Genomic DNA, 57671 nt, shown 5'->3' with positions numbered 1-57671 from the left:
GGGCGGTTGGAGCATCGGCTGGCGCTGGCATCCGACTCAGACTTTCGATGTGGCGCGCGTTGGCCAGTGGCTTGAAAGCATTGTCTGGCGGCGGGCGAAGCTGGTTATCCACAGCCTCGATGGCTGGGTTTCGGTGAATGCGCTGGATAACTCGCCATTGGAATGGCAGCCCAGTGAATGGCGCCAGGATTCGCGGATCGAACTGATTTTCGGTGAGCCACAGGATGTGGATTCACTGCAAAAAGCGTTGGCCGACTGTCGGACGGGTTAAGGACGCCACTTGGTGTGTTCTTGCCGCCATTGGCTCAGCTCGATCACTTCTGCGCGAGGTTTCACCACGTCGACCACCGCAGGCGTGTCGTCAAACGGCATCGGATAGGGCGCCAGTTCGATCTGCGCGCTGTGGGCGCCGAACTGGGTGATGGTGCCGTTGTGACGGGTTTCGCCGGTCACGGTGAACTCGAAGTTATACACACGGGCCAGGCGCCGCCGGTCGTTGGCGTCTTTGATAAACGCGATCTTTTTTAACGCCACGTTGCCGTCCAGCAGCTCGATCCCGAGCTTGGTGCAATGCAGTTTGACCCGTTCCAGCGCGCGCTCGCGCAGCCCGTGGTTGTGCCACAGCCAAGCGCCGCCGGTGGCGAGCAGCATCAACACGAAGATATTTCCGAGGGTCAGCATCAACAAGTTGCTCCAACAAGATAGTGCCAGCTTAACTGCGTCGCCGGTCTGTCGTACAGGCCGTGTTTCGTCGCATACTGCGCGGCTCGAATTTCAATCGTTTGACGGAAAACACACCGCATGAAACGCACGCCCCATCTGCTCGCCATCCAGTCCCATGTGGTGTTCGGTCACGCTGGCAACAGCGCCGCGGTTTTCCCGATGCAGCGGGTCGGGGTGAACGTCTGGCCGCTCAACACCGTGCAGTTCTCCAACCACACGCAATACGGCCAGTGGGCCGGTGAAGTGCTGGCTCCGCACCAGATCCCCGATCTGGTTGAAGGGATCGCGGCGATTGGCGAGCTGGGCAATTGCGATGCGGTGCTGTCCGGTTACCTCGGCAGTGCGGCGCAGGGCCGGGCGATCCTGACGGGCGTGGCGCGGATCAAGTCGATGAACCCCAAGGCGCTGTATTTGTGCGACCCGGTGATGGGGCATCCGGAGAAGGGCTGCAGTGTGCCGGCGGAAGTTAGCGATTTCCTGCTGGAGGAGGCAGCTGCCGTGGCGGACTTCATGTGCCCGAACCAGCTGGAGCTGGACAGCTTTTCGGGGCGCAAGCCGCAATCGTTGTTCGATTGCCTGGCCATGGCGCGAGCGCTGCTGGCGCGTGGTCCGAAGGCTGTGCTGGTCAAGCATCTGGACTATCCCGGTAAACCGGCGGATGTTTTCGAGATGTTGCTGGTGACAGCCGAAGGCAGCTGGCATTTGCGCCGTCCGCTGCTGGCGTTCCCGCGTCAACCGGTGGGCGTCGGCGACCTGACCTCCGGACTGTTTCTGGCTCGCGTACTGTTGGGCGATAGCCTGGTGGCGGCTTTCGAATTCGCCGCGTCGGCGGTGCATGAAGTGCTGCTGGAAACCCAGGCTTGCTCCAGCTATGAGCTGGAACTGGTGCGGGCTCAGGACCGGATAGCCCATCCACGGGTGCGGTTCGAGGCGACGGCGATCAGCCTTTAAAAGCTTCGCGGGCAAGCCTCGCTCCTACAGGCCCGAGTTGTTCACATAATGTGTGATCAAACCCAACCTGTAGGAGCGAGGCTTGCCCGCGAAAGCAATCTAAAGCACGAACACGTCAGGCATCGCCCTTGATTTCCTGATAGCGCTTTTCCAGTTCTTGACGAATCTGCCGACGTTGCTGGGCCTGGATGAAGCGGCGCTTGTCTTCGCTGTTCTGCGGTTGCAGCGGCGGGACGGCAGCCGGTTTGCGGTCATCATCCACCGCGACCATGGTGAAAAAGCAGCTGTTGGTATGGCGCACCGAGCGCTCGCGGATGTTTTCGGTCACCACCTTGATGCCCACCTCCATGGAGGTGTTGCCGGTGTAGTTGACCGAGGCCAGGAAGGTCACCAGTTCGCCGACATGAATCGGCTCGCGGAAAATCACCTGGTCCACCGACAGGGTCACCACGTAGCGGCCGGCGTAACGGCTGGCGCAGGCGTAGGCCACTTCGTCGAGGTATTTGAGCAGGGTACCGCCGTGAACATTGCCAGAGAAGTTGGCCATGTCGGGGGTCATTAATACCGTCATCGACAGCTGGGCGTTTCCGGGTTCCATAGCGTTCTCACGGGTCAAGGCAGAATGTCGGAGGGGCGGCACCTCTGCGGGCGCCTGGTCGGTTTTTTCCAAACCACAGTTATCGGGACGCCGGGCGGGTGGTCGCCGTCACGCCGGATCGATCTGTTTCCATATATTGCACTGCCTTTCTGGCGGAAGTCGCGGTGTTAACCTCCGAAAGTCCACCCTAAGGAGCCCCACACCATGCATGCCATCAGTTTTATTCAGGACCTGGCAGTGATCATGTTGGTCGCAGGTGTGGTGACCGTGCTTTTTCACCGCTTCAAACAGCCGGTGGTGCTGGGTTATATCGTCGCCGGCTTCATCATCGGCCCGCACACACCGCCATTCGCCCTGATTCACGACGAAGAAGCCATCAAGACGCTCGCTGAGCTCGGGGTGATTTTCCTGATGTTCTGCCTGGGGCTGGAGTTCAGCCTGCGCAAGCTGTTCAAGGTCGGTGCCACGGCATTCATCGCGGCGTTCCTGGAAATCGTGCTGATGATCTGGATCGGCTACGAAATCGGCCAATGGTTCGACTGGAACACCATGGATTCGTTGTTCCTCGGCGCGATCCTGGCGATTTCCTCGACCACCATCATCGTCAAGGCGCTCAACGACCTGAAGATGAAGAACGAGCGCTTTGCCCAACTGATCTTCGGTGTGCTGATCGTCGAGGACATCCTCGGCATCGGCATCATTGCCTTGCTGTCGAGCATCGCGGTCAGTGGCACGGTCAGTTCCGGCGAAGTGTTTTCCACGGTGGGCAAGCTCTCGCTGTTCATGATCGTGGCACTGGTCATTGGCATCTTGCTGGTGCCGCGATTACTGGCCTACGTGGCGAAGTTCGAAAGCAACGAAATGCTGCTGATCACCGTGCTGGGCCTGTGTTTCGGCTTTTGCCTGCTGGTGGTCAAGCTCGAATACAGCATGGTCCTGGGTGCGTTCCTGATTGGGGCGATCATGGCCGAGTCGCGGCAGCTGCTGAAGATCGAGCGCTTGATCGAGCCAGTTCGCGACCTGTTCAGTGCAATCTTCTTCGTGGCCATCGGGCTGATGCTCGATCCGATGATCCTGTTGCAATACGCCTGGCCGATCGCGGTGATCACCGTGGCCGTGGTGCTCGGCAAAATGCTTTCCTGCGGTCTCGGGGCTTTTATTGCCGGCAATGACGGACGTACCTCACTGCGCGTGGGGATGGGACTTTCGCAGATCGGCGAATTTTCCTTCATCATCGCAGCGCTGGGTATGACGCTGCAGGTCACCAGCAACTTCCTCTACCCGGTCGCCGTGGCAGTCTCGGTGATTACCACTTTGCTGACACCCTATCTGATCCGCGCGGCTGATCCGTTGTCGATCAAGCTTGCCGCAGTGATGCCGCAGCGAATGGGACGAGTGTTGGGGATGTACGGCGAGTGGCTGCGCAGCATCCAGCCTCAGGGTGAGGGCGCGTTGCTGGCGTCTATGATCCGGCGGATTTTGTTGCAGGTCGGGGTCAATCTGGCGCTGGTGATTGCGATCTTTTTTTCCGGTGCGTATTTCGCCGAACGCATGTCCGTTTACCTGCAAGACTGGATCAGCGTTCCGAGCTGGCAGAAAGCGTTGATCTGGGGTGGGGCGTTGCTGTTGTCGCTGCCGTTCCTGATCGCCGCCTATCGCAAGCTCAAGGCGCTGTCGATGCTGTTGGCGGAGATGGGTGTGAAGCCGGAGATGGCGGGGCGCCACACGCAGCGAGTGCGCCGGGTGATCGCCGAAGTGATCCCGATCCTCTCGCTGCTGGTGATCTTCCTGCTGCTGGCAGCCTTGTCGGCCAGTATTTTGCCGACCAACAAGTTGCTGGTACTGATCGTCGTGGTCGCCGCCACGGTGGCGGCGCTGCTCTGGCGCTGGTTTATCCGCGTGCACACGCGGATGCAGGTGGCCTTGCTCGAAACGCTGGACAACCACAAGGAATCGTCCGGGCATTGACCACACGGCGGGTCAGACGGCTCAGCTTTCCAGCCAGACGTCCCGCGCCCAGTGCCACACCGATTCCCAGGTTTCTTCGGCAATCAGTTCTTCTTCGGCCAACCACAGCACCACGGTGCCGTCTTCTTCGACCAAGTAGTAGTTGTCGCCGTCCTGGCAGATCGGGATCATGCTGCGGTCGACGCCAGCGTCCCAGGCGTTGGCCGCTACGTCCGGCAGGTAGGTGTGGGATTGCGGGTCGGTGACGGTCACCGGCTCCAGGCTGCCGTAGACGACGTCGCTGACGGTCAGCAAAAACTCTCTGAAGACAAAGGGAATGTCGATGAACAGTTGTTCCTCGATTTCCACCAGTTGGTCTTCGTCAGGCAACTCCAAGGGGACCGGTACCGGTTCGTTGGCTTCACGCAGTTGTTCGATGATTTCTTCCACGTCCGGGATCCTCTTGCTTGATGGCGCGGTTTAGTTGGGGCGGTTTATACAGTAGCTCGCTATAGATGCAACTGCGAAATAGAAAACCCCGGCCGAGGCCGGGGTTTTCATTACAGCATGCGTAACGCAGAGGGGATCAGCCGTTCTGGCGGATACCGGCCACCAGCCAAGGCTGGTTTTCGCCCTGCGGACGTTCCATGTTCCAGCTTTCGCTGAACACTTCGCCCTGGTCGAAACGCGAAGTCTTCGACACGCCGGTGAAGGTCAGGGTGGCGATGGTCTTGTCCGCACGATCATCCACGCCGTCCAGTTGAACATTGAGGTTATCAATGTAGGTCGACTGGAAACCTTCGCCCAGATCGGCACGTTCGCGCTTGAGGAACTCCAGCAATTGCGGGGTCACGAACTCGGCGATCTTGTCCATTTCGTTGGCGTCCCAGTGTTGCTGCAGGGACTGGAAGTGGTTACGGGCCGCTTCAATGAAGTTTTGTTCATTGAACCAGGCTGGCGCGTTGATTACCGGACGAGCGGCAACAGGTGCCGCCGAGCCGCCGAAGATCGAACCCATGCCGGCTGGCTTCTGTTCGAACACTTCACGCTGCATCGGCGCGCCCGCTGGAGCCAGGTGCTCCTGCTGCTTGCGGCGACGAGCGGCGATGAAGCGGAAGACCAGGAACGCGATGACCGCCATGATCAGGATGTCGAAGATCTGCATGCCCTGGAAGCCGTCGCCCATGAACATGGAGGCCAACAGGCCACCGGCCGCGATGCCGGCCAGAGGGCCGAGCCAGCGCGAAGCACCGCCGGCCTTGGCAGCAGCGCCCGCGGCACCGGCCGCACCCGCAGTGGCGGCAGCACCGCCCGCAGCAGAAGAAGGAGCCATTTGGCTGGTTTGGTGAGTCGGCGCAGCGCCGGAGCTCTTGCCACCACCAAAGCGCTTGGCGGCATTGGCGTCGAGGCTCATCGTCAGGCCGATGCACAACGCCATGGCGATGCTAAGAAAACGTTTCATAAAGGGAATTCCCATTTGTGGATGGCACTCGCGCCATGTTGCACAGCTGAAGTGTTACTGGCTAGCGGCAGAGTGTTTCGGGCTTTTGCTTGACAGGTTGCGTTCAGCTTCAGTCAGCGCAATAAGGCCTGTTAACTTTGGTCTGTAGGACGAGTAGATAAGTTCTGTAGGAATGCCCGCAGCGGGCGCAGCGCAGATAGATCGTTCCCACGCTCTGCGTGGTAACGCCGCCTTGGACGCTCTGCGTCCACTGTGACGCGGAGTGTCACGGGATGCATTCCCACGCAGAGCGTGGGAATGATCAGGCCGTACTAAATCGCTTCCAGCTTTGCGTAACCCAACATCAGCCACTTACTGCCTTCACTGAAGTTCACCTGCACCCGAGCCTGAGCCCCGGCACCTTCGAAGTTCAGGATCACACCGTCGCCAAACACCGAATGCCGTACGGCCTGGCCGAGGCTGAACCCGGTATCCGGGATCTCGCTACCGCCAAACAGGCTGCTGGAGCTCTGCTGCTGGCCACCGCCGAACGGACGGCTGACGCTGTTGGACAGCCGCACTTCCTGAATCAGACCCTTCGGCACTTCACGTACGAAACGCGACACCTTGTTGTAAGTCTCGCTGCCGTACAGGCGTCGGGTTTCAGCATAGGTCATCACCAGGTTCTGCATGGCCCGGGTGATACCGACGTAGGCCAAGCGGCGCTCCTCTTCAAGACGCCCCGGCTCTTCCAGGCTCATCTTGTGCGGGAACAGGCCTTCTTCCATGCCCACGAGGAACACGTAAGGGAATTCCAGGCCCTTGGCACTGTGCAAGGTCATCAACTGAATGCTGTCTTCGTGCTCGTCGGCCTGAGTATCTCCGGCCTCCAGTGACGCATGGCCGAGGAACGCCGCCAATGGCGTCAGGTCTTCGTCTTCTTCCGCGTTTTCGAAGTTGCGCGCGGCGCTGACCAGTTCCTCAAGGTTTTCTACCCGGGCCTGGCCTTTCTCGCCTTTTTCCGCTTCGTGGTAGGCAATCAGCCCCGACTGTTCGATAACCGTCTGCGTCATCAGGTGCAGCGGCATTTCCATGCACTTGGCGGCTAGGTTCTCGATCAGCTCGATAAACGCACCAAGTGCGCCAGCTGCGCGACCGGTCAAGCCTTTATTGGCGACCAGCAAGCGCATGGCTTCCCACATCGACACATCACTGTGGCGCGCATGGTCGCGAATCGCTTCAACGGTTTTCTCGCCGATGCCGCGGGCCGGAACGTTGATCACCCGCTCCAGCGCCGCATCGTTGCCACGACCTTCCAGTAAACGCAGGTACGCCATGGCGTTCTTGATTTCTGCCCGTTCGAAGAAACGCTGACCGCCGTAGATGCGGTACGGAATGCGCTCGCGCAGTAACGCTTCTTCCAAAACGCGCGATTGGGCGTTGGAGCGGTACAAAATCGCGATATCACTACGGGCCAAGCCGGTTTTCAGCGCACTTTCGATGGTTTCCACGACGTAACGCGCTTCGTCGTGCTCGTTGAACGCGGCGTACAGGTTGATCGCTTCGCCTTCACCGCCATCGGTCCACAGTTCTTTGCCCATGCGCCCGGTATTGTTGGCGATCAGGGCGTTTGCCGCCTTGAGAATCCCGGCGGTGGAGCGGTAGTTCTGCTCCAGACGAATGGTCTCGGCATCCGGGAAATCGTCGGAGTACTGATAAATGTTTTCGATTTTCGCGCCACGCCAGCCGTAGATCGACTGATCGTCGTCGCCGACCACCATCAGGCTGTCGCCGCCCTTGGCCAGCAGACGCAACCAGGCGTACTGCACGGCGTTGGTGTCTTGGAACTCGTCCACCAGAATGTGGCGGAAGCGCTTTTGGTAATGGGCCAACAGACCCGGGTGATCGCGCCACAGGTCCAGGGCGCGCAGCAGCAACTCGGAGAAATCGATAACGCCGGCGCGCAAGCAAGCGGCCTCGTAGGCCTCATAAATGCTGCGCATGGTCGCCAGGAACAGGTCGCCGCTGGCTTGAATGTGCTGTGGACGCAGACCTTCGTCTTTCTGCCCATTGATAAACCACTGGGCCTGACGGGCCGGCCAGCGTTGTTCATCCAGTCCCAGCTCGCGGATCACCCGCTTGACCAGCCGCTGCTGGTCGTCGCTGTCGAGTATCTGGAAAGTCTGGCTCAGGCCGGCTTCCTGCCAGTGCGCCCGCAGCAAGCGGTGCGCCAGGCCGTGGAAGGTGCCGACCCACATGCCGGCCGGGTTGATGCCCATCAGCTGCTCGATGCGATGACGCATCTCGGCAGCGGCCTTATTGGTGAAGGTCACCGACAGGATCGAGTGGGGCGAGGCGTTCTCGACCTGGATCAACCAGGCGATACGGTGCACCAGCACTCGGGTTTTACCGGAACCAGCACCGGCCAGGACCAACTGACGACCCACGCGGGCAGCTACGGCCTGGCGTTGGGCATCGTTGAGGGAGTTCAGCAGAAGGGAGAGATCATCGCGCATCGGGGCATTCTAGGGTGCGCCGTCACACCGGGCAAACCGAGCTTTGCATTAGCCGATGAAAGAAGCACGGATGACGACCGGTCAGTCACTGGCTGCAAGCGTTGACGGGGCTCGCTCCAAGGGTTTTCAGGGGGCGGCGGGGGGCTGAAATTTTGTCGATTTTATGATCCGGGGCAGTTTGGTAAGGGCATTGGCTTGTGTATGCTCCGTCCACGTTTCGGGCTCATGCTCATCATTATAAGAACAAGAACATTGCCTATGACCCTCAGCTCTGACCTGTCGGGCCCTTCTGTGGAGCCCCGGGTTATCCGCAAACAGTACGCCATGGAAATGGCGGTCGAACGTACGCGCCTGCTCTACCAGGGTTCGCTGCTGCCTACGCTGTTCATGCTGATCAACGGTCTGGTCTGTGCCGGATTGCTCTGGAGTCCGCAGCGCTACTTTCTCGTCAGTGTCTGGCTGATCTGGCTTTTATCGCTGGTGGCCTTGCGGGTGATTCAAGTCGCGGCGTTCGATTCGGCCATTCCCAATCGCCAGGCCCATCCGGTCTGGCGTCGCATGTTCCTGCTGGGCTCTGCCATGACAGGCCTGACCCTGGCCGGTGCCGGCATCGCCCTGGTCCCCGCTGACAATTTCATGCAACAAGCCTGGGTGTTCGGCCTGATCGGCGCCGCCGCCCTGTCGGCCAGCGTCGCCTACGCGGTCAGCCTTCCGGCGTTCCTGTCCTTTACCTTGCCCTGCCTGTTGCCGGCCATCGCCTATCTATTCTGGGGTGGAGATGAACAAGGCCAGGGTTGGGGCTGGTTCGGGCTGATTTTATTGGGCGCGTTGAGCGTGGTGGCCTGGCAGGTCAATCGGTTGATCGACAGCGGCTTGCTGCGGCGCTTTCAGAATCAGGCCCTGATCGAACACTTGCAGCAGGCGCAGAGCTGCGGCGACCAGCTCAATCACGAATTGGCCAAAGAGATTGATCATCGCCGGTGCGCCGAAGACAAATTGCGTGAAGCCCAGGTCGAGCTGGAAAACCGTGTCGCCCAGCGCAGCCTTGAACTGGATGCGGCCAACCAGGCCCTGAGCAAGAGCGAAGCGCGGCTGGCGCTGGCGTTGAAGGCCAGTGAACTCGGGTTGTGGGACTGGAACCTGCAAACCGACGAGGTCCATCACACCCAGCTTCAAGAGTTATTCGGCCTGGAGCCGGAATTCGTCACCGCGATGCTCAGCCACCTCAAGCCGCGCCTGCACCCCGAAGACTTGCCGTCGCTGCGCCGTGCCCTGGTCGAGCATTTGAAAGGCCGCAGCGAGGATTACCAGATCGAATACCGCGTGCGGCATGGCGACGGCCACTGGGTCTGGATCGAGGACCGTGGACGAGCGGTCGAGCGCAGCGAAAATGGTCGGGTGATCCGCATGGTCGGCACCCGCCGCGACATCAGCGCGAACAAGGGGCAGGAAGAACAGCGCCAACTGGCGGCGACGGTGTTCGAGGCGGCCAGCGAAGGCATCGTGATTTTCGACCCCAATTACGCGCTGATCGCGGTCAATCAGGCTTTCAGCCGGGTTACCGGCTACGACATCGAAGACATGCTCGGGCGCAACGTCGTCGAGTTGCCGTGCAGCCGCGATGCGCGCAGGCACTACGGCGCGATTCATCAAGCGCTGGAACAGCACGGCACTTGGCAGGGCGAGCTGGTGGAAACCCGCAAGAACGGCGAGCTCTATCCACAGTGGCTGCAACTGAACGCTGTTCGGGATGCTCGGGGAAAGGTGAGCCATATTGTCGGCTTCTTCGCTGATCTGTCCGCTCGACGGGAATCTGAAGAGCGCATGCGCTATCTGACCCATTACGATGAACTCACTGGACTGGCCAACCGCTCGCTGTTCCGCGAACGGCTGCGCGAGGCTCATCAGCGGGTGCGTCAGGGCGGGCGTCGCAGCCTGGCACTGCTGCATATCAACCTGGATCGTTTCAAGCTGCTCAATGACAGCCTTGGCCATGAAGTCGCCGACCAGTTGCTGCAGAAAATGGCCCGGCGGCTGGTCAACGCATTGCCCGAGGCGGACACCATCGCGCGACTGTCCGGTGACGAATTTGCGGTGATCTTCGATGCCTACGGCAACCTGTCGAGCCTGGCGCGCGTGGCGACCCGATTGTCGACCAAACTGCGTTTGCCGATCACCGTCGATGGTCATGAACTGGTGGTCAGCGCCTCCATGGGCATCAGCATGCTGCCGGACACCGCCCGGGAAATTTCCGCGCTGGTCAGCCAGTCGAACATTGCCATGCAGCACGCCAAACACTTGGGCGGCAACAACTTCCAGTTCTACACCGAGAGCTTGCAGGCCAGCACCCTTGAGCGATTGCAGCTTGAGAATCAGCTGCGCAAAGCCGTCGAAGAAAAGCAGCTGCAAGTCTATTACCAACCCAAACTCTGCCTCGCCACCGGACGCCTGAACGCTGCCGAAGCCCTGGTGCGGTGGGATCATCCGACCATGGGGAGCGTACCGCCGGGGAGCTTTATCGGTCTGGCCGAGGAAACCGGGTTGATCAGTCCTATCGGCGAGTTCGTGTTGCGCCAAGCCTGTTGGCAAGCCTGCGAATGGCAACGGCAGGGGCTTGAGCCGATTCGCGTGTCGGTCAATTTGTCGGTGCATCAATTGCGCCAGGGCAAGTTGGTCAGCCTGGTGCGTCAGGTGCTGGAAGAAACCGGCCTGGCGCCGCACTACCTGGAACTCGAACTCACCGAAAGCCAGTTGCTGGACAGCGTCGAGCACATCATCGCGACGTTCCAGCAGCTGCGGGATTTGGGCGTGAAACTGGCAATTGACGACTTCGGCACGGGTTATTCCTCCCTGAGCTATCTCAAGCGCATTCCTGTGGATTACGTGAAGATCGATCAGGCGTTTATCCGCGGCCTGGGGCAGGGCAGCGAGGACGCGGCAATCACCCGGGCGATCATCGCCATGGCGCACGGCTTGTCGCTAAAAGTGGTGGCTGAAGGTGTGGAGCGCGCAGAGCAGCTGGAATTCTTGAAAGCCGAGCGCTGCGATGAAGTGCAGGGTTATCTGATCAGCCGGCCGGTCGAGGCCGATGACTTGGCTGCGCTTTTACAACGCGACACGAAACCCTTGTAGCATCTGCCGAGCAACGCGAGGCTGCGTTCGGCTGCGAAGCAGTCGTGAATGGGCGTTACGCGGTTCAACAGGAAAAATACGGTACTCCGGTTTACGACGGCTTAGCAGCCGAACGCAGCCTTCGCCAGCGGCTACAAGGGCCGCAGTGCTACATGGAGCGCATGTGGCGTGGAATGGGGACATCGAGTTACGCATTGAGCAGGCAAAAAGCCAATTCATGTAGTATAACTACAAGCTTGCTACATCCCCGGCACCTGCCAATAACAAAGAGTCCAGCCCTTTGAATCTGCTGCAACACATCGCCCAGTCACGCCACCTCTTACGCAAGTCGGAGCTCAAGGTCGCCGACCACGTGCTGCTTGATCCGGCGGCGGTGATGCACAGCTCCATGGCCGATTTGGCCCATAGCGTGGGCATCAGTGAGCCGACCATCGTGCGCTTCTGCCGCGCCATCGGTTGTTCCGGTTTCCAGGACCTGAAACTGAAGCTGGCGCAGAGCCTCGCGGCAGGCGCGAGTTTTGGTCAGTTTGCGATCCATGAAGACGATTCGGTTGCCGACTACAGCCTGAAAATCTTCGATACCACCCTGCACACCTTGATGGAGGTTCGCGAGAAGCTCGATCCGGTGGAGTTGCAGCGGGCCGTGTCGCTGATGTCTCAGGCCCAGCGCGTCGAGTTCTATGGCTTTGGCGCATCGGGCGCGGTGGCGGCGGATGCCCAGCACAAGTTCTTCCGTTTGCTGCTGACCGCGGCGGCGTATTCCGATCCGCACATGCAGGCGATGTCAGCGGTCACCTTGAAACCGACCGATGTGGCGATCTGTATTTCCCAATCCGGGCGTTCCAAGGATTTGCTGATCACGGCGAACCTGGTGCGTGAGAGCGGCGCCTCGTTGATCACTTTGTGCCCGAGCCAGACGCCGTTGGCCGAGCTGTCGACCGTCAACCTGGCGATCGATGTGCACGAAGACACTGAAATCTACACCCCGCTGACCTCGCGTATCGCTCACCTGGTGGTGATCGACGTATTGGCGATGGGCGTGGCCATGGCGCGCGGACCGAGCCTGGTCAACCACCTCAAGAGCGTCAAACGCAGCCTGCGCAGCTTGCGGCTGTCGCCCAAGTCGGTGAAAGCGCTCGACGACTGATCTCAAGTTCGAGCGCGGACCCTGTGGCGAGGGGATTTATCCCCGTTGGGCTGCGAAGCGGGCCCAAACCTGCAACCGCGGTGTATCAGGCACACCGCATCACTGGTTTTACGACTGCTGCGCAGCCGAACGGGGATAAATCCCCTCGCCACAGAACAATGTTCACATCCCTGTAACCCACCCGCCGCCAAACCGTCATCCCACGCGCCTATCTTGAAACTCCCGTAATCGCCTTGGGAGACTCGAAATGGCCCAGCCCTACGAAGAACGCAACAGCGCCGTCAAAACCCGTCGTCAGCAAGAAGACCAGCGCCGCATGGAATTTCGCCGCGCCATCGAAGACCGCTGCGAACGCCGTCAGCTGCTGGCCGAGATCGGTGATTTCCCCGAGCTTGAGCTCAACTACTGGCAGGCAGCTCCCGCAACTTCCCGTCGAAACGTTCAACCAGCGCGCTGATCTGCACCCGCTCGCTGCGGATAAACGCAAGGAATGCGTGGGCCACCGGTGACAGCCGTTTGGCCTTGGCCTGCACCAGGCACCAGCTGCGATACAGCGGCAGTTCTTCGATCGGTAACTCAATCAATCCACCGGTCGCCAACTCAAGGTTCAGGGCGTGGCGCGTCAACAGCGCGACGCCCAGACCTGCCAGCACACATTCACGCTGGGCTTCGGCCGATGCGACCTCCTGCGTCTGGTTGAAGTGCACGCGCTTCTCTTTGAAATACTCTTCGCACGCCAAACGTGTTCCGGAGCCGGGTTCGCGCAGCAACAGGGTGTAAGGCTCGAGGTCTTGCAAGCGCAGCGGCCCCATGTGGCACAGCGGATGGTCCGGCGGCGCGACGGCAACGATCGGGTTGTTGAGGAACGGCAGAAACTCCAGCCCCATGTCCTGCGGCACCATGGACATGATCACCAGGTCGTCGCGGTTATCAGACAGTCGACGGATCACCTGTCCCCGGTTGACCACCGTCAGTTGCAGATTCACTTCCGGATGCTGGCGCTTGAACGCGGCAAACAGATGCGGGACGAAATACTTGGCGCTGGATTCCACTGCCAGTTTCAGCTGGCCCTGCAACGATCCCTGCATGTCCGAGAGCTGCATGTCGAGGTTTTCCAGGCGTCCGAAAATGTCCCGGCTGGCACGTTGAAGCGCTTCCGCAGCTTCGGTCATGTAGAGCTTTTTGCCGACGTAATCGAACAGCGGTTGACCAATCAGCTCTTCGAGTTGACGAATCTGCAGGCTCACGGCAGGTTGTGTGAGCGACATTTCTTCAGCCGCGCGGCTGTAGGACCGCAAATCACAGACCTCATTGAAGATCTGCAACTGACGCAATGTCATACGCATCAATGACTTACGCATTATCTAGAAGCTCCCGCCCCAGGCTGATGAATCAACTATAAGTCTTTACTTATGGCTAACCCAATTATTAATCATTTTTGTTAATCCCTTGTGGGGGCTAGTGTGGGGCTGCGACTAAATCGAAACATTTAGTCACGCGTCGACCTGGTCTAGCAGGTCGTGGGTACCACCGGCTCAAGGGAACCTCCAAGTGATAAAAAAGATCCTGATCGCCAACCGTGGTGAGATTGCCGTACGAATCGTGCGTGCCTGCGCCGAGATGGGCATTCGCTCGGTCGCGATCTATTCCGACGCCGACCGCCATGCCTTGCATGTGAAGCGCGCGGACGAGGCCCACAGCATCGGTGCCGAGCCACTGGCCGGTTACCTGAATGCGCGCAAGCTGGTGAATCTGGCCGTGGAAACCGGTTGTGATGCGTTACATCCCGGTTACGGTTTCCTCTCGGAAAACGCCGAGCTGGCAGATATCTGCGCTGAACGCGGCATCAAGTTCATTGGTCCATCGGCTGAAGTCATCCGCCGCATGGGCGACAAGACCGAAGCGCGCCGCAGCATGATCAAGGCAGGCGTACCGGTCACTCCAGGCACCGAAGGCAACGTCGCGGACATCGCCGAAGCCTTGGTCGAAGGCGACCGTATCGGTTATCCGGTGATGCTCAAGGCGACTTCCGGTGGCGGCGGCCGGGGTATTCGTCGTTGCGACAGCCGTGAAGAACTCGAACAAGCCTTCCCGCGAGTCATTTCCGAGGCCACCAAGGCCTTCGGTTCGGCGGAAGTGTTCCTGGAAAAATGCATCGTCAATCCGAAACACATCGAAGCGCAGATCCTCGGCGACAGTTTTGGCAACGTAGTGCACCTGTTCGAGCGTGATTGCTCGATCCAGCGCCGCAACCAGAAGCTCATCGAAATCGCTCCAAGCCCGCAACTGACCCCGGAACAACGCGCCTACATCGGCGACCTGTCTGTGCGCGCAGCCAAGGCCGTGGGCTACGAGAACGCCGGCACCGTGGAGTTCCTGCTCGCCGAGGGCGAGGTGTACTTCATGGAAATGAACACCCGGGTGCAGGTGGAACACACCATCACCGAAGAAATCACCGGGATCGACATCGTCCGTGAGCAGATCCGCATTGCGTCCGGCCTGCCGCTGTCGGTGAAACAGGAAGACATCCAGCACCGCGGTTTCGCGCTGCAATTCCGGATCAACGCCGAAGACCCGAAAAACAATTTCCTGCCGAGCTTCGGCAAGATCACCCGTTACTACGCACCCGGCGGCCCCGGCGTGCGCACCGACACGGCAATCTACACCGGCTACACCATTCCGCCGTTCTACGACTCCATGTGCCTGAAACTGGTGGTGTGGGCGCTGACCTGGGAAGAAGCGATGGACCGTGGCTTGCGCGCCCTCGACGACATGCGTCTGCAAGGGGTCAAGACCACCGCCGCGTACTACCAGGAAATCCTGCGTAACCCGGAATTCCGTAGCGGCCAGTTCAATACCAGCTTCGTTGAAAGCCACCCTGAACTGACCAACTACTCGATCAAGCGCAAACCCGAAGAGCTGGCCCTGGCCATCGCCGCCGCCATCGCCGCCCACGCAGGCCTGTGAGGAATATTCCAATGACTAAGAAAATCCACGTTACCGACACAATCCTGCGCGACGCCCACCAATCGCTGCTCGCGACCCGCATGCGTACTGAAGACATGCTGCCGATCTGCGACAAGCTCGACAAAGTCGGCTACTGGTCGCTGGAATGCTGGGGCGGCGCGACCTTCGATGCCTGCGTACGTTTTCTGAAAGAAGACCCGTGGGAGCGTCTGCGCCAATTGCGCGCCGCGCTGCCTAACACGCGCCTGCAAATGCTCCTGCGTGGCCAGAACCTGTTGGGCTACCGTCACTACAGCGACGATGTGGTCAGAGCGTTCGTCGCCAAGGCCGCGGTCAACGGCATCGACGTGTTCCGCATCTTCGATGCCATGAACGACGTGCGTAACCTGCGCGTCGCCATCGAAGCCGTAAAAGCGGCCGGCAAACACGCCCAGGGCACTATCGCGTATACCACCAGCCCGGTGCACACCATCGACGCGTTCGTGGCTCAAGCCAAACAAATGGAAGCCATGGGTTGCGACTCGGTGGCGATCAAGGACATGGCCGGCCTGCTGACCCCGTACGCCACGGGCGAATTGGTCAAGGCTCTGAAAAGCGAGCAGTCGTTGCCAGTGTTCATTCACTCGCACGACACCGCGGGTCTGGCCACCATGTGCCAACTCAAAGCCATCGAAAACGGCGCCGACCACATCGACACCGCGATCTCCAGCTTCGCCTCGGGTACCAGCCACCCAGGCACCGAATCGATGGTCGCGGCCCTTAAAGGCAGCGAGTTCGACACCGGCCTCAACCTGGAACTGCTGCAAGAGATCGGCCTGTATTTCTACGCCGTGCGCAAAAAATATCACCAGTTCGAAAGCGAATTCACCGCTGTCGACACTCGCGTTCAAGTCAACCAGGTACCAGGCGGGATGATTTCCAACCTGGCCAACCAGCTGAAAGAGCAGGGCGCCCTGAATCGCATGGCGGAAGTGCTGGCTGAAATTCCGCGCGTTCGTGAAGACCTCGGCTTCCCGCCGCTGGTGACCCCGACCTCGCAAATTGTCGGCACCCAGGCGTTCTTCAACGTGCTGGCCGGCGAGCGCTACAAGACCATCACCAACGAAGTGAAGCTCTATCTGCAAGGCGGCTACGGCAAGGCGCCGGGCACCGTGAACGAGAAGCTGCGTCGTCAGGCGATTGGTAGCGAAGAAGTGATCGACGTGCGTCCGGCCGACCTGCTCAAACCGGAAATGACCAAGCTGCGTGCCGAAATCGGCACCGTGGCCAAGTCTGAAGAAGACGTGCTGACCTACGCCATGTTCCCGGACATCGGCCGCAAATTCCTCGAGGAACGCGCTGCTGGCACCCTGACGCCAGAAGTGCTGCTGCCGATTCCTGAAGCCGGCGGCGTGACCTCGGCCGGTGGCGAAGGCGTGCCGACCGAGTTCGTCATCGACGTCCATGGTGAAACCTACCGCGTCGACATTACCGGTGTCGGCGTCAAGGCCGAAGGCAAACGTCACTTCTACCTGTCCATCGACGGCATGCCGGAAGAAGTGGTGTTCGAGCCGCTCAACGAATTCGTCAGCGGCGGCAGCAGCAAGCGCAAGCAAGCCACTGCACCGGGCCACGTCAGCACCACCATGCCGGGCAACATCGTCGACGTGCTGGTCAAGGAAGGCGACACCGTGAAAGCGGGGCAAGCCGTGCTGATCACCGAAGCGATGAAGATGGAAACCGAAGTCCAGGCGGCCATCGCCGGCAAAGTCACCGCCATCCACGTGGCCAAGGGCGACCGGGTAAACCCGGGCGAAATCCTGATCGAGATCGAAGGCTGAGTTAACAGCCTCGATACAACGCTTTAAACCTCGGGGGGGCATGTGCTCCCCTTTTTTTTGTCCGGCATTTGGGGTGAATCGCTTTCCCGAAGTCGCCTCCGATCAAAGGTGGGAGCGGCGGTGCGGCGATCCCACAGGTATCGAGTCGAGTCAGTGAAAGTGGCGTGGGTTGATCAGAATGCCATCCGCCACTGCCCCATCACGCCGTGATTGCGGCTGTCAGTACCGATCTCACCATTAAGGCCGACGCCCAGCGTATGTTTCGCTGACAAACCAAGGTCCAGACCTGCATCAACCAACAGGCTGTCCCGGTCCAGCGGTGCACCGGAAACGGTGAAGTTCTTCCCGCCCGTTGCCAGTCGTTGTCGGGTGTCGCTGTCGATATCCCCGTAGGTGTGTTTCCAGCCGGCACTGAACCGCGGGGTCAGTTGCATGCCGTTATGCAGCGTATTGATCTTCGCCAGCCGCAAGCCAAACGTACTGTTGAGGTTGTTTTGGGTCTGGTCGTGGACTTTCAGCGCTGCCGCGCCACCTTTTTCCATGTAACCGTCGCGCTGATAGCGTTGGTAGCCAAGGCTGGCAAACGGTTCGATGCTGACATTGGCTCGCCCCAGGTTGTAACCCACTTCGGCGAAGGCCTGCTGGGTGCTGGCAGCGTAACGGCCTTCGGGACGGTCGCTGAAACCGTTGAAGGCAACCCGGCGTTTAGTGCTGCCGTCGTGATTGCTGTAGGTCGCGCCCAGGCGTAGCGACATGGGGCCGTTCTGGCGCAAGGCATAAGCGCCCAAGTGCCAACTGTCGAGATCGCCGTCGAGTTCGCGGCTGTCCAGGCGGGTCTCGGACTTGCCGCCCATCACACCGATACGCCATTCCTCATCGACGCCCCAATCCGCGCCCAGGGCGAGGCCTTTGGTAGAAGTTTGCAGAGCGTCATGGTCACGATCCAGCGTTCCGCCGTGCCCCAAGGCTTGCAGCCAGACCCTGCTGTTTTCTTCGCTGCCGGCAGCCAGGCGTGGTGCGTTGGTTCGGTTGCCGGGTTTGTTGTAGCCGCTGGCGCTGTCCAGTTGGCGCATGGCCGAGAGCAGGGAGGCGCTGACCGGGGTGTCACTGTTCAGGGTTGCCTTGGCGAGGTTGGCGTTGCTGTCGCCGGTCAGTTGATCGAGAGCGTAGGTGGCTGTGGATTTATCGGTAGTGAGCAGGGCGGTGACGGCAGCATTGGATTCATTTGTTTTAGCCGTCGGCTCGTCCACGCTTTGACCAAACGCTCGAGCATTGTCGTCTGCGGCAAAATCCTCTATCGGCACTCCGTTGCGAGCGTAGTTGAGAACGACATCAGTCCTGGAGTAAGACAGAGTCGGCGTCATGTACGCCAGATTGCTGGTGACGCTGCCGAATTCGCCTACCACCAGGCCTGCTTCAAGCACCGTGTAATCACGGCTGTCGGGATAGTTGCCCGGCCGTGCAGAAACCTCCAGTGAGGCATCCTCAAGCGCTGCGATACCTTTGACGATGATGGTGGGAGACTTGCCGGTAGCCGTGACGCCGTAGGAGAGCGTGGCACCCTCTGTGAATATCAGATCTCCTTTGATGTGTGGGGCGCCAAGCCGCTCATTGACCTGCAATGTACCGTCTACGTAAAGATCGCGTACCTCACCTGGGCCGCCGTAGCGTCCACCTTCGTAAACAATGGCATCGCCCGCGATGCTGCCCATGTTGACCAGCGTTGCGCCGGCCATCACCTCGGCTCCGCGGTCGAAGTCGTCTTTACCCGTCAAGGACCAAGCACCTTGCTCGACTCGCAACCCGGAGAAGTTACTGGTTTTGTCGAGTATGCCGCCGTCGGGGGAGTCGAGCAGTATTGCGTTTTTCCCGCCACCGCCCTGGATTTCTCCTGCAAAGCTGACTCCGTTACCGACGATAAGAAGGTCATCTCCCGCCCCCAGTTTCAGTGAGACGCCATCGATGCTTTCGTACCGTCCTGCTGCAAGGGTGCGCTCAGTGCTACTGGCATTTGAGAATTCGTCGAACGTCATCGGTGAATCGTTCTCTACCGTTTCGAGCGGGACATCATTGTTCACGGGAAACTCGTAAAGATGCTCCGCTGGATCGATGGGTTCCGCGGTAGCGGCTACAGGTGGCGCAGGGGTCGCTGGTACCTCAGCCGTAACCGGGTTGGGTTCGCCTTCCGGTGTTGTGGGCGATGGCGGTGGGAGCGAATCGTCGGCAGTTTCGGGAAAGTCATAAAGATGCGCTGCGAGATCTACCGGGTCCGGAGCCGCCGGAACCGTTGGCATCGGAGTCACCGGTTCTTGTGGCTTAAGCGAAGCGGGTTTGACGGCGTGCACCATTGGGCCAATGAAATTCCTGATCGCTAAAAGGTCATCTTTTTTAGGCCAAGCGGCTACTCGAGTTTTCTTGGCAGGTGCTTCGACTGCGACTTTAACGTCTGCTTGCTGAGCCATCGATATATCGATGCAGCCAAGAGAGAGGGCGATCGCCAGGGCGAGTTGGTGCGGGCGATGAATGAACGGCGTGGGCATTGAATTCGACCTCGTTTTTCTGGAGGTCGAACTCTAGGAGGGAGCACGGGTGCTTGAATGCCGGGCGTTTCCGGCGCTTTTGCAGGGACTTGGAAATTCGGTTGTAGCAAAAATCCAACTCCGCAGATTACGTGTGCATTGGCCTTCACGCGGTGGGATTTTTGCCTACAACCTTTCAGGGTTGGTCTGTTCTTTTACAGGTCAGAAACTCATCTGCCACTGCCCAATCACCCCATGATTGCGGCTGTTGCTCCCCATCTCCCCGCTGTACCCAATCCCCACCGAATGCCGCGCCGAAATGCCCAGGTCCAACCCGGCTGCCAGCACCAGACTGTCACGGTCCAGCGAACTGCCATCGACACTGAACGCCGTTCCCCCGACCACAAACGCCTGGCGCGTCGAGTTGCTGACATCGCCATACGTGTGCTTCCAGCCAGCGGTCATGCGGGGCGTCAGGCTCATGCCGTTCTCCAGCGAACTCAAGTGCGCCAGGCGCAGGCCGAAGGTGCTGCTGAAGTTGTCCTGGGTTTGTTTGTCGACCTGAAGTGCAGCGGCGCCGCCTTTTTCCTGGTAGCTGTCGCGGTGATACCGCTGGTAGCCGAGGTTGGCAAACGGCTCGGCGCTGAGTCGGCCGCTGCCTATTGCATAGCCCAGTTCGGCGAAGGCCTGTTGGCTGTCGGCGTCGTAATCGCCTTTTGGCCGATCGCTGAAGCCGTTGAAGGCCACCGTGCGTTGGCTTTCACCTTGATGACCGCTGTACGCAGCACCGAGACGCAAAGCGAAGGGGCCGCTTTGGCGCAAGGCATAAACGCCGGCATGCCAACTCTCGACGTTGCCATCGGCTCCCGTGGCATCCAGATCGGTTTTCGAATAGCCGCCGAGAACACCCAGTCGCCATTGCGGATTGAGTGCCCAATCTGCCCCGAGCACACTGCCTTTGGTGCGCTGTTCCAGACCGCTGCTGCCATGCTCACCATCAAGCTTGCCGTAGCCGCCGATGGCTTGTAGCCAGAGTCGGCCTTGGGCGTTCGGGTCGTTGAGGTTGCGGGCTTCGGACGGAACGCCGGTAGCGGCGAGCACCGGGGTGTCGCGCTGATCCAGACCGACCATCAACCCTGAACCGCCGCCCATTTGTTGCATCGCCGACAGCATGCTGCCGCCGATCTGGCTGCTGGCGCCGAGGGTGGCGCTGGTCAGGTTGGCGTTGCTCGCGCCGGCGAGTTGCTCGATTGCATTGCCGGCCGTGGTGCTGGTGGTGTTGAGCAATGCGTTGTAGAGCGTGTTGTTTTTGCCCATCGACGCGAGGCTGTTGGCGGCGCTGCTGCCGTTGCCGGTGACCGCGAATTCGTTGAAGGCGACATCGTTGCGGGTGTAGGTCAGGTCGACCTGGGTCGGGGTGTAAGCGAGGGTCGGCGTGAGGAACGCGTAGTCGCTGGTAACCTTGCCGAAGGTGCCGTTGATGCTCGCCGCTTGCAGCACGGTGTATTGGCTCTGCCACGGATATGTGCCGCTGCCGGGGTTCACCGCCAGGGTTGAGCCGTTCAAGTTGGCCGCGCCGCCGACCTTGACCGGCGCGCTGCTACCATCGGCATTGACGCCGTAGGCCAGAGTGGAGCCGCTGCCCATGGTCAGGTCGTGAGTGATGGTCGCTGTGCCAAGTTGGGTGTTGGTGCGCAAAGTCCCGTTGACCAGCAAGTTACCCACCGAACCACCCCCGGCATAAACACCGCCTGCGTCGACGGTCAGGTTGCCGGCGATTCCACCTTGGTTGATCAGCGTTGCGCCGTTGCGCACCGCGCCGCCTTCGCTGAAATCACCGCTGCCGGTCAGCGTCCAGTCACCTTGCGTGACCTCCAGCCATTCGAAGTTGCGACTCGCACCGAAACTGCCGCCCGCCGCGTCGTCCATCACCACGCGGTTGTCACCGCTGCCGCCGTCAACCACACCGACGAAGCGGCTGCCATTGCGCAATGTCAGGTTGTCGTTGCCGCCACCCAAATCCAGCGCCAGGCCATTGCTGCCGCTGATCGTGCCGCCGTTGATCACGCTGTCATCGAGCTCGCCGACGAACTTCACGCCGAAACCGTCGAGGCCCTGAATGGTGCCGAAGTTTTCCAGCGTGGTCGCCGCCACGCCCGAGCCGCCGCTGCCGTCGTCGACCAAAATGGCACTGTTGGCGCCGCTGATCAGCGCCCCGTTGGCGTTCAACACATAGCCGCCGCCCAACGCGATGCCTTCACTCCCGTTGGCGAAACCACCCTTGTCGACACCGCCGGCGCCGACACCCTGAATGGAGCCGTAGTTTTCGATGTGGGCGAGCTTGTCGATGTCCACGCCATCGCCGTCACCATTGGGTTGCAGGCCCGAATAAGCGCCGGTAATCGTGCCGTGGTTGATCACGGTGCCGTCGCCATCGGAGCCGAAGCCCGAGCCATTGCGACCGGTGATTTGACCGTAGTTGGTCAGTGTCGCGCCCAAGTCAGTGGTGATGCCGTGGCGGCCGCCGGAAATGCTGCCGTAGTTGGTCACCGTCACACCGGTCGCGGTGTCGATGTCGATACCGTCGAATTTGTTGTCAGCGATTCGAGCGTCGCCGGTAGAGATCTCGCCATAGTTGGTGATCGTCGCGTTGGCACCGGTCTTCATGCCATCGCTGGCGTCCCCACGGATCAATCCGCCTGCGCGGTTGATGATCGTCGTTTTGACTCCGGCACTGCGCAACGCATCCAGATCCAGGCCTTGGCCGGTGGTGGAGCGGATGATGCCGCTGTTGTCGATCAGCAGGCTGCCGCTGGCGAAGTTGCTGTCGATGCGCAAGGCGTCGTTGAAACCGAGGATCTGCCCGCCGGCGCGGTTATAAATGCTGTAGTTGCGCGCCTGCGTCAGGTCCCCGCTGCTATCGATGGCCCGGCCGCCGGTCGAGATGATCTTGCCCGCGTTATCGATCACCACACCAACGCCGCTGGTGCTGTCTTTCAGGCTCACTGTCTTGCCCGCGTTGGTGATGCTGCCCGGCGCCGAGATCGTCAGCGAGTCCGCACCGCCTAGGGTTTGCGCGGTGGTAGTCGGTGTGTCGATCTGCACATTCTTGAACGGCGCGGCGTGGGCGCCGGCGCTGATCAACAACGCGATGCTGAATGCCAGGCGCTGGGGGGAGAAGGGCATGTGAGACGGCCTTTTTGTTATAAGCGGGCCGTTTTGTATAGCGGAGGGTTTTTACAGAATGATGTCAGCGTCTCAGCGATATCTGCATTGTTTTGCAACTTTTGCCACTAGGATGATCTTGGATATGCATTTTAATGCGCTTACGAAGATGTCTAGCGGATCGATAATGCACTATATTGCATTCACAGCTTTAAAATTCTCGAAAAAATGCATTTAAATGCAGGTGGTCGCCGCATGTACAACCTGACTTTACAGATTTTCATTACAGGGGAATGGCACGACGCTATGGTTTTGGGCTTCGACAGCCCTGAGAAAGGTTTCGAAAGCCGATGCAATTTCGGCTACGAAACACCCTATCTTGTCGAAAACATTGAGGATATTGGATCACCCTTTGCCAGGGCAGTGAGTGCCAGGTTTCCTTTGGACTTCGAGGGTAAGCGATCCAATGCACCAGCATTTCTGCATGACATCGCACCTGCCGGTGCAGCCAAGAGATTTCTTCTGGCGCGCATAGGTCGCGACAAGCCTGCTGATATCAGTACTGATCTTTATTTACTGGCCAGAAGCACTCCGGCACCGATTGGCAACATGCGCATAAAGGAATCCGCCGAGGCGGTAGACCAGCGCGAACCTATAGGGTTTACACGCGAGGATGTCATTAGTCGTGATAACCGGTTTCTCGAATATGCCTATGAGCAGGGTGCTGCAATTGGTGGGGCAACGGGGGCGGGGGGCGAGGCGCCCAAACTTTTATTAGCTCAGGGCAAGGATGGAAATTTATACCCGGACGCAGTATTGGATGACGCAGACGTTACCCAACACTGGTTCGTGAAGTTCTCTCGCAACAAAGGAAACAGGAACGATCAAGACATCCTCAGAAGCGAATACCACTACTACAAAGCACTACAAAAACTAGGCATCGAGACAGTGGCAGAACAGGGCTTGGCGCTGGAGGAGGCGACCAAACCCAGTTTGTGGATGCAGCGTTTTGATCGACAAGTAACCCCTCAGGGTGTCGAGCGTTTTGCCGTGGAGTCGATCTATTCTTTGGCGCAAATAACCACGCCCGGTAGCGCAATGGACCACATGGAGATTATCCGGCTACTTGCGAGACTCTGGCGTGATGCAGGGCAAGCGGACCAGATCCCGAATCTCGTTGCGGACTATCTGCGCCGGGATCTGCTCAATAAAATCCTCGGCAACTCAGATAACCACGGCCGCAACACCGCAATCATCCGCGGCACAGACTCGTTTCGCCTGGCTCCGATTTATGATCTGGCGCCAATGGTGATGGACGACGAAGGCGTAACACGCACCACCAAGTGGCCAAAAGAATTGGAGAGAGCGGGTGATGTTGATTGGCGTGGCGTATGCCGGGCATTGGCTGACATTGCCGATCCGAAGGATCCATTGGCCGCTTTGAATGATGCACAGGAGTCTTTCCTGCGATTGCGCGAGGATGCCAAACATCTGGCAGCACTCCCCGACATTTTGAGCGCCAGTGGCTTGCCCGACGCAACAATGAATCACCCGCGAATTGCCTTGAAAAATCTGGAGCAGCGTTTGAAAGAGTGGGACCTGAAATGAGCATGACCGTTGCCGAGCGCACTGTGCTCATCGAAAGCATCCAGGAAGGGCTGGCTCAAGGCACTCTTGAGATAAGCGAGGCGGTCCGTCGACTACGAATAGAAGTCACAGGTTTGCATCAGACCCAATTCGCAAAAATGTGCAAAATCTCGGTGCGCACGCTGGTGCATATCGAGCATGGAGAAGGGAATCAGACGCTGAAATCGCTGAATGCAGTGTTCAGACCTTTTGGACTGAAGATGGGCGTAGTGCGGATTCGGCGCGACTTGAGCTGATACTGCACCGCGCACGGGCGCCCCCTTAAAGATGGCATCTAGGGATCTGCTGCCGTTCGAGGGCAGCGATCCTTAAACTAACTCCGACTCAAATACGCCTTCCCATAATGCCGCTCCATCCTTGCCTGAATCAGCTCCAGCCCAATCGACATCACCCAGTAAATAATCGCCGCCGTCGTCAGCATCTCGATATACCGATAGCTCGACCGCCCGTACGACTGCGCCAGAAACATCACTTCCCAAACCCCCATCACCGAGATCAGCGACGAGTCCTTGAGCATCGAGATGAATTGGTTGGTGGTCGGCGGGATGATGGTGCGCATGGCCTGGGGCAGGGTGACGCGCCAGAAGATCACGGTTTCGCGCATGCCCAGTGCCAGGGAGGCTTCGCGTTGGCCGTGGGGGACGCCGAGGATGCCGGCTCGGAAGATTTCGCTGAGGTATGCGCCGTAGTTCAGTGACAGGGCGATGATGCCGGCGGTGACTGCGCCCGGGACGACGCCCAGTTGCGGCAGGCCGAGGTAGATCAGCAGGATCTGGATCAGCAGCGGCGTTCCGCGAAAGAAAGAGGCGTAGAAACTGGCGATGCCGAAGGCCACGGCGCTTTTCGACAGTCGCGCCAAGGCGGTGATGAAACCCAGCAGCGACGACGTCACGATGGAGGCCAGGCACAGAAACAGCGTCAGCGCCGCGCCTTGCAGGAAGCCGTTCGGCGCCAGGTGCAGGCCGATCAGATTGGGCAGTTTGTCGAGGATGATCGAGAACTTCAGGTCGAAGCTCAGAAAGAAACTGGCGAACAAACCGAACATCGCCGCCCACGTCAGGTACAAGCGTGTGCGGAAACTGAAGACGCGTTGCAGCCGCGACTCAGCCACTGGTTGCGGCGGCTGAGGAGGTGTCGGGAAAGAAGTCATTGGCTGATGTCGGCGCCGATCCATTTTTGCGAGAGCTTGCTCAGGGTGCCGTCCTGTTTCAGTTGCGCAAAGACCTCACGCACCTTGGCGTCCCACTGCGCGTCGCCTTTCTCGATGGCCACCGAGTTCGGCTCCGAATACAGCGGCTCGCCGGCCAGCTTGAAGCGTTTGTCTTCGGTCAGGCGCGGTTGCGCGGTGACGAGGTTGGTGAGGATCGCATCCAGCCGCACGCCGGCCCCCAGCCCCAGGTCCTGGAATGCCACGTTGTCGGTGTCATACGGTGCGATCTGCACGTCCTCGAACGGGTATTGCAGTTGGGTGTCTTCAGCGCCTTCGATCACCAGATTTTTGTTGAGGTAACTTTCGTAGCTGGAGGCGCTGGTGAGGCCGACTTTCTTGCCGCTCAGGTCCTTGGCGCTGTGAATACGATCATCCTTGGCATTGACCACGATCACGGCTGGCGAAGCGTAGTACTCGACCGGGAAATCGAAGACTTCGGCGCGGGCCTTGCTCGGCGTCATCGAGCAGACACAGATGTCGTAACGGCCACTCCAGCGTCCGGCGGCGATGACGTCCCAGGACGGCGTTTCCAGACGCAGTTTGACGCCCAGTTTGTCGGCCACGGCTTTGGCCACATCAACGTCAAACCCGTCGAGTTGGTTCTGGTCGTTGAGGAACGAGAACGGTGGATAGCTTTCCATCAACACGCCCACCAGTTCTTTCTTCTGCTCGATGCGGTCCAGTGTCGCCCCGCCAAAGGCTTGGGTGGAGGCAGCCAGAATCGTCAGGCCCAGGGCCAGGAGTGGTTGAAATTTCACAGTCGATCCCTGAAAAAAAGTGGTTGTTATTAACCGGATGGTGCGTATTAAATAGTTATAAGAACGACTCTGATAGTGAGTTATTTTCATAAGCATATGAGTGAAAAGCATATGGGCGCAGGAAGCACGGTAATTCTGGATGGCGGCATGGGGCGTGAGTTGCAGCGTGCAGGAGCGCCATTCAGACAGCCCGAATGGTCGGCGCTGGCCTTGATTGAAGCGCCGAGGGCAGTAGAGGCGGTGCACGCGGCTTATATCGACAGTGGCGCCAACGTGATCACCAGCAACAGTTATGCGGTGGTGCCGTTTCACATCGGCGAAGAGCGTTTTGCAGCAGAAGGGCAGGCTCTCGCGGCGCTGGCCGGTGAGCTGGCGCGGCGTGCGGTGGAGGCTTCGGGCAAGGCCGTGCGTGTGGCCGGTTCGCTGCCGCCGCTGTTTGGCTCCTACCGTCCGGACTTGTTCGACGCTGCTCGGGTCACTGAATTACTGACGCCTTTGGTCAAGGGACTGGCGCCTCATGTCGACCTGTGGCTGGCCGAAACACAAAGCTCCATCGTTGAGGCGCGGGCGATCCACGCTGGTCTGCCCAAGGACGGAAAGCCGTTCTGGCTGTCTTTTACCTTGAAGGATGAGGACACGGACGAAGTGCCGCGTTTGCGTTCCGGTGAGCCCGTAGCTGAGGCCGCTGCGGTGGCTGCCGAGCTGGGTGTCGAGGCGTTGCTGTTCAACTGCAGTCAGCCGGAAGTGATCGGCGCTGCAATTGATGCGGCGCGGGAAACCTTCGAGCGTTTGGGGGTGAAGATTCACATCGGCGCGTACGCCAACGCCTTCCCGCCACAACCGAAAGAGGCCACGGCCAACGATGGCCTGGACCCGTTGCGTGAGGACCTCGATCCGCCGGGGTATGTGCAGTGGGCGGCCGACTGGAAAGCGCGCGGCGCCAGTCATTTGGGCGGATGCTGCGGGATTGGGCCGGAGCATATTGCGGTGTTGGCCCAGAAACTCGCCTAAAAGATCGTTCCCACGCTCCGCGTGGGAATGCCGCCATGGACGCTCCGCGTCCGGCCCGGAATGCGACGCGGAGCGTCGCGGGATGCGCTCCCACGCAGAGCGTGGGAACGATCGTCAGGTGCGGCACTCGGCCAGGGTTTTCACCTGCCCTGAATCCGTCTGGTTTTCATCGGATAGCCACCGCTCAAACCCAGCACCGATCGCCGGCCATTCCGAATCCAGAATCGAATACCACGCGGTATCCCGGTTTTGCCCCTTCACCACCATGTGCTGACGGAATACGCCTTCAAAACTGAACCCCAACCGCTCCGCCGCGTACTTGGAGCGGGCGTTGCCGTTGTTGCATTTCCACTCCAGGCGCCGGTAGCCCAGCGCAAAGGATTCTTTGGCCAGCAAGTAAACCGCCTCGGTACTTTTCGGCGAACGCTGCATCGGCGCACCGAAGGTGACGTGGCCGATTTCGATGCGACCTTGCGCCGGGACGATCGACATCAGACTCAGGATGCCCTGCACATCACCGCTGGCACGGTCGATCACGCTGAAGAAATACGGGTCGCTGTTGGCCGCATGGTTGTTCAGCCAATCGTTGAAAGCGCTGCGTTCCGGGAAAGGGCCGTAAGGCAAATAGTCCCAGAGTTTCGGGTCCGATCCCGGGCCTTGCAGGGCTTTCCACAAACCCTCGGCGTGACGCGCCGGGTCGAGTTTTTCCAGGCGGATGAAACGCCCTTCGAGGGTTTGAGCCGATGGCGCCGGGACGCCTTTCCAGTCTGCGAGTGAAGTCGACATGGTGTTCTCCTTGAACCTTAAAGGGCTTTGCGAAACTGGATGAAACCGGGGCGTTCGGCGATGCGCTCGTAGAGCTGGATCGCGGTGGCGTTGGTTTCGTGGGTCAGCCAGTGGACCTTGCAGCAACCGTCCGCTTTGGCGGTGGCGTAGACGAATTCGATCAGCTTGCGGCCGACACCGGTGCCGCGAGTCTCCGGCGTTACCAACAAGTCTTGAAGGTAGCAGGAGTTTTCGATGCTCCAGTTCGAGCGATGGTAGATGAAGTTCACCATGCCGACCGCTTTGCCATCGACCCACGCCAACGCCGAATGGGTCGGTTCATTCTGCTCGAGCATGCGCTGCCAGGTGCTGTCCGTGACCGCCTCGGACAACTCGGTGTTGTAGAAGCGCAGGTAGGCTTGCCACAGCGGCAGCCAGGCGGCGTGATCGTCGGCGCTGACCTGGCGAATTTCAATCTGACTCATGTTCATTCCTTAACGCATCAAGTGGGCGAGGGCCTGGTCGTGCACATCAGGGCTGGCGGCGAGCCCTTCGCGCACACCGGCGATGTCTTCGGCGCTGCGGTTCTGGCTGAGTTTGCGTTTGCCTTCCAGGCGCTGGATCGGCAGGGCAAACCCGACGATGGCCTTGAGCATGCCGTCGATGTAATCAGCGGGCGCATCAGCGACTTTCCACGGTTGCGCGCGGCCGGCTTCGTGACGATCGGTCAGCGCGCTGACCAGGTTGAGCAGGCGATCGGCATCGGTGAACACCTCGGCTGTTCCGTAAGCGTGCACGGCGACGTAGTTCCAGGTCGGCACGACTTTGCCGTGCTCGGCTTTGCTTGGGTAAAACCCCGGGCTGACGTAGGCATCGGCACCGGCAAAAATCACCAGCGCTTCGGCTCCGTTCTGCAGTTCCTTCCACTGGGGATTGCCCCTGGCGAAGTGGCCGTAGAGGGTGCCATTCGGGCCCTGCTCAGGGTTGAATAACAACGGCAAATGACTGGCTTGCAGACCTTGCTCGCCGTGGGTGACCACCATGGCGAGACGCGTGTCGAGTATCTGCTGCTGCAGTTCATGCAAATCTTTGATGGAAAAGCCGCTGGGGTTGTACATGGAAATATTCCTTGGCGAATGCGTCCATCCTAGGCAGGCTATTGGTCTGTTGTAAGAGCCATTAATGACCAATTTCATAGGTCCATTGTCATGAGCGAAACGCCGCTTTCACTGTCATTCAACCCCGCCGGTATCGAACTTGATCGTCGTCAGGGTTTGAGTCGCCAGCTTTATCAGGCCTTGCGCCTGCGGGTGCTGGACGGACGCCTGGCCAGTGGCACGCGATTACCGGCCAGCCGGGATCTGGCGGCGGCGTTGGCGATTTCCCGCAACAGCGTGGTGCGGGCCTACGATCAACTCTATGCCGAGGGGTTTATCGAGGGGCGTGTCGGTGACGGGACTTACGTTGCGCAATTGCCGCAAACCGCAGCCCCCGGCAAAAAATTATCCACAAAAGTATCCACAGGGTTATCAACAGGGTTACCCACAGCCTTATCCACAAATTGGCTGGATTTACCTGTGGTTTCATCCAGTAAAGTTATCCACAGCGGTGCATTGGGGCGGGTTGAGAACAACCATTTGCCGACCCCGCCGAGTGGTCCGCCCAGAGCCTTTCGGGTCGGGGTGCCGGCATTCGATCTGTTTCCTTTCGAGGTGTGGGCCAAGCTGAATGCGGCTTTCTGGCGCAAGCCGGATTTGCAGCAGCTGTGTTATGGCGATCCGGCGGGAGACGAGCGTTTGCGCGGCATGATCGCCGCGTATTTGCGCAGTTCACGAGGGATGCAGTGTTCGGCTGAGCAAATAGTGATCACCAGTGGCGCGCAGCAGGGGATTAGCCTTTGTGCACAGCTGCTGGTGGAGCCGGGCGATGGGGTGGCGATCGAGAATCCGGGGTACCGCGCGGCAGGTCATGCGTTCGCCGTGGCCGGTGCGCAATTGCATGGCGTGGCGGTGGACAGTGAGGGCATCGATTGCAACGAATTGAACGGCCTCAGCGATTGTCGACTGGCGTATGTCACACCTTCGCATCAATACCCGACCGGGGTGGTGATGAGCCTGGCGCGACGTCTTGAGTTGTTGGCCTGGGCCGAACGCACCCAAGGCTGGATCGTCGAGGACGACTACGACGGCGAATACCGCTACAGCGGCGCGCCGCTCGCCCCGTTGGCCGCACTCGACCGGCAGGGCCGGGTTTTGTACGTCGGGACGTTTGGCAAAGTTGCCTTCCCGGCGCTGCGCCTGGGTTACCTGGTGTTGCCGCCAACGCTGGTGCAGGCGTTCTCGCAACGGCGAGCGGTGGACGTCCGGCATTCCGAGGTCAGCACCCAAGCGGTCATGGCCGAATTCATGGCTGCCGGGCATTTCCAGCGGCATATCCGGCGCATGCGCCGGGCGGCCCTGAGCCGGCGCAATACCTTGCTGGCCGGTTGGCCGCAGAATATTCCCGGCATCGGCAGCCTGCCGAGTGTCGCGGCAGGGCTGCATTTGACGGTGGCGGTCGACTCACAGACCCGTGAGCGCGAACTGGTGGAGCAGGCGGCCAGCGTCGATGTCGAGATCAATGCGCTGAGCGGCTACTGGTTGCCGGATTCGGCGAAACCTATGGACCAGCGCGCGGGGCTGGTCCTGGGGTTCGCGGCGGTGCCCGAGGCGGCCATCAGTGCCGCGCTCGGGCGACTGGAAAAGGTCTGGCGTCGTTAAGTGGCTACGTTGTGGTGTTTGCCTGTGGTTCCAGGTCCAGGAACAGTTTTCGTAGCGCAGGATCTTCCAGCTTCCTGAACACCCCATCGATGGGTTCGAAGGTGGTCAACGCCTGCTGCTGTTCCAGTGGCAGCGTTTTCAGGTAGTCATCTGAAACTTTCAAATGGGCCGCGGTGTGTGTATTTGCCGGACTCGACATCGTCTCGTAGTGGAAATGCGCAACCCATAACGGCTGATTGCGGGTCTTGTCGACAATCCGGTACTCCTGGAAAAAGTCGCCGAGCCCTCTGGTCTGGATGCGTCCACGTCGATCGCGGCTGATGTCGAGCTGTCCGTTTTCATGCATCCATTTGAAAATGCTCTGGGACGGTTTGCGGCGCGTGTAAAGGTCGGCGCGAACGCTGACACCTTCTTTGCGCAGACGACTGGCCCCCTCACGTAAATCGCGGCTCAGCGTGGCAACCGGGAGAGGGGTGGCTTCGTCCTTCCTGCTGTTGATCACGGCTTGATCAACGCGGCTGGCAGCCTGCTCCAGTTTCAATGCCTGCTGATCGAACACATCCTGAATATCGGCAGGGATGCGTCTTGGGAGCAAAGCGTCTTTACGGGTGCGTTCGATGAATGTGTCCGTTTCCAGGTTCAGCTCGATGCCGGCCTCGATCATTCCCGCATCATCCAGCACCGGATCGGGTTGTTTATAAACGGCGGGGGTAAATGACTTGAGCGGATCCACCGTGGTTTTTTCAGGTTCTTTTTTGCCGGGATCCCGCGGCCGGGTCTTGCGCACCTTGATCGGCTGCCGTGACGTACCCGGTTGTACTCGTTCTACAGGAGGCTGCACGGCCATGGGTTCCGATACTGGCAGCAACGTCTGTAACCGGTTTTGTGCGAGCTGCGCGAACTCGTCGATGAGCGATTGCACATGATCGAGCCTGGCTTGCCTGACCAGTCCAGGGTACGTGCCCGGCAATTCCTGAAGGCGCTGGTCAGCGTCGGCAAATGTCTCCACGAGACTGTTCAATTCCTCGACATGCGTCTGCACATCGGAATGTTCGCCTTCGACTTTCATCAGGTCCGCCATTTGAATCGCGGCCCTCGCGGCGCTCGCCGCGATATGTCCCACCGCTTTACGAGCCTGCTGCATCAGGGGGCTGGTCTGCTCATTGAGGCACAGCTCCTGTGACATGCCGATCTCGTTGGCCTTGATATCCAGAACGGTAAACGAAGGCGCCAGTTTCCTGATTTGCATTGCGCGTTCAATGCCAGGTCGTCCGGCCGCATGCATGTCCTCGAGTGTCGACGCAAACAGGGTCAGCTTTTCAATCATCTCGTCACCGATGTCGGACGCTTTCTGCACATTGTCGACGAACGTTTGCCAGGCAACGGGTTCGTTTTGTTTGCCGCTGCTCAGGACTTGGGTGGCCTGACCATACTCGGATCGTTTCAGGACAAACCACAACGACAGATTCTTCTCCAGCACCACGCTCATGCGAAGCAAGTCTTCCCGGTAGTTTTCCGTCCCGCCGAGGGTGCGCCATTCGCGTAGTTGCTCCAGCGCCTGGCGATACTCGACGATCGTTGCCTCCAGTTTTTCCATGTACGCCGCCGTTCGTTGATCGTAGTTATCGGCGTTGGCCTGCCCGGTGCGGTCATGTAACGTTTTCAGTTCAGTTTCCTTTGCTTTTTCCTGGCTTTTGAAGGAACTCAGGGCTTCCTCCAGATGGCCTCTGCGCTGCTCGTCAGCCGCTTCCTGGTGGCGGCTGAACGCATTCCCGGCCCCCCCTCGCAACCGCAGACGCAGGTCGAGTACCCATTGCCCTCGGCCGTTATCCATCAGCATTGGACCGTTTCGCTCAGGCTGATCCGGGTAAACGATATGAATTTCATCGTCGCCTTTCACGTCGACGTAAAACCACCGATCACCCACCTGTGCGTAGTTTCTGAAGTTGTGTTGGTAAAAATGCGGAGGCGCTCCCTTAACTTTCGTAACGTTTGTGCTGGAAATATCGGGGGCCGCGACTTTGAGCGTGTCCAGGTAAGCGCCCAGCGCGGTCGGTGTTCGGCGTGGAACCGAGCCGGCCAGCTCCAGGGAGGAAAGATGATCGGACGGAAGATCCGGGGCCAGCGGGGTGGGATTGAGCGTGACGGCCACAGGCTCGACAGGGGATTCTGGCGCTTTTCCCTTAGGCAGCTGTTCGATCCGGGGTTTGCTCGAAACCCTTCTGCGTCGCATCACGGCGTGATGGCTGAGGATAATGCCGATCGCCAGCAGAATGTCCGACACCGACGTCCATTCGATGAAGCGGTCATCCTGGTCATGGGCATCGAGTGCCTGTTGAATCTGATTGATGGTTTGCCAGACCCAGACGGCGGTGCCGACCGCACCGCTGAGAAAATTCGAGGCGACGTTGAAGAGCGCCCAGCCACTGTCCTTCAACACGTCCCAGCGCCGTTCGGCATTGGAGTGCGATTGCCGGTCGGCAAGGTTGACCAGCATCCGTGCGTTGCTTTTGAACAGCGCAGACAGAATGTCGCCGGTGATCTCGACGCTTTCGAGCACCACGCGCCCGAACTTGTCTGCGCGCTGCAATGGATTGACGATCTGTTCCGCGATCAGCCACGGAGAGGGCAGTCCGGTGGGAAAAACAGAGCGGGCATATTCAACGCTCAGGTTTTCATCGGGCAACCAGGCCAGCACGGTATCCCTGAGGTCACCGGGTTGGTGCAACGCGTACAAAAGGTTTTGCCTTGAGGGGTATTGCAGCAGGGGCTCATCGAGCATCGGCCGATAGAGCAGGCAAGGTCCGCTGTGTGCGTCTCGAGGGCTGATGATGAACATGTTGTCCACTGTGTCGCTGCTGCTGATCAAGCGATGTTGCGGCGTCATCGTGAGCGGGTAGAGGGCGATGGTTTTGGTGGCGACATCGGGATCGAGCAGCTCGCAGACGTATTGGTAACCGCGTTCGTCCACACCGGTTTCAGGCTTGAATCTGGCCTCTAATGCTTGCAGTGGCAGCAAAGAACGCAATTGATCGCGATAGAAGTTTTCCTGACGTCGGGAGGCGACCGGGTCCTCCAGCAGCTTGGGTTTGATCAGTTCGGGGTAAGCCTTGCCGATGTCCACTCGCGCTGACACGGTGGTGAGAAATTCAGCTGTGAGCCAATCCGGGACGGTCGCCCCACTCTTGAAAGATATGGTGGCCATGTAGGGCGCTTCGTTCTCAAGCGCGAAGTCGGCCAGCGTTTCGACGCGTTGATCGAGGGGGTTGGGCAGAATGAAATTGTCGGCGGTAAAACTGTGGGTGATTTTGATCCGCAGATCATCCAGCGCAAGATTCGTGGCGCCGACCGCCAGCGGATCCGCGATGATCGCTTCACGCATCAGCCGCTGGGCATAGTCGGTGATGGACGGGATCTCGGCGCTGGCCAATTGGCTGTCCGGTTGGCGATACAACTTGCCCAGTGCGCTGATGTAACGGCTGTAGTTTTGAATATCCTCGGAGGAGGCGTTGCGCAACCAATCGGGAATCGCTTTGTTCAGTTGCATGAGTCGCGCTTTTTCGTTGGGGTCGAGTCCGGTTTCGGGCTCGACCTCGACCTCGTCTGCCGGGGCTTCAATAAACTGCAGTGAGTTAATGGCATCCATTTGTGACGACACCAACGCCCACGCCATGTGATCGAAGATGTTGCCTTCGGGCTCGTAAAACCGCCATGTCAGATCGCGTCCTGACCGTTGTTCTTCCAGGCGTGCGGGAAGCGAGTTACCCAGTTCTTCCATCGAACTGAACGACTCATACGCGCGCTCGATGGTGTACATCACCAGCAGTTCGCGCTTGCGATACGTGGCCTTGAGCACCAGCGCGCCACCGATCAAAAGATGGCGGGTGATGTCATTCTCGACGGTATCGATATCGAGAAGGCACGCCTGAATGGCGGAAAATTCGCGGTTTACATTTTTACGGGTGGTTTTGTCCGGGGCGCTGAACACTTCCCGCGCCATCGCGCATTCATCGGCGTCCCAGCCTTTGACTTTCTGCACGTTCAACGCCTTGCGCAGCGTGTCAGACAGCTCCTGCCAGCGGGGGATCGCATGCCCCTTGGCATTCCAGAACGCCAGTTGCCGTGCTTGAGCCTCGACGAACAGGATCGATGCCGAGTCATTGAGCATCTTTGCAATGTCCTCGATGCAGACGGCGAGGTGAACCGGGTTTTTGCTGCCCGGCTCGAGGGTCAGGAAGTGCTCGCCTTCGAGGTAGTTAGCCGTTGTTCCATACAGCCCCTGGCGCATCAGCGCCAAGGTCAGTGACTCGAACTCGGTTTGGCCCGCCTCGACCTGGTCGTCCACGATGAGCCATTGAGGGGTGCCGATGTAGGCGTCATCAGGGGCGATCTGCAATTCTGGCGAGTTTTTTTCCAGCGCCTGGCGCAGCAGGTACGAAGCCACTTCGCTGAGCGTCGGGCCGTGGCTGGTCAGGTTCACCAGGTCACTGGTTTCTACCAAGGGTGTCGAGTCATTTTGAGGCAGTGACGTGTTGTTGCTCATGGCGGATACCTGGGCGCAATGACGAGGCCGGGAAAGCCTCTTGGTGCATCGAAGGTAATCAGGCATCGCCCACCGGGGGTGGTACATAGATATCGCGGGCAAAAAAGACCCGCGAATGCGGGTCTCGGGTTCAGCACAAGATCAGGCTTACGACCCTGAGGCCGAGGCCGGCACTTTGGCGAAAAACAGGGTGGTCGCCAGTTGCGGACTGATCTCGCTGCGGTAGATCGAGATCGCCTGGAGATCGTCGTTGGCGTTGCGGGCCTCGGTTGCGCCGCCCAGCAGCCGTTGCTGCACGGTTTTCAGGTGCGCCGCGGTGAAGGTTTGTGCAGGCGAAGCGGGTTCCGAATAGTGGAAGTGGGCATACCACAGAACACTTTGGCTGCTGTGATCGCGGATCTCATATTCTTCGAGATAGTCTCTTTTACGGCTTTTGAGCAAGCGTCGGCCGGGGTTCTTGACGATATCGACCTGACCTTCGCTGTGCAGCCACCGGACCCGTTCCGCCGTCGGCGGCTGTAGTTTGGTCATACTGATTCGCGTCAAGCGTCCCTGGTTGTGGAGTCTGGTTGCCCCGTCGTTCAGCTGCTTGGCCAGCGTTACGGCGGATCCCGGACCACCTTCGGTGGAATTACTGGCGGTCAGCGCATCGTCGATTGCGCTGGCGGCGTCCTGCAGTCGGTGAGCCTGCTGATGGAACATTTCCTCTATTTCCACGGGTATTCGTCGTGTCCCTTTCGAGTGGGCCTGCGTTCGACGAATGAACGCGTCCAGCCCAGCCAGCAATGCCTGGCCTTGAGCCGTGCTTGCACTCAAGTCGGGTTGGCTAACGGCGGGGGGAGCCGGTTTCGGGGCCACTCTTTCAACCCAGACACCCGGGGTCTTCTCATGAAAGGTCGAGATGACTTTACCGGTCAACGCCGAGGTCACGTCGATCAGTTGTGACCCTTGCATCGCGGAGTCGGCACGTGGCTGGCCCACCACCGTCCCTTTGTAACGGGTCTTGATGATTCGCTTGGCGGGAGCGGTCGGCGGACGGGAAGGGCCGGGTTGCGGCTCGAGTGCCTTGCGTTCGCGCAGCAAGCTCGCTAGCTGCTTCACGGTGCGCTGTTGAAAACCTTCGATACGTTGGCGCATCACGTCGAGGGGTGGTTGCAGGAACTGCCCGGGAAACTCCGTGGGCAGATCGACGATGCGCTGATCGGTGATCGTGAGTTGCTCCACCAGATCGCTGAGCCCATCGATCCGCTCCGGCAAGTGCAGCACCTCTTCGTCAGCAGCCAGGTCCAGCGAAGCCTGAATCGCAAGGCCAACATTTTCGACAACGCTCTCCAGTGCCTGACGCGCTTCAGCTGCGGGCGTGATGCTGTTGTCGAGGCACAACTCTTGACCGAGTGTGATCTGGAACAGTTTGAGGTCCTGTAAATCGAACGACGGCATGTTGGCTTTGACGTCGCGGATCACTTCGATGGCTTCTTTCCCGAGCAGGTTCAGTTGCTCGAAGCACGCATGCGCAGACTCGATTTTGTTGATGTAGCTGGCGGTCAAGTCGCTCGTGAGTTGATGGGTTTGCCGGCTGGTCTGTGTGTTTTCCGTTGGCGGGTTGTCGAGAAGATCGAGGGAAAGGCGCATTTGATTGCCGAAAAACGGCTGCTGATGAACGAACCATTTTTGCAGCAGCGACAGCTGGAAATCCAGGCGGCTGATCATTGCTTTTCGGAAATTGGGAATCGCCTCGCGAGCATTGAAGGCTTTCATCTGTTCCATGTTGGTGCTCAGGAGTGACGTCTGCGCGTCGAGCATTTCAAGGTACAAGCGGCGATGGGTGTCGGTGGCTGTAGTCGCCTGCGCGCTTTTTTCCGCTTCCTTAAGTGCTGTTTCGCGGCTTTTGGTCTGGCTTTCGAACGCTATCATTTGCTGTTTCAGTTCAGCCTGGCGTTGCCGGTTTTGTTGTTCCAGCCGTTGTTTCTCCTTGCCCCCGGCCTTGAGCCTCAGCCGCGTATCGATAAACCATTCGCCCCTGGCGTTCTTGATCAGCAACGGCCCCGTGCGTGCGGGAGATTGGCGCGAGTCAATGATCTGCACATCGTTGTTGTCGTTGAGGGTGACCTCGAACCATCGCTCGCCAACCTTGGCATACCATTTCCCCTTGAGCGAACTGAGGTGTTGGTGAAAGCCGGGCTCGCTGGAGGCGGCGGCCATTCCTTTGGGTTCGGCGATGGCCAGTTCATCAAGCAAGACACCCAGGGATGAAGAAGGCAGCGTAGCGATGGCGTGCAGAGACGTCTCATGGGCCGGTGGAAGCTGATCGAGGTCGGGCAGACGGGTGACCGTGATGGTGTGGGCAGGCTTGCTTTCGGGTGTTACGGAGGGCGGCTCGACCTTCTCGGGCAACCGCGAGACGGGCTTATCGCGAGTGGCAGCCCGATGGGCCAATACCATGCCGAGGGTCAACAGCAGATCGGTCAGGGCGGACCAGGCGAGTGGGCTGTCGTCGTTCTCTGCTGCATCGGTAATGTCCTGCAAGTCGTCCATGACCTGCCAGATCCACGCGGCCACCCCGGCGGTGCGACCGAGGAAGGGCAACGCGACATTGAACAGCATCCATGTGCCTTGCTTGAGCGTTGCCCAGCGAGCTTGCGCATTGGACACCGATTGTTGGTCAGCCAGGGTAATCATGGCGTTGGCGGTGGCTTTGAACAGGGCGGCCAGCGGCGCGTCATCGAGGGCTTCTGCACTGAGCGTCACCGCGCCCATCTTGCCCAGGGCTGACGTGGGATCGACCAGCAATTGGGTCAGCGTCCAGACCGAAGGCAACTCACCCGAAAACACGTACTGGGAATAGTTGAAGCGCACATCGTCGGACAGCCAGGCCAGGATCGATTGGCGAAGCGGTTTTTCGTGCTTGATTGCATACAGCAGATTGGCCTCGCTCGGGTATTGCATCAGCGAGGGGGTGAGCAATGGCCGGTAGAGCAGGCACGGTCCTTTATCGGTGAGTCGCGGACCGATGACGAACATGTTGGCGACTTCATCGCCTTTGCTGCCGGCGCGATCACCGGTCATAAAGGCCAGCGGTCGAATCACAATCTCCTGTCCGTTTACCCTGCGGTCGGCAGCGTTTTCCTGCATAACGGCATTGACGTACTGGTAGCCACGTTCATCAATACCCGCCTCGCCGCGCATCTTGTGCTGCAGCGCCTGCAAGGGCAGTTGGGTACGCAGATGGCGGGTGTAGAGTGCCTGCCGTCGTAACGTTTCTTGCGGATCATCAAGCAACTTGCGCTTGATCAGCGCCGGGTAAACCCCACCGATATCGACCTGCGTGACGAGATTTTCAAGATAGGCAGGGGTCATCCAGACGGGCACTGCGTCGCCGTTTTTGCAGTTCACCGTCTTGTTTCCCAGCGGAACGGCAATCAGGTTTTGCAGCGCCAGTTCGATCAGCGACAGCGTGGTGGTTTGCGTCTTGCCGGGGATCACGACAGCGCCCAGCACCACGACGCTGGTGATGCTGATTTCAATGTCTTGCAGATCCAGGTCCGCTGCCGCGGAATGATCCTTGATCATCTGCTCTCGCAAGGTTTGCAGCGCAAACTCCGGCAGTGACGAGATGCCTTCGTCGAAGGTTTTTCCAGCGTCCTGTTCCCGCAGCTGCGCCAGCTCCATCAAGTGTCGGCTGTAGCGGGTGAGGTCCGCCGACGAAGCGTTTTTCAGCCAGCCTGTCAGTAACCCCTGAACCTTGTTGAAGCGTGACGACGGCAGGGCTTCAAATTCAGTGAAGCTTTTTGCCGCGGCACTGATTTGTGGCGAAAGATTCGTAAAAGAAGTGCGCGCAACCCTACTGAATGAACCGATGGCTTCGGCTTCGAGTGCAATCAGCGCGCAGGCCTGGTGGTGAAAGAAGTTGCCCTCGGGTTCATACAGACGCCATTGCAGGGTTTGTTCGATGCTTGACGTTCCAGGGTGTGCGAACACTGTTTCACCCAATGCCGCAACAGAGTCATAACGCTTGAACCCTTCGGCAATCGAGTGCGTCAGCACCAGGGTCCGCGTGCCCAATGTGCCCACGAACACGGCGATGTCCAGGACGCGCAGATGTTCGCTGACCGCGTTCTCAACCCGATCGGTGTCGATCAGGCAGGCCTTGGTCAGGTACTTGTCCTGTGGCCTTGTTGCGCGATCCGGATGATTGAACACGGCCTGGGCCATGGCTTTTTCATCGGCATCCCAGTTCGAGGCGGGATCGGGGCTCCAGATGTCCTGCAGCGATTGCGCGAGCGAATGCCAGCGCGGCGTCGAAGGGCTTGTCTCCTGGTTCCAGTAATCAAGTTGCTGTTGCTGATAGGCGATGAACAGCTGCGGAGCGAGCGCGTTGAGCAGGCAACCGATGGCATCGATTTTCACCGGCAGTTGAGCCTGCGGTTCAGCGCCCGGTTGCAGGGTCAGGAAATGTTCTCCATCGAGGAGCGTCACCGTCGATCCCGACAAACCAAGTCGTACCAGCACATCGGTGAGCGATTCAAACACGTCAGGGCCGGGCACGACGTTGTCGCCGGTATCGACCCAGGTCGGGGTGACGACCGTGGCGAGCGTCGGATCAATCTTCAACTGCGGATACAGCGCGTTGAGCGCAGGGCTCAGCGCGGTCGCTGCGACTTCTCTGATCGAGGGGCCGGTGACCAGCTGGGTCAGTACCTCTTCTGCACTCGGGGCAACGGTTTCGGACATGGTCGTCTCCTGACTGAGAACGCGCCGCTGCTGAATGCGCAACGCGGGATCGGGAGAAGGTATCGGGCGGTTCAAAGTGTCGGGTGGTACATAAATATCGCAGGCAAAAAAAGACCCGCGTCGCGGCGGGTCTTCGGTTTTCAGCCGGGCTTCAGGTCCCGGACTTGATCTTGGTCCAGGCCCGGGTCCGCGCACGTTCGGCATCGCGCGGCAACGGTTGCAGGGTGTAGAGCGTGCCCATCGCTGTTTCGGTCGGGTACAGGTTCGGGTTGTTGCGGATCGCCGGGTCGACCAGTTCCGTGGCGTCCTTGTTCGGGTTCGGGTAGCCGACGAAATCGCTGACTGGCGCGATCACCTTCGGTTGCAGCAGGTAGTTGATGAAGGTGTAGGCGTCTTCCGGGTTCTTCGCGCCTTTGGGAATCGCGAGCATGTCGAACCAGATCGGCGCGCCTTCTTTGGGCAGGCGCATATCGACGATCACACCGTTCTTGGCTTCCTTGGCGCGGTTGGCGGCCTGGGAGAAGCTGCCGGAATAACCGACCGCGACGCAGATGTCGCCGTTGGCAATGTCCGCCATGTATTTGGAGGAGTGGAAGTAGGTGATGTATGGACGAATTTTCATCAACAGCGCTTCAGCCTTTTCGTAGTCCGCCGGCTTCTTGCTGTTGGGGTCCAGACCGAGGTGTTGCAGGGCCAGCGGCAGGATCTCCGACGGCGAGTCGAGCAGGGCGACGCCGCACTGCTTGAGCTTGCTGATGTTCTCTTCCTTGAAGATCAGGTCCCAGCTGTCCACCGGCGCATTGTCGCCCAGCGCGGCTTTGATCTTGTCCGGGTTGAAGCCGATCAGGATGGTCCCGTACATGTACGGTACGGCGAATTTGTTGCCCGGGTCGTTGCCTTCGAGCAGCTTCATCAGCTTCGGATCGAGGTGGTTCCAGTTCGGCAATTTGCTGCGGTCCAGGGGCTGGAACACGCCGGCTTCGATCTGCTTGGCGAGGAACACGTTGGACGGCACCACCACGTCATAGCCGGAGTTGCCGGTCAGCAGCTTGGCCTCAAGTGCTTCGTTGGTGTCAAAGATGTCGTAGACCAGTTTGGTCTGGGTGTTCTGTGCCTTGAAGTCTTCCAGCGCCTTGGGGGTGATGTAGTCGAACCAGTTATAGACGCGCAACGTTCGCTCTTCAGCGTGGGCGGCGCCACCGAGTACCGTGGCGCACAGTACCGGTGCGATAAAACGCTTGAGTCTGTTCATTGTTCTAATTCCTCATTGGGCGCTTTCAAAACCTTCGAGAACGTTCACGGCATTGATGCCGATTTCTTCTACCGCGTAACCGCCTTCCATCACGAACAGCGTCGGCTTGCCGAGCTTCGCGATGCGCGCGCCCATGGCCAGGTAATCCGGGCTGTCGAGCTTGAATTGGGAGATCGGGTCGTCCTTGAACGTGTCGACGCCCAGGGACACAACAACGATGTCCGCACCGTACTTTTCGATCTCTTTGCAGGCTTGTTCCAGTGCTGCACTCCAGCTGTCCCAGCCACTGCCGGCCGGCAAAGGGTAGTTGAAGTTGAAGCCTTCGCCGGCCCCTTCGCCGAGCTCGTCTTCATAGCCGAGGAAGAACGGGAACTCGGCTTCCGGATGACCGTGAATCGAGGTGAACAGCACATCGTTGCGTTCGTAGAAAATCGATTGGGTGCCGTTGCCGTGGTGGTAGTCGACGTCGAGGATCGCGACCTTTTTGTGGCCCTGATCGAGGAACGCCTGAGCGGCGATGGCCGCGTTGTTGAGGTAGCAATAACCGCCCATCAAGTCGCTGGCGGCGTGGTGTCCCGGTGGGCGGCACAAGGCGAAGGCACTGCGGGCGCCGCGCTGGATGGCGGTTTGCGCGGTGAGGGCCACTTGCGCTGCGCTGTACGCCGCTTGCCACGTGCCGGCGGTAATCGGTGCGCCGCCGTCGAAGCTGTAATAGCCGAGCTGGCCGTGCAGGCTGGTGGGGATGATCCGGCGCAGCGTGCGGGCCGGCCAGGTGTAGGGCAGCAAGTCGCCGTCAGTATTGAATTCGGTCCAGCGTGCCCAGGCGCCTTTGAAGAAGTCGAGGTAGTCGCGGCTGTGGATGCGCGCGATCGGCTCCAGGCCGAAATCCTGCGGCGCTTCGACCGGGCCGAGGTTCTGCGTTTGCACCCGTTGCAGCACATGGTCGGCACGTGAGGGCATTTCGAAGCAGGGCATCAGTTGCCCGTCCATCAATTCACAACGGCCGTGGTGCAGGTGGTGATCGTCCGAGTAGATCGTCAGCATTTTCTTGTTCTCCGCAGGCTGATTCGGTTGGCTACAGTCTTGCGGCGGATGGCGATTCGGAGAACGGCAGGAAAGGCCAAAAGGGGATCGATATGGCCAAAATAGTTGACCGAAATTCGCCCCTTGTTGGCGCGGCTGCGCCCCGGTTCAGGCATGGAATGCAGACCCGTGTGGGAGCGAGCCCTGTGGCGAGGGGATTTATCCCCGTTCGGCTGCGAAGCAGTCGTAAACACGGTTTAACTTTGAAATGCCGGGGTCGCTACGCAACCCAACGGGGATAAATCCCCTCGCCACAGGGCCCGCTCCCACAGGGATTGTCAGTGTGGCCGGAACTGACTCGGCGCCACCCCGCTCCAGCGCACAAACGCATGGCGAAAACTTGCGGTCTCGCTGAAACCCAGCGCCTCGGCGATCCGGTAGATCGGCATCTGGTCTTCACAGAGCATTTGCTTGGCCTGCTCGAAACGCAGCTCATCGAGCAATTCCTGATAGCTGCACCCCGAATCCTTGAGGTGTCGACGCAAGGTGCGCGCCGAGCAATTCATCTGCTCGGCCAGGCCTTCCAGCCCCGGCGCTGCATTCAGTTGCGCACGGAGCAGCTGCCGAATCCGCCCCAGCCACGCCTGACGCCCAGTGAATTCGGTGTTCTGCTTGCGGCAGCGGTCGACCATGGCCTGATGGGTGATGACATCGGCCAGCGGCAAGGGCTGGTCGAGCCAGCGCTTGTCAAACGCAAAGGCGTTATCCCGCGCGGCGAAGTGCAGTGGGCAGTCGAAGTGTTCGGCGTAGCTCGCCCGATAGTCCGGCGCCGCATGTTCCAGGCGAGCCGCAAGCAATGGCAGGGGATGCCCGAGCAGGTCGTCGCAGATGACTTTCAACGACACCAGACAGAACTCGGCGTTGAACACGGCCAGCGCCGGGTTCTCCCGGTAATCGGCGGCCACGAACCAGATGCGCTCGCCGTCCTCTTCCAGGCTCAACTCGAAAAGTGTTCCCAACAGCGCCGGATATCGTATCGCCAGGCGCAAAGCGTCACCGAAGGTGGCACTGGTGAGCAGCGCATAACCGAGCATGCCGTAGGACGAAACGTGCATCCGCCGGCCCAGTTCCAGGCCGATGTCCCGCTTGAGCGCGACCGCGTTGGCGCAAACCTGCATCTCCTGGTTGGTGGTGATGCGCGTGTCCGCCCGGCTCAGATCCGCCGCGCTGATGCCACTTCCCGCCAGCAGCGCTTCGCTGGACAAGCCTTCGGCCTTGAAGGTGTTGAGCACCAGGGAGACGGCGTTGAGGGTGGTGAGGTGGGAGTGGAGCATGGGTGTTCCAGCCTTGGGATGCTGGAACGGCAGCAAGTTGTATGCCGGGAACTGAACCTGTAGGAGCGAGGCTTGCCCGCGAAGCTTTTGGCGTATTCGAAGACCCCTTCGCGGGCAAGCCTCGCTCCTACAGGTCCTGCGGTGTGTCAGCTGAGTTCGCCGCAGAGGTCGAGCTCGATTAGTCGTCGCACTTCAGCGGTGTCCAGCCCGGCACCCAACAAGCCATGCAATTTACCGAACGCCGCCTCACGGGTCATACCGCCACCCGACAGCACGCCAACACCACGCAACCGGCTACCGGCCTCGTAGACATCCAGCTCAACGCCACCTTCGTGGCATTGGGTGACGGCGACAACAACCACACCTTTGTCCCGCGCCCGCTCCAGAGCGGCGAGAAATTCAGGGTTGTCGCTCGGCCCGGTGCCGCTGCCATAGCACTCCAGCACCAGGCCTTGAATGCCGCTGTTCAGCACGCCATCAAGTTGCTCGGCGCCGATACCGGGAAACAACGGCAGCACCGCGACTTTCGCCAGTTGCTTGCTCTGGTTGTAATGCAATTGAGCCGGCAGCGAAGTGACCTTCACACCACCGCCCTGACGCTCCAGCCGCTTGAACGGATGGCGACCGAAGCTGCGGACTTTCGCGCAACGGGTCGGGTCCAGCAGTTCGCCGTGGAAATACAGATGAACGCCCGGCGCCAGGCCATGGCCCAGGGCAACCAGCGCACCGCTGAGGTTTTCCCAGGCATCGCTGTCGGTCACGCCGGCCGGCAGCATCGAGCCGGTGAACACCACGCGGGCATTCAGGCCGAGCAATTGAAAACTCATCGCGGCGGCGCTGTAGGCGAGGGTGTCGGTGCCGTGCAGGATCAACACGCTGTCGCAGCCCTGGACATCCACGGCGTCGACCACCGCTTCACGCAGTTGCTGCCAGTACGCCGGGCTCATGTTGGCGCTGTCGATCAGCGGCGACATTTCACGAAAGCGCCACTGCGGCACGACAAGGTCAGGCTGGCTGTGCAGATACTCGCGCATCCGCGCTTCAAAACCGGACGCCGGGGCCAGGCCATTGGCGCTGGCTTGCATGCCGATGGTGCCGCCGGTGTAGAGCACCATGACGTGCTGGGCGGCAGGGTAGGAGTTGGGAACCATGGGAAAGTCTCCGCAAGAGATGACATGTAGGAGCGAGCCTGCTCGCTCCCACAAGTTGTGCACTTTAACTGACGGGCACAGAGGATGCGTCCGTCGTTTACCCATCAGCGTTGCGCTGCGGGTACGCCTTGCAGCTCGGCTTCTGCCTTTGGAGCAGCGGCCGGCGGATTGGCTGGCCAGGCGTTCAAGTCCAGGTCCAGATCCGGGAACTTGCTCGAATCGAACACCGGGGTCTTGATACCGGCAGCACGCTGGTCATCGTAGTCACGCAGGATGCGCATGCCGACCTTGAACAGCAGGAACAGCGCGATCAGGTTCACGAACGCAAGCAGGGTCATGGTGATGTCGGCGAACGCGAACACCGTACCCAGGTTCTCGATTGCACCCCAGAAGATCAACACCAGCACCAGCGCGCGGTAGCCGATCAGCGCCTTGCGGTTTTCACCGATCAGGAAGCGCAGGTTGCTCTCGCCCAGGTAGTAGTTGTAGAGGATCGAGGTGAACACGAACAACGACAGGGCCACGGAGATGAAACTGCGGCCCCAGTCACCGACCACGGCGGCCAGGGAGTTCTGGGTCAGGGCAATGCCGTCGCCTTCGAAGCCCGGGGTGTAGAAGCCCGAGAGCAGGATCAGCAATGCGGTGCAGGTGCAGATCACGAAGGTGTCGAGGAACACGCTGAACGCCTGAACCACGCCTTGTGCCACCGGGTGCTCGACCGAAGCCACGGCGGCCACGTTCGGCGCACTGCCCAGGCCCGCTTCGTTGGCGAACACGCCACGCTTCACGCCCATGACGATGGCGCTGCCGATCAGGCCGCCGAAGGCTTGATCCAGACCGAAAGCGCTTTTGACGATGGTCATCAGCATGGCTGGAACGTGGTCGAATTGCAGCACGATCACGTAAATGGTCACGCCGATGTACACCAGGGTTTTGACCGGCACCAGCAGGTCAGCGACCTTGGCGATACGCTTGATCCCGCCGATGAACACCATACCCAGCAACACCGCCAGGGCCAGGCCCGTGTAGGTGGTGTCGAGGCCGAACGCGTTGTTCAGCGAGTGAGTTACGGCGTGGGCTTGCAGGCCGTTGAAGGCGAAGCCAAAGGTCACCAGCAGCAGGAACGCCATGACCATACCCAACCAGCGCTTCTGCAGGCCGTGCTGGATGTAGTAGGACGGGCCGCCACGGTAGGTGCCGTCGGCATCCGTGCGTTTATAGAGCTGACCAAGGGAGCATTCGAAGAAGCTGCTGGACATGCCAACCAGTGCGGTCACCCACATCCAGAACACCGCACCTGGCCCACCGAGGGTCACGGCGATGCCGACACCGGCGATGTTGCCCGCGCCGACACGGCCGGCGAGGCTGAGCATCAAGGCCTGGAACGAACTGAGTTGCCCGGCGCTGCTTTTCAGGCTGTCGCGGAACACCCCGAACATGTGGAAGAAGTGGCGCAATTGAACGAAACGCGAGCGGATCGTGAAGTAGCTACCGAGCCCGACAATGAGCACGATCAGTACTTTCCCTGAGAGGAAGTCGTTAATGACTTCGAGCATGGATTATTCCTCGCTGTTTTTTGTGTAGGCAAATGTTGGGCAGGTCGAAACATCGCGTTACACCGGTGTGCACGTGGCACAACAGTGAGGCGAGTGTTCGTCCCGGGCCCATATCGCAGGTTTGTTATTAGTTCGGGTTTCGCATGGGTTTGGGCCTCGTTACCGACGACCGCTCACGCGAAGAGGGGCGGCACTATACCTAGGAGAGTGCCGTCCGTCTGCACGGTTGTGGTGCAAGCGACGAAACGAAGCCTTGAAACACCTGACATTTTTGCGCCAGGTCTTTGTAGGAGTGAGCCTGCTCGCGATGAACGATAACGCGGTGCAACTGAAATACCGCGGTGCCTGCATCGCGAGCAGGCTCACTCCTACAGAAGACAGTTTTCCTTTCAGAAGTTAAAAAAAAGGGCTTGGGGAATAAATCCCCAAGCCCTCAAAAGGTGAGAGGTGTCTAGTCCCTCGACCTGGTGAGCGGTGCTACAAGTAACGCGTCGGATCAGGCTTTAAGCGGCACCAGACGCGGAGCAATCATGTTTTCCGGGCGCAGGATGTCGGCGAGCATTTCGTCGTCGAGCAAGCCTTCTTCGCGCACCAGCTCCAGCACGCCGCGGCCGCTTTCAAGGGCGATACGAGCGATGCGGGTGGCGTTTTCATAGCCGATGTACGGGTTCAGCGCGGTGACCAGGCCGATCGAGTGCTCGACCAGTTCACGGCAGCGCTCTTCGTTGGCGGTGATGCCGACGATGCAGTGCTCGCGCAGCATGTCCATGGCGCGTTGCAGCAGGCGGATCGAGTCGAAGATCTTGAAGGCGATCAGCGGCTCCATCACGTTCAGTTGCAACTGGCCGCCTTCGGCTGCGATGGTCAGGGCCAGGTCGTTGCCGATGATCTGGAACGCTACCTGGTTGACCGCTTCCGGGATAACCGGGTTGACCTTGCCGGGCATGATCGAGCTGCCTGGCTGACGCGCCGGCAGGTTGATTTCGTTGATGCCGGTGCGTGGGCCGCTGGACAGCAGACGCAAGTCGTTGCAGATCTTCGACAGTTTGACCGCGGTACGCTTGAGCATGCCGGAGAACAGTACGAAGGCGCCCATGTCGGACGTGGCTTCGATCAGGTCGGCGGCCGGAACCAGCGGTTGACCGCTGATCAGTGCCAGGCGCTGAACAGCCAGGTGCTGGTAACGCGGGTCGGCGTTGATGCCGGTACCGATCGCAGTACCACCCAGGTTCACTTCGGTCAGCAGTTCAGGTGCCAGTGTTTTCAGACGCGCCAGGTCTTCGCCCAGGGTCGTGGCGAAGGCACGGAATTCCTGGCCCAGGGTCATCGGCACGGCGTCTTGCAGTTGGGTACGGCCCATCTTCAGGACGTGGCTGAATTCAACACCCTTGGCAGCAAACGACTGGATCAGGCTGTCGAGGCTGGCCAGCAGCGCATCGTGACCGAGCAGCAGACCCAGGCGGATCGCAGTCGGGTAGGCGTCGTTGGTCGACTGCGCCATGTTCACGTCGTTGTTCGGGTGCAGGTATTGGTATTCGCCCTTCTGGTGACCCATGGCCTCCAGCGCGATGTTGGCGATGACTTCGTTGGCATTCATGTTGGTTGAAGTGCCAGCGCCGCCTTGAATCATGTCCACCACGAACTCTTCGTGGAAATCGCCGCGGATCAAACGTGCACAGGCTTCGCTGATGGCAGCGTGCTTGGCTTCGCTCAGGTGACCCAGCTCGCGGTTGGCGTCAGCGGCGGCCTGTTTGACCATCGCCAGACCGACGACCAGCTTCGGGTAATGCGAAATCGGAACGCCGGAGAGACGGAAGTTGTTCACCGCTCGCAGGGTCTGGATGCCGTAATACGCTTGCGCAGGTACTTCGAGTACGCCAAGCAGGTCTTTTTCTGTGCGGAAAGATGCAGCGGAGGACATGATAGAAATCATCTCGATAGGGACCCGGTCTGTGCCGGAACGCTGCAAATGCTAGGCTTGTGGAGAATTTTCGGCCAATGCTGTTAAACACTAGCCTATGCACATTCGGCATAATGCCCATGTGACGCCGCGAGTGCGGCGAGCGTGTGACCTAAATTGGTGCGTGTCCGGGAGGACGTGATGAATCTGGAAAGTAAATGGCTCGAGGACTTCAGCGCCTTGGCCGCCACCCGCAGCTTCTCCCAGGCTGCGGAGCGCCGCTTCGTGACGCAACCCGCGTTCAGCCGCCGAATCCGCAGCCTGGAAGCCGCGCTGGGGCTGACGCTGGTCAATCGCTCGCGCACGCCTGTCGAACTGACGGCGGCGGGGCAGTTGTTCCTGGTGACCGCACGGACTGTGGTCGAACAGCTTGGCGAAGTGTTGCGCCACCTTCATCACCTGGAAGGCGGGCAGGGCGAAGTGATGCAAGTGGCTGCCGCTCACTCATTGGCCTTGGGTTTCTTTCCGCGCTGGATCGCGCAGTTGCGTAATGAAGGCCTGAACATTGCCACACGGTTGGTGGCGACTAACGTCGGCGACGCGGTGCATGCGCTGCGCGAAGGCGGTTGTGACTTGATGCTCGCGTTCTATGACCCGGACGCGGCCTTGCAAATGGACCCGGAAATCTTCCCGTCGCTGCACCTCGGCCACACCGAGATGCTGCCGGTGTGCGCCGCGGATGCGGAAGGCAAACCGTTGTTCGACCTGGAAGGCGAAGGCAGTGTGCCGCTGCTGGCCTACAGCGCCGGTGCATTTCTCGGGCGTTCGGTCAATATGCTGCTGCGTCAGCGTGCGCTGCGCTTCACCACCATCTATGAGACCGCCATGGCTGACAGCCTGAAAAGCATGGCGCTGGAGGGATTGGGGATTGCCTGGGTGCCGCAACTGAGTGTGCGCGCCGAACTGGCTCGCGGTGAACTGGTCGTCTGCGGCGGCCCGCAATGGCATGTGCCGCTGGAGATTCGTCTGTATCGCTGTGCACTGGTGCGCAAGGCGAATGTGCGCTTGTTGTGGCGCAAGCTGGAAGGCGGCGCTGCCCAAGGCACTACCGGTTCTTGAACACAATGAAAAACCCTGTGGGAGCGGGCTTGCCCGCGATAGCGGTGTATCAGTCACCATCAATGTTTGCTGTTCCGACGTCATCGCAGGCAAGCCAGCTCCCACAGAGATTCCCGTTGTATTTGACTGACTCTTAAGTCAATAAAACCGGCACTTTGCGCCGTATGACAGATGGTCGTTTCAGGGGCTGTTTATCTGCTTCATTGAGGTATACTGCGCGGCCTTCGGCCGGTTTGACTGGCCATAATTCGTACAATCAAGCCACGCATTTTGCGTGGCTTGTTGTTTTTTGACGCGCCTGCGGGCGCCCAGAGAGAAGAGGCACGACGATGAGTGCACTGGTTGGCGTGATCATGGGCTCCAAGTCCGATTGGTCCACCCTTAGCCACACCGCCGATATGCTGGAAAAGCTCGGCATTCCTTACGAGGTGAAAGTGGTCTCTGCCCACCGCACCCCGGACCTGCTGTTCCAGTACGCCGAGGAAGCTGAGGCGCGTGGGATCGAGGTGATCATCGCCGGTGCCGGTGGCGCAGCCCACTTGCCTGGCATGTGTGCGGCCAAGACCCACCTGCCAGTGCTGGGTGTTCCGGTGCAGTCGTCGATGCTCTCGGGCGTCGATTCGCTGCTCTCGATCGTGCAGATGCCAGCGGGCATTCCGGTTGCCACCCTGGCCATCGGCAAGGCTGGCGCGATCAACGCAGCGCTGCTCTCGGCCAGCATCCTCGGCGCCAAGCACCCGCAGTTTCACGCGGTGCTGAAAAAATTCCGTGCTGAGCAGACAGACAGCGTCCTGGAAAATCCAGACCCACGCATCGCCTGAGGTTGTTGACGATGAAAATCGGTGTAATCGGTGGCGGCCAGTTGGGTCGCATGTTGGCGTTGGCGGGCACCCCGCTGGGCATGAACTTCGCTTTTCTGGACCCGGCACCGGATGCTTGCGCAGCCGCGTTGGGCGAACACCTGCGGGCCGATTACGGCGATCAGGATCACCTGCGTCAGCTGGCCGATGAAGTCGATCTGGTGACTTTCGAGTTCGAAAGCGTCCCGGCCGAAACCGTGGCCTTCCTGTCGCAATTCGTCCCGGTCTACCCAAGCGCCGAAGCCCTGCGCATCGCCCGTGATCGCTGGTTCGAGAAGAGCATGTTCAAGGACCTGGGGATTCCCACCCCGGCGTTCGCCGACATTCAATCGCAAGCCGACCTGGATGCTGCCGTGGCTTCCATCGGTCTGCCGGCCGTGCTGAAAACCCGCACTTTGGGTTACGACGGCAAAGGCCAGAAGGTCCTGCGCAAGCCTGAAGACGTGGTCGGTACGTTCGCCGAACTGGGTAGCGTGGCCTGCCTGCTGGAAGGTTTCGTGCCGTTTACCGGTGAAGTCTCGTTGATCGCCGTGCGCGCTCGCGATGGCGAAACCAAGTTCTATCCGCTGGTTCACAACACCCACGACAGCGGCATTCTCAAACTGTCCGTGGCCAGCACCGACCACCCGCTGCAAGCGCTGGCCGAAGACTACTCCAGCCGTGTGCTCAAGCAGCTGAACTACGTTGGCGTGATGGCGTTCGAGTTCTTTGAAGTCGACGGTGGCCTCAAGGCCAACGAAATCGCTCCGCGGGTGCACAACTCGGGTCACTGGACCACTGAAGGCGCCGAGTGCAGTCAGTTCGAAAACCACCTGCGGGCCGTTGCCGGTCTGCCGCTGGGTTCGACGGCCAAGGTCGGCGAGAGCGCAATGCTCAACTTCATCGGTAAAGTGCCGGAGACTGAGAAGGTCCTGGCCATCGCCGATTGCCATCTGCACCACTATGGCAAGGCGTTCAAGGTCGGCCGCAAGGTCGGTCATGCCAACCTGCGCTGCGCTGACAAGGCCACACTGGAGCAGCAGATCCTCAAGGTCGAAGCGCTCATCGCCGAATAGTTTCATGTGGCAGCGGCGGAACCATTCAGGGCCCGCCGTTCTCTCATGGCAGGATGCCAAAGTCTGTCTAGGCTTTGGGCATTGCCATTCAATCAGAGGGAAATGCCATGGGAATTATCGGAACCATCTTTATCGGCTTGATCGTCGGCCTGCTGGCGCGGTTCCTGAAACCGGGCGATGACAGCATGGGCTGGATCATGACCATCCTGCTCGGTATCGGCGGTTCGCTGGCGGCCACTTACGGCGGCCAGGCTCTGGGCATCTATCGCGCGGGCGAAGGTGCAGGCTTCATCGGTGCACTGGTCGGCGCGGTGGTGTTGCTGGTGATCTACGGCTTGATCAGAAAGAACTGATTCAAGCGACAAAGTCCTCTCTGCGGCGCGCGCGGGGAGGGCTAGAATGCTCGGCGTCAAACAGTCCTTTTCTTACCGAGCACCTCCATGCGCCGTCTTTTTTTGACTCTCCTCCTTTTGGGCAGCGGTTTGGCCCATGCCGGCGAACTGCCGGAAACCGACTGGCTCGAACTGATGCCCAAGTCGGACCAGAAAGCCCTCGAGGCGATGCCCGAAATCGACCACAACTCCCCGGAAGGCGATGGCACCTTTACTGAAAAAGGTGGCATGAAGCAAAGCAAGGGCTTGCCGGCGGTGATGTATTCGACCAAAACCGTGCCGTCGATGAACGACAAGATCATCCGCATCGGTGGTTACCCGGTGCCGCTGGAGTCCGACGCCAAGGGCCGCAGCACGTTGTTCTTCCTCGTGCCGTACCCGGGCGCCTGCATCCACGTGCCGCCACCGCCACCCAATCAGTTGGTGCTGGTGCGTTATCCGAAGGGATTGAAGCTGGATGACATCTACACACCGCTGTGGGTGACGGGCACGCTGAAGGTCGAGAAGGTCAACAATGATCTTGCCGACGCGGCGTATGCGCTGGATGCGGCGAAGGTGCGGGTGGTGCAGGAGTCGGATCTGTAGGTGATCAAAATGTAGGAGTGAGCCTGCTCGCGATGGCGGTGTAACAGTCAACATTGATGTTGGATGTTATGGCCTCATCGCGAGCAGGCTCACTCCTACAGGTGTTTTGGGGTGTTGCTTAGAGAGGTTTACTGGCGATGCTCACGCCCAAGGTATGACTGGCACCCGGCGCCAATGTCACCACATCATCCATCACATTCGCCGTCTCGATGCACAGCATCTTCTGCCAGCCATCGTCGGCCATATCGTTGAACGCCGCAGCGCGTTCGATCCACGGGTTCCAGATCACCGCCGTGCGCGAACCACTACTGGTCAGCTCGATGCGCCGTTCCCAGGCCGGGTCGACAATGCCCAGCTTCGCCGGGGCGTTGAGGTAGATGCGGTCGGTCTCGCCGGTAAAACGCAGTTCACCGCTCTGAGTCTTGGTTTTCCAGTCCTCCAGCGTCTCGATGTAGCTCAAGCCATCCACCCCTTCGACATGCACATTGCGCACATCACTGACGGCGAAGTAACTGTGCAGCGCCTGGCTGATGGTGACGGTATCGGTGCCCTGGTTGTGACTGGTCAGGCTGATGTGCAGTTGCTCATCCAGATGAATGCTCAGTTTCAGATCCACCTGATGCGGCCAGCCCGGAAAGCCACCTTCGGGGTAGGGCAGGATGAATTCCACCTTCAGGCTCTCACCCTCGGTTTCGATACCACCCAATTCCCAATCCATCGCCCGGACGAAACCGTGGGCGGTTGGCGGTTCGTTGCTGACGCGCATCGCCTGGACGCTTTGCGGGTTGCGCGGGAGATTGCCAAACCACGGCCAGCACACCGGCACGCCGGCGCGGATGCTCTTGCCGGTCTTGAACACGGCCTCGTCGTTCAGCCAGATCAGCGGCGGTTGGCCGGCCAATTGATAACTGAGGATGTGCGCGCCTTGCTGGGCGACCAGCAATTCGGCCTGACCGTGGCGGATGCGCCAGCAGTTCAGTTCATCCAGTTTCACGGCTTCAACGTTGGGCGTGCTCATGGGGCAACTCTCGATCAGGAACAATGACTGCAATGGACCGCAGAAAGGTCGCAGTGTTTAACGCGCGCGTGGAGGAACCGAACGAGTACGGCCGCTGCCATCGATCGCGACAAACACAAACACGGCTTCAGTCACTTTACGCCACTCGCTGGACAGGGGATCGTCGCTCCAGACTTCGACCATCATCTGAATCGAGCTGCGGCCGATTTCCAGTGCCTGGGTATAGAAGGAAAGCTGAGCGCCCACCGCCACCGGGACCAGGAACGCCATGCGATCAATCGCAACGGTCGCCACGCGTCCGCCAGCGACTTTGCTGGCCATTGCGGTGCCGGCCAAATCCATCTGTGCCACCAGCCAGCCGCCGAAAATATCGCCGAAGCCGTTGGTTTCACGCGGAAGCGCGGTGATTTGCAGGGCCAGGTCGCCTTGCGGAATTGGATCTTCTTGTTCGAGCTCTATCATGCCGGGGGTGCCTCTGACCCGTGACTCTTTATTGGTACTTCAGGTGAATAGCCGTCTCAAGGAAAAACGATTCAGCCCGAACATACTACGTTCGTCACGTTTTTCGTAAGGCGCCTAAAGGGAAACTCTGCGAAAGCGACTGAACCACGCAATTACCTTGCCTGACAGCCAGCGCGTTTTCGCACAGCAACCCCTTACAAATGCCGCAATGTAGCGAGTATATCGATCGGTAGACTCCGAGACGACCGTCCGGTTCTCATTTTGACCGTCAAATACGCACCTCTATGTGCTTTTTCGAACAATTTGCTATCGTGCCGGACCTGCCCAAGCCTCAGCCAGCGTTGTTGGGGTTGCAGATCCGACTATAAGAGAAGCCCTTGCCATGACCACAGCGCCCTCGAGCATCGCGCAGTCCACTCAATCCGCACGTCCGCTGACCCGCAGCGATTACAAGACTTTGTCGTTGTCTGCCCTGGGCGGTGCGCTGGAGTTTTACGACTTCATCATTTTCGTGTTCTTCGCCACGGTGGTCGGCAAGCTGTTCTTCCCGGCCGACATGCCCGAGTGGCTGCGCTTGATGCAGACCTTCGGGATCTTTGCCGCCGGCTACCTGGCGCGGCCACTGGGCGGCATCGTCATGGCGCACTTCGGCGATCTGCTGGGACGCAAGAAGATGTTCACCCTGAGCATTTTCATGATGGCGGTGCCGACCCTGATCATGGGCCTGCTACCGACTTACGCGCAGATCGGCATGTGGGCGCCGATCCTGTTGCTGCTGATGCGGGTGATTCAAGGCGCGGCGATTGGCGGTGAAGTGCCGGGCGCGTGGGTATTCGTTTCCGAACACGTGCCGCAGCGGCACATCGGCTACGCCTGCGGCACCCTGACCAGCGGTCTGACGGCTGGCATCCTCCTGGGCTCGCTGGTCGCCACCGCGATCAACAGCATTTACACCCCGCTGGAAGTGTCCGATTACGCCTGGCGGATTCCGTTCCTGCTGGGCGGCGTGTTCGGCCTGTTCTCGGTGTATCTGCGCCGCTGGTTGCACGAGACCCCTGTGTTCGCCGAGCTGCAACTGCGCAAGGCCCTGGCTGAAGAAGTGCCGCTGCGCGCCGTGTTGCGTGACCATCGCGGGGCAATCCTGATTTCCATGCTGCTGACCTGGCTGCTGTCCGCCGGCATCATCGTGGTCATTCTGATGACCCCGACCGTGCTGCAGACCGTCTACCACTTCTCGCCAACCACCGCGTTGCAGGCCAACAGCCTGGCGATTGTGTTCCTGAGTGTGGGCTGCGTGGCTTCCGGTGCCCTGGCTGACCGCTTCGGCGCTGGCCGAGTGTTTGTGTTTGGCAGCGCCGCGTTGTTGCTCAGTTCGTGGACCTTCTATCACAGCCTGTTCAATCACCCCGACTGGTTGTTCCCGATGTACGCCCTGACCGGTCTGCTGGTCGGGACTATTGGTGCGGTGCCATACGTGATGGTCAAAGCCTTCCCGGCGGTGGTGCGCTTTAGCGGGCTGTCGTTCTCCTACAACCTGGCCTATGCGATTTTCGGTGGTTTGACGCCGATGGTGGTGACGCTGCTACTGAAGGAAAGCCCGATGGGGCCTGCCTATTACGTAGCGATCATCTGCGGTGTCGGGATTCTGGTGGGTGCGTACCTCTGGAAGAAAGGCCGCTAAGTCAGTTACCGATCGTTCCCACGCTCTGCGTGGGAATGCATCCCGTGACGCTCCGCGTCACATCTCACAGCAGACGCAGAGCGCCCATGGCGGCATTCCCACGCAGAGCGTGGGAACGATTTGTCGCTACATGCTGGCCTTTCATCCAATTGTCATATTTCAGCCATAGAGTGTTCACACGGCCTGCTGATACTTGGCCCCGACTTAACACACCTATCTGCTAGGAGTAAGGCATGAAACTGAAGCGTTTGATGGCGGCAATGACTTTTGTCGCTGCTGGCGTTGCGACTGCCAACGCGGTTGCCGCTGTTGACCCTGCTATCCCGAGCTACACCAAGACCACTGGTGTGTCGGGCAACCTGTCCAGCGTCGGCTCCGATACTCTGGCCAACCTCATGACCCTGTGGGCTGAGAACTACAAAAAAGAATACCCGAACGTAAACATCCAGATTCAGGCTGCCGGTTCTTCTACCGCACCACCTGCGCTGACTGAAGGCACCGCTAACCTGGGCCCGATGAGTCGCAAAATGAAGGACAACGAACTGCAAGCCTTCGAAACCAAATACGGCTACAAGCCAACCGCTATCCCGGTCGCCGTGGATGCCCTGGCTGTGTTCGTGCACAAAGACAACCCGATCCAGCACATGACCATGGAGCAAGTCGACGCGATCTTCTCCTCGACTCGTCTGTGCGGCGCTAAAACCGACGTGAAAACCTGGGGTGATCTGGGCGTGACCGGCGATCTGGCCAACAAGCCGGTTCAACTGTTCGGTCGTAACTCGGTATCCGGCACCTATGGCTACTTCAAAGAAGAAGCCCTGTGCAAAGGCGACTACAAGCCAAACGTTAACGAACAACCTGGCTCGGCTTCGGTCGTGCAGTCGATCAGCTCCTCGCTGAACGGCGTCGGTTACTCGGGCATCGGCTACAAGACCGCTAGCGTGAAGACGGTGGCCCTGGCCAAGAAAGGCAGCACCGAGTTCGTTGAAGACACTGAAGAAAACGCCCTGAACGGCAAGTACCCGCTGTCGCGCTTCCTCTACGTTTACGTCAACAAAGCACCGAACAAGCCTCTGGCCCCGCTGGAAGCCGAGTTCGTGAAACTGATTCTGTCCAAGCAGGGTCAGGAAGTTGTAGTGAAAGACGGCTACATCCCACTGCCGGCCAAGGTTGCTGCAAAAGCACTGGCTGACCTGGGTCTGCAAGAAGGCGGCAACGTCGCAAAGAAGTAACACCCTGAGTCCGGGATGATTTCCGGACTCTGTAGGAGCGAGGCTTGCCCGCGAAAGCGGTGGTTCAGTCAGCATTGATGTTGAATGTAATGACGCCTTCGCGAGCAAGCTTCGCTCCTACAAATGCCGGTACGCCGGCCCCCAAATTTCCGGTCCACTGCCAGTTCCCGCTGGCGGCGGATTTGTTGCGTCACTGCATTGTCATCTTTCTGTCATACAGGATCGCTAGGGTGTGCGCATGACTGATCTGGCCAATTCCACCATGACTACAAATCCCCCCAAGCGAATTGACTTCAATACGCCTGAGCTGCAACGCAAGCGCCGCATCCGAGCGCTCAAAGATCGCCTGACCCGCTGGTACGTCCTCGTTGGCGGCCTCGCCGTTCTCGGAGCGATCACGCTGATCTTTTTCTTCCTCGCCTACGTCGTCGCGCCGCTGTTCCAGGGTGCCGACCTGACCGCCAAGGACGCCATCACGCCTGCCTGGATGCAAGACGCCGGCAAGCCGTTGATGATTTCCCTGGAAGAGCAGAACCAGGTCGCCATGCGGGTTTCCGACAAGGGGCAGGCGCTGTTCTTTGATATCGACAGTGGCGCCGAACTCAAGCGCGTCGATCTGCCGATCCCGGCAGGCAGCACGGTCACCTCCATCGGTGAAGACCAACCCGGTCACCCGTTGGTGGCGGTCGGCTTGTCCAACG

General features: G+C 59.7%; 43 protein-coding genes (2 of these 43 only partly in view). 20 read left to right on the top strand and 23 right to left on the bottom strand.

Features of this window, described 5'->3' with window-relative positions:
* A protein-coding gene (locus ACIQV9_RS08130) for a CobW family GTP-binding protein (protein ID WP_403099946.1) crosses the window boundary here: on the top strand, positions 1 to 271 show its end. Its footprint begins 695 nt before the window's first position; 271 of the gene's 966 nt are visible here — the last part of the coding sequence; its start codon lies off the left edge, out of view; it ends in the stop codon at positions 269 to 271.
* Here ACIQV9_RS08130 and ACIQV9_RS08125 read toward each other — a convergent pair.
* A complete protein-coding gene (locus ACIQV9_RS08125) occupies positions 268 to 681 on the bottom strand; it encodes a DUF3301 domain-containing protein (protein ID WP_109626861.1) in 414 nt (137 codons plus the stop codon). The two genes, ACIQV9_RS08130 and ACIQV9_RS08125, sit on opposite strands and share 4 nt — an antisense overlap.
* 120 nt (positions 682 to 801) lie before the next feature.
* Between ACIQV9_RS08125 and pdxY the strand changes: the two genes are divergently transcribed.
* Complete coding sequence (pdxY, locus tag ACIQV9_RS08120; protein WP_309674683.1) at positions 802 to 1674, top strand: pyridoxal kinase PdxY; 873 nt, start codon at positions 802 to 804, stop codon at positions 1672 to 1674.
* A 115-nt stretch (positions 1675 to 1789) separates the two neighbouring features.
* Here pdxY and ACIQV9_RS08115 read toward each other — a convergent pair whose 3' ends face one another.
* Positions 1790 to 2272, bottom strand: a complete 483-nt coding sequence (locus ACIQV9_RS08115; RefSeq protein ID WP_219094686.1) for an acyl-CoA thioesterase — start codon at positions 2270 to 2272, stop codon at positions 1790 to 1792.
* 204 nt (positions 2273 to 2476) lie between these two features.
* On the opposite strand from ACIQV9_RS08115, the gene ACIQV9_RS08110 reads away from it, so the two are divergent.
* Positions 2477 to 4240 (top strand): cation:proton antiporter, encoded by a 1764-nt coding sequence (locus ACIQV9_RS08110; RefSeq protein ID WP_403099944.1) that lies wholly within the window; start codon positions 2477 to 2479, stop codon positions 4238 to 4240.
* A gap of 21 nt (positions 4241 to 4261) precedes the next feature.
* Here ACIQV9_RS08110 and ACIQV9_RS08105 read toward each other — a convergent pair whose 3' ends face one another.
* The 3 genes from ACIQV9_RS08105 to uvrD all read right to left on the bottom strand — a co-directional run bounded on the left by ACIQV9_RS08105 (position 4262) and on the right by uvrD (position 8176).
* Positions 4262 to 4669, bottom strand: coding sequence for an SMI1/KNR4 family protein (locus tag ACIQV9_RS08105; RefSeq protein WP_008156656.1), 408 nt, complete (start codon positions 4667 to 4669; stop codon positions 4262 to 4264).
* A 136-nt stretch (positions 4670 to 4805) separates the two neighbouring features.
* On the bottom strand, positions 4806 to 5681 hold the full coding sequence (locus tag ACIQV9_RS08100; RefSeq protein WP_403099942.1) for a Tim44 domain-containing protein: 876 nt from the start codon (positions 5679 to 5681) through the stop codon (positions 4806 to 4808).
* 311 nt (positions 5682 to 5992) lie between these two features.
* Positions 5993 to 8176: a DNA helicase II gene (uvrD, locus tag ACIQV9_RS08095; protein WP_056738578.1), complete on the bottom strand. Its 2184-nt coding sequence runs from the start codon at positions 8174 to 8176 to the stop codon at positions 5993 to 5995.
* A gap of 258 nt (positions 8177 to 8434) precedes the next feature.
* On the opposite strand from uvrD, the gene ACIQV9_RS08090 reads away from it, so the two are divergent.
* From ACIQV9_RS08090 to ACIQV9_RS08080, 3 genes are all read left to right on the top strand, one after another.
* On the top strand, positions 8435 to 11308 hold the full coding sequence (locus ACIQV9_RS08090; protein WP_403099940.1) for an EAL domain-containing protein: 2874 nt from the start codon (positions 8435 to 8437) through the stop codon (positions 11306 to 11308).
* 280 nt (positions 11309 to 11588) lie between these two features.
* Entirely contained in the window at positions 11589 to 12455 is an 867-nt protein-coding gene (hexR, locus tag ACIQV9_RS08085; RefSeq protein WP_008027445.1) for a transcriptional regulator HexR, read from the top strand.
* A gap of 247 nt (positions 12456 to 12702) precedes the next feature.
* Positions 12703 to 12912 carry a PA3496 family putative envelope integrity protein gene (locus ACIQV9_RS08080; RefSeq protein WP_403099938.1) on the top strand — a complete coding sequence of 70 codons (210 nt, stop codon included), beginning with the start codon at positions 12703 to 12705 and terminating at the stop codon, positions 12910 to 12912.
* On the opposite strand, the gene ACIQV9_RS08075 is transcribed toward ACIQV9_RS08080, so the two are convergent.
* On the bottom strand, positions 12854 to 13816 hold the full coding sequence (locus ACIQV9_RS08075; protein WP_403099936.1) for a LysR family transcriptional regulator: 963 nt from the start codon (positions 13814 to 13816) through the stop codon (positions 12854 to 12856). The genes ACIQV9_RS08080 and ACIQV9_RS08075 overlap by 59 nt on opposite strands.
* 190 nt (positions 13817 to 14006) lie before the next feature.
* Here ACIQV9_RS08075 and ACIQV9_RS08070 point away from each other — a divergent pair, with 190 nt between their 5' ends.
* On the top strand, positions 14007 to 15422 hold the full coding sequence (locus ACIQV9_RS08070; protein WP_046030798.1) for an acetyl-CoA carboxylase biotin carboxylase subunit: 1416 nt from the start codon (positions 14007 to 14009) through the stop codon (positions 15420 to 15422).
* 11 nt (positions 15423 to 15433) lie between these two features.
* Positions 15434 to 17242, top strand: a complete 1809-nt coding sequence (oadA, locus tag ACIQV9_RS08065) for a sodium-extruding oxaloacetate decarboxylase subunit alpha (RefSeq protein WP_403099935.1) — start codon at positions 15434 to 15436, stop codon at positions 17240 to 17242.
* Positions 17243 to 17415: 173 nt separating this feature from the next.
* Here the strand turns inward: oadA and ACIQV9_RS08060 are convergent, their stop codons facing one another.
* Both ACIQV9_RS08060 and ACIQV9_RS08055 read right to left on the bottom strand, forming a co-directional pair.
* Positions 17416 to 19782, bottom strand: coding sequence for an autotransporter domain-containing protein (locus tag ACIQV9_RS08060; protein WP_403099933.1), 2367 nt, complete (start codon positions 19780 to 19782; stop codon positions 17416 to 17418).
* A 201-nt stretch (positions 19783 to 19983) separates the two neighbouring features.
* Positions 19984 to 22947, bottom strand: a complete 2964-nt coding sequence (locus tag ACIQV9_RS08055) for an autotransporter domain-containing protein (RefSeq protein ID WP_403099931.1) — start codon at positions 22945 to 22947, stop codon at positions 19984 to 19986.
* 234 nt (positions 22948 to 23181) lie between these two features.
* Between ACIQV9_RS08055 and ACIQV9_RS08050 the strand changes: the two genes are divergently transcribed.
* Both ACIQV9_RS08050 and ACIQV9_RS08045 read left to right on the top strand, forming a co-directional pair.
* Positions 23182 to 24534 (top strand): type II toxin-antitoxin system HipA family toxin, encoded by a 1353-nt coding sequence (locus ACIQV9_RS08050; RefSeq protein WP_403099928.1) that lies wholly within the window; start codon positions 23182 to 23184, stop codon positions 24532 to 24534.
* Positions 24531 to 24809 (top strand): helix-turn-helix domain-containing protein, encoded by a 279-nt coding sequence (locus ACIQV9_RS08045; RefSeq protein WP_403099925.1) that lies wholly within the window; start codon positions 24531 to 24533, stop codon positions 24807 to 24809. The genes ACIQV9_RS08050 and ACIQV9_RS08045 overlap by 4 nt, the downstream gene beginning before the upstream one ends.
* A gap of 77 nt (positions 24810 to 24886) precedes the next feature.
* Here the strand turns inward: ACIQV9_RS08045 and ACIQV9_RS08040 are convergent, their stop codons facing one another.
* Together ACIQV9_RS08040 and ACIQV9_RS08035 are read right to left on the bottom strand one after the other, a co-directional pair.
* Positions 24887 to 25723, bottom strand: a complete 837-nt coding sequence (locus ACIQV9_RS08040) for an amino acid ABC transporter permease (protein ID WP_403099924.1) — start codon at positions 25721 to 25723, stop codon at positions 24887 to 24889.
* Positions 25720 to 26541: an ABC transporter substrate-binding protein gene (locus ACIQV9_RS08035; RefSeq protein ID WP_094469920.1), complete on the bottom strand. Its 822-nt coding sequence runs from the start codon at positions 26539 to 26541 to the stop codon at positions 25720 to 25722. Before ACIQV9_RS08035 ends, ACIQV9_RS08040 begins: the two co-directional genes overlap by 4 nt.
* Positions 26542 to 26652: 111 nt before the next feature.
* Here ACIQV9_RS08035 and ACIQV9_RS08030 point away from each other — a divergent pair, with 111 nt between their 5' ends.
* On the top strand, positions 26653 to 27552 hold the full coding sequence (locus ACIQV9_RS08030; RefSeq protein WP_403099922.1) for a homocysteine S-methyltransferase family protein: 900 nt from the start codon (positions 26653 to 26655) through the stop codon (positions 27550 to 27552).
* 114 nt (positions 27553 to 27666) lie between these two features.
* Here the strand turns inward: ACIQV9_RS08030 and ACIQV9_RS08025 are convergent, their stop codons facing one another.
* Genes ACIQV9_RS08025 through ACIQV9_RS08015 form a run of 3 tightly spaced genes read right to left on the bottom strand, consistent with a single transcriptional unit; the run spans position 27667 to position 29435 of the window.
* Positions 27667 to 28338: a GNAT family N-acetyltransferase gene (locus tag ACIQV9_RS08025; RefSeq protein WP_403099921.1), complete on the bottom strand. Its 672-nt coding sequence runs from the start codon at positions 28336 to 28338 to the stop codon at positions 27667 to 27669.
* 17 nt (positions 28339 to 28355) lie between these two features.
* Positions 28356 to 28802 carry a GNAT family N-acetyltransferase gene (locus ACIQV9_RS08020; RefSeq protein ID WP_403099919.1) on the bottom strand — a complete coding sequence of 149 codons (447 nt, stop codon included), beginning with the start codon at positions 28800 to 28802 and terminating at the stop codon, positions 28356 to 28358.
* Positions 28803 to 28811: 9 nt separating this feature from the next.
* Positions 28812 to 29435 carry an FMN-binding negative transcriptional regulator gene (locus tag ACIQV9_RS08015; RefSeq protein ID WP_403099918.1) on the bottom strand — a complete coding sequence of 208 codons (624 nt, stop codon included), beginning with the start codon at positions 29433 to 29435 and terminating at the stop codon, positions 28812 to 28814.
* A gap of 90 nt (positions 29436 to 29525) precedes the next feature.
* On the opposite strand from ACIQV9_RS08015, the gene ACIQV9_RS08010 reads away from it, so the two are divergent.
* A complete protein-coding gene (locus tag ACIQV9_RS08010) occupies positions 29526 to 31076 on the top strand; it encodes a PLP-dependent aminotransferase family protein (protein WP_403099917.1) in 1551 nt (516 codons plus the stop codon).
* 4 nt (positions 31077 to 31080) lie between these two features.
* Here the strand turns inward: ACIQV9_RS08010 and ACIQV9_RS08005 are convergent, their stop codons facing one another.
* The 8 genes from ACIQV9_RS08005 to aspA all read right to left on the bottom strand — a co-directional run bounded on the left by ACIQV9_RS08005 (position 31081) and on the right by aspA (position 48587).
* Positions 31081 to 35472 (bottom strand): dermonecrotic toxin domain-containing protein, encoded by a 4392-nt coding sequence (locus tag ACIQV9_RS08005; RefSeq protein WP_403099915.1) that lies wholly within the window; start codon positions 35470 to 35472, stop codon positions 31081 to 31083.
* A gap of 294 nt (positions 35473 to 35766) precedes the next feature.
* A complete protein-coding gene (locus ACIQV9_RS08000; RefSeq protein WP_403099914.1) occupies positions 35767 to 40350 on the bottom strand; it encodes a dermonecrotic toxin domain-containing protein in 4584 nt (1527 codons plus the stop codon).
* Positions 40351 to 40501: 151 nt separating this feature from the next.
* Positions 40502 to 41602, bottom strand: coding sequence for a polyamine ABC transporter substrate-binding protein (locus ACIQV9_RS07995; protein WP_403099913.1), 1101 nt, complete (start codon positions 41600 to 41602; stop codon positions 40502 to 40504).
* Positions 41603 to 41614: 12 nt separating this feature from the next.
* A complete protein-coding gene (locus tag ACIQV9_RS07990; protein WP_403099911.1) occupies positions 41615 to 42646 on the bottom strand; it encodes a histone deacetylase family protein in 1032 nt (343 codons plus the stop codon).
* A 317-nt stretch (positions 42647 to 42963) separates the two neighbouring features.
* The gene (locus ACIQV9_RS07985; protein WP_403099909.1) at positions 42964 to 43959 is read right to left on the bottom strand and encodes an AraC family transcriptional regulator; all 996 of its coding nucleotides are present in this window, start codon (positions 43957 to 43959) and stop codon (positions 42964 to 42966) included.
* A 146-nt stretch (positions 43960 to 44105) separates the two neighbouring features.
* Positions 44106 to 45110 carry an asparaginase gene (locus ACIQV9_RS07980; RefSeq protein ID WP_403099907.1) on the bottom strand — a complete coding sequence of 335 codons (1005 nt, stop codon included), beginning with the start codon at positions 45108 to 45110 and terminating at the stop codon, positions 44106 to 44108.
* 104 nt (positions 45111 to 45214) lie between these two features.
* A complete protein-coding gene (locus tag ACIQV9_RS07975) occupies positions 45215 to 46666 on the bottom strand; it encodes an alanine/glycine:cation symporter family protein (RefSeq protein ID WP_403099905.1) in 1452 nt (483 codons plus the stop codon).
* A 496-nt stretch (positions 46667 to 47162) separates the two neighbouring features.
* Complete coding sequence (gene aspA / locus ACIQV9_RS07970) at positions 47163 to 48587, bottom strand: aspartate ammonia-lyase (protein ID WP_201115628.1); 1425 nt, start codon at positions 48585 to 48587, stop codon at positions 47163 to 47165.
* A 180-nt stretch (positions 48588 to 48767) separates the two neighbouring features.
* Between aspA and ACIQV9_RS07965 the strand changes: the two genes are divergently transcribed.
* The 5 genes from ACIQV9_RS07965 (at position 48768) to ACIQV9_RS07945 (ending at position 52577) form a co-directional block, all read left to right on the top strand.
* The gene (locus ACIQV9_RS07965) at positions 48768 to 49685 is read left to right on the top strand and encodes a LysR substrate-binding domain-containing protein (RefSeq protein ID WP_403099902.1); all 918 of its coding nucleotides are present in this window, start codon (positions 48768 to 48770) and stop codon (positions 49683 to 49685) included.
* A gap of 329 nt (positions 49686 to 50014) precedes the next feature.
* The gene (gene purE, locus ACIQV9_RS07960; RefSeq protein WP_008150032.1) at positions 50015 to 50506 is read left to right on the top strand and encodes a 5-(carboxyamino)imidazole ribonucleotide mutase; all 492 of its coding nucleotides are present in this window, start codon (positions 50015 to 50017) and stop codon (positions 50504 to 50506) included.
* Positions 50507 to 50517: 11 nt separating this feature from the next.
* A complete protein-coding gene (locus ACIQV9_RS07955) occupies positions 50518 to 51600 on the top strand; it encodes a 5-(carboxyamino)imidazole ribonucleotide synthase (protein ID WP_403099900.1) in 1083 nt (360 codons plus the stop codon).
* Positions 51601 to 51707: 107 nt separating this feature from the next.
* Positions 51708 to 51953, top strand: coding sequence for a GlsB/YeaQ/YmgE family stress response membrane protein (locus ACIQV9_RS07950; protein WP_131058957.1), 246 nt, complete (start codon positions 51708 to 51710; stop codon positions 51951 to 51953).
* 87 nt (positions 51954 to 52040) lie between these two features.
* Complete coding sequence (locus ACIQV9_RS07945) at positions 52041 to 52577, top strand: DUF3299 domain-containing protein (protein ID WP_403099898.1); 537 nt, start codon at positions 52041 to 52043, stop codon at positions 52575 to 52577.
* 118 nt (positions 52578 to 52695) lie between these two features.
* Here the strand turns inward: ACIQV9_RS07945 and ACIQV9_RS07940 are convergent, their stop codons facing one another.
* Both ACIQV9_RS07940 and ACIQV9_RS07935 read right to left on the bottom strand, forming a co-directional pair.
* Positions 52696 to 53595, bottom strand: coding sequence for a D-hexose-6-phosphate mutarotase (locus ACIQV9_RS07940; protein ID WP_403099896.1), 900 nt, complete (start codon positions 53593 to 53595; stop codon positions 52696 to 52698).
* 57 nt (positions 53596 to 53652) lie between these two features.
* The gene (locus tag ACIQV9_RS07935) at positions 53653 to 54057 is read right to left on the bottom strand and encodes an acyl-CoA thioesterase (RefSeq protein ID WP_007896491.1); all 405 of its coding nucleotides are present in this window, start codon (positions 54055 to 54057) and stop codon (positions 53653 to 53655) included.
* Between the two features lie 382 nt (positions 54058 to 54439).
* Between ACIQV9_RS07935 and ACIQV9_RS07930 the strand changes: the two genes are divergently transcribed.
* The 3 genes from ACIQV9_RS07930 to ACIQV9_RS07920 all read left to right on the top strand — a co-directional run.
* Complete coding sequence (locus tag ACIQV9_RS07930; protein ID WP_403099894.1) at positions 54440 to 55738, top strand: MFS transporter; 1299 nt, start codon at positions 54440 to 54442, stop codon at positions 55736 to 55738.
* A 233-nt stretch (positions 55739 to 55971) separates the two neighbouring features.
* A complete protein-coding gene (locus ACIQV9_RS07925) occupies positions 55972 to 56970 on the top strand; it encodes a phosphate ABC transporter substrate-binding protein PstS (protein ID WP_403099892.1) in 999 nt (332 codons plus the stop codon).
* 487 nt (positions 56971 to 57457) lie between these two features.
* A protein-coding gene (locus ACIQV9_RS07920; protein WP_403100025.1) for an ABC transporter permease subunit crosses the window boundary here: on the top strand, positions 57458 to 57671 show its start. It continues 1820 nt past the right edge of the window; the window shows 214 of its 2034 coding nt (coding positions 1-214); the start codon lies at positions 57458 to 57460; the stop codon falls past the right edge of the window.

Origin of the sequence: Pseudomonas sp. NPDC099000 (assembly GCF_044759925.1) — a bacterium.
In the GTDB taxonomy this organism is placed as follows: domain Bacteria; phylum Pseudomonadota; class Gammaproteobacteria; order Pseudomonadales; family Pseudomonadaceae; genus Aquipseudomonas.
This window is presented reverse-complemented; position numbering and strand designations above follow the sequence as displayed.

What these genes read in the sequence shown, in the direction of transcription:
- ACIQV9_RS07945 (WP_403099898.1), top strand. Translation starts at nt 52,041, where the DNA reads ATGCGCCGTCTTTTTTTGACTCTCCTCCTTTTGGGCAGCGGTTTGGCC.
- ACIQV9_RS08100 (WP_403099942.1), bottom strand. Translation starts at nt 5,681, where the DNA reads ATGAAACGTTTTCTTAGCATCGCCATGGCGTTGTGCATCGGCCTGACG.
- ACIQV9_RS07985 (WP_403099909.1), bottom strand. Translation starts at nt 43,959, where the DNA reads ATGCTCCACTCCCACCTCACCACCCTCAACGCCGTCTCCCTGGTGCTC.
- purE (WP_008150032.1), top strand. Translation starts at nt 50,015, where the DNA reads ATGAGTGCACTGGTTGGCGTGATCATGGGCTCCAAGTCCGATTGGTCC.
- ACIQV9_RS07990 (WP_403099911.1), bottom strand. Translation starts at nt 42,646, where the DNA reads ATGCTGACGATCTACTCGGACGATCACCACCTGCACCACGGCCGTTGT.
- pdxY (WP_309674683.1), top strand. Translation starts at nt 802, where the DNA reads ATGAAACGCACGCCCCATCTGCTCGCCATCCAGTCCCATGTGGTGTTC.
- ACIQV9_RS07980 (WP_403099907.1), bottom strand. Translation starts at nt 45,110, where the DNA reads ATGGTTCCCAACTCCTACCCTGCCGCCCAGCACGTCATGGTGCTCTAC.
- ACIQV9_RS08075 (WP_403099936.1), bottom strand. Translation starts at nt 13,816, where the DNA reads ATGCGTAAGTCATTGATGCGTATGACATTGCGTCAGTTGCAGATCTTC.
- ACIQV9_RS07995 (WP_403099913.1), bottom strand. Translation starts at nt 41,602, where the DNA reads ATGAACAGACTCAAGCGTTTTATCGCACCGGTACTGTGCGCCACGGTA.
- ACIQV9_RS07965 (WP_403099902.1), top strand. Translation starts at nt 48,768, where the DNA reads ATGAATCTGGAAAGTAAATGGCTCGAGGACTTCAGCGCCTTGGCCGCC.
- ACIQV9_RS07925 (WP_403099892.1), top strand. Translation starts at nt 55,972, where the DNA reads ATGAAACTGAAGCGTTTGATGGCGGCAATGACTTTTGTCGCTGCTGGC.
- ACIQV9_RS07940 (WP_403099896.1), bottom strand. Translation starts at nt 53,595, where the DNA reads ATGAGCACGCCCAACGTTGAAGCCGTGAAACTGGATGAACTGAACTGC.
- ACIQV9_RS08045 (WP_403099925.1), top strand. Translation starts at nt 24,531, where the DNA reads ATGAGCATGACCGTTGCCGAGCGCACTGTGCTCATCGAAAGCATCCAG.
- ACIQV9_RS08030 (WP_403099922.1), top strand. Translation starts at nt 26,653, where the DNA reads ATGGGCGCAGGAAGCACGGTAATTCTGGATGGCGGCATGGGGCGTGAG.
- ACIQV9_RS08115 (WP_219094686.1), bottom strand. Translation starts at nt 2,272, where the DNA reads ATGGAACCCGGAAACGCCCAGCTGTCGATGACGGTATTAATGACCCCC.
- ACIQV9_RS07930 (WP_403099894.1), top strand. Translation starts at nt 54,440, where the DNA reads ATGACCACAGCGCCCTCGAGCATCGCGCAGTCCACTCAATCCGCACGT.
- ACIQV9_RS08010 (WP_403099917.1), top strand. Translation starts at nt 29,526, where the DNA reads ATGAGCGAAACGCCGCTTTCACTGTCATTCAACCCCGCCGGTATCGAA.
- ACIQV9_RS07950 (WP_131058957.1), top strand. Translation starts at nt 51,708, where the DNA reads ATGGGAATTATCGGAACCATCTTTATCGGCTTGATCGTCGGCCTGCTG.
- ACIQV9_RS07935 (WP_007896491.1), bottom strand. Translation starts at nt 54,057, where the DNA reads ATGATAGAGCTCGAACAAGAAGATCCAATTCCGCAAGGCGACCTGGCC.
- ACIQV9_RS08125 (WP_109626861.1), bottom strand. Translation starts at nt 681, where the DNA reads ATGCTGACCCTCGGAAATATCTTCGTGTTGATGCTGCTCGCCACCGGC.
- ACIQV9_RS08050 (WP_403099928.1), top strand. Translation starts at nt 23,182, where the DNA reads ATGTACAACCTGACTTTACAGATTTTCATTACAGGGGAATGGCACGAC.
- oadA (WP_403099935.1), top strand. Translation starts at nt 15,434, where the DNA reads ATGACTAAGAAAATCCACGTTACCGACACAATCCTGCGCGACGCCCAC.
- aspA (WP_201115628.1), bottom strand. Translation starts at nt 48,587, where the DNA reads ATGTCCTCCGCTGCATCTTTCCGCACAGAAAAAGACCTGCTTGGCGTA.
- ACIQV9_RS08090 (WP_403099940.1), top strand. Translation starts at nt 8,435, where the DNA reads ATGACCCTCAGCTCTGACCTGTCGGGCCCTTCTGTGGAGCCCCGGGTT.
- ACIQV9_RS08015 (WP_403099918.1), bottom strand. Translation starts at nt 29,435, where the DNA reads ATGTACAACCCCAGCGGCTTTTCCATCAAAGATTTGCATGAACTGCAG.
- ACIQV9_RS08110 (WP_403099944.1), top strand. Translation starts at nt 2,477, where the DNA reads ATGCATGCCATCAGTTTTATTCAGGACCTGGCAGTGATCATGTTGGTC.
- ACIQV9_RS08055 (WP_403099931.1), bottom strand. Translation starts at nt 22,947, where the DNA reads ATGCCCTTCTCCCCCCAGCGCCTGGCATTCAGCATCGCGTTGTTGATC.
- ACIQV9_RS07955 (WP_403099900.1), top strand. Translation starts at nt 50,518, where the DNA reads ATGAAAATCGGTGTAATCGGTGGCGGCCAGTTGGGTCGCATGTTGGCG.
- uvrD (WP_056738578.1), bottom strand. Translation starts at nt 8,176, where the DNA reads ATGCGCGATGATCTCTCCCTTCTGCTGAACTCCCTCAACGATGCCCAA.
- ACIQV9_RS07975 (WP_403099905.1), bottom strand. Translation starts at nt 46,666, where the DNA reads ATGCTCGAAGTCATTAACGACTTCCTCTCAGGGAAAGTACTGATCGTG.
- ACIQV9_RS08025 (WP_403099921.1), bottom strand. Translation starts at nt 28,338, where the DNA reads ATGTCGACTTCACTCGCAGACTGGAAAGGCGTCCCGGCGCCATCGGCT.
- ACIQV9_RS08060 (WP_403099933.1), bottom strand. Translation starts at nt 19,782, where the DNA reads ATGCCCACGCCGTTCATTCATCGCCCGCACCAACTCGCCCTGGCGATC.
- ACIQV9_RS08080 (WP_403099938.1), top strand. Translation starts at nt 12,703, where the DNA reads ATGGCCCAGCCCTACGAAGAACGCAACAGCGCCGTCAAAACCCGTCGT.
- ACIQV9_RS08040 (WP_403099924.1), bottom strand. Translation starts at nt 25,723, where the DNA reads ATGACTTCTTTCCCGACACCTCCTCAGCCGCCGCAACCAGTGGCTGAG.
- ACIQV9_RS08020 (WP_403099919.1), bottom strand. Translation starts at nt 28,802, where the DNA reads ATGAGTCAGATTGAAATTCGCCAGGTCAGCGCCGACGATCACGCCGCC.
- ACIQV9_RS08000 (WP_403099914.1), bottom strand. Translation starts at nt 40,350, where the DNA reads ATGTCCGAAACCGTTGCCCCGAGTGCAGAAGAGGTACTGACCCAGCTG.